This is a genomic window from Salinibacterium sp. NG22, from assembly GCF_015864925.1.
Taxonomy (GTDB): domain Bacteria; phylum Actinomycetota; class Actinomycetes; order Actinomycetales; family Microbacteriaceae; genus Rhodoglobus.
This window is the reverse complement of sequence record NZ_JADYWG010000001.1, coordinates 1,769,974-1,827,644: the sequence shown is the minus strand read 5'-3', so window position 1 is coordinate 1,827,644 and position 57,671 is coordinate 1,769,974. Positions and strand designations below refer to the sequence as shown.

Below are 57,671 nucleotides of genomic sequence, written 5' to 3'. Positions count from 1 at the left end.
CTTCGGCTACACACGCCGCCAAGAACTTGAGCCCGACCTCGAACGCGCTTGGCAGTTGCTGTTGGATGCCCGGCACGTCGTCGTGGTCACGCCCGTCTGGTGGGGCTCCGTCCCGACACTGCTGAAGGGTTTCTTCGACCGAATCCTCCTCCCGCGCCGCGCCTACCGAATCAGAAAAAATGGAACCCCCGAAGGTCTACTCACCGGGCGAACCGGTCGCGTCATCGTCACCGCCGACTCCCCCTCCTGGTATCTCCGGCTCGTCGGCGACACCACGGTTCGACACGTCCGCGACCGCACGCTTGCCTTCTGTGGAATCAAGTCCGTGCATACAACACGGTTCGGCCCGGTGAAGAATTCAACGCTCGAGCAACGCGAGGGTTGGCTGGCGAAATCCGCGAGCCTCGGTCAAGCGGATGCTGCGCGGCTGGCCAGAAAGCGCCCGACAGGTAGCACTACAGAAGCAACCGCCGCCGAACGCGTGGACGCACGCTAAAGGACTCGCACGCCACTAATGCCCGCGATGATCCTGAATCGTCATGCGCGGCCCGAAGGCCGGCTTGCGAAACCCGGATGCCGTGATGAGTCGCACGACGCGTTGCCGGTGGCCGCGCCAAGGCTCGAGCAGTTCGAGCATCCGCTCATCGTCGACGGGTTCGCCAATCAGGGCCCAACCCACAACGGCGGCGAGGTGGTAATCGCCAACGCTCGGGCTATCGGGATCGGCGTGCGAGCGCTGCATGGTTTCGGCGGCCGTCCACACGCCAACGCCCACGACTGATCGCAGCGCAGCCTCAATGCGCGGCCCGCCTCGCCCCCAATCGGCCGTGCGCTCGAGGGATGCCGCCACTTGCGTCGCGCGCATCACGGTCGCCGAACGCTGTGGCCCGACCCCCGCGCGGTGCCACTCCCACGACGGAATCCGCGCCCAACCCTGCGGGGTCGGCACAACACGCATACCGGCTGGAGCTGGCCCAGGCGCCGGTGAACCAAACTTCGTGACGAGGATGCGCCACCCCCGCTTCGCTTCGATGCCCGTGACTTTCTGCTCCAGAATCGCCATCACGAGCGCCTCGAACACGAGCTTGGTGCGCGGCAACCGCAAGCCGGGGTTCTGACGCTGAGCTTCAGCTGCGAACGGAAGCGCCGAAATGTCGAAGTCGCTCCAGTCGTCGCCCTCCCCCAGCAGCTCGGGAACGCTGGCGATCGCCCACTCAGCTCCGGCGCCCCACGCGGTGCAGTCCACATGCGACTGGTGCTGCACGAGACGCAGAGTCGCGGGGCCGTGCGGCGTGAGCATCGTGCGCCAGGTGCCCGCGTCGTCCACTCGCATCGTCGGGTCACCGACACCGCGCTTGAGTGGTCGCAGCGTCGCACGAACATCAACGGGCCGCCCGGGCGCAAAACGCATGCGCACCGGCTCGTCGACGGCGAGCGCTTCGGTCATGAGCCCTAGATTACGCGCCACCCCTGACGTAGAGTTTGGCTCATGATCTGGCTCGCGATAATGACTCTCAGCGGGGCAAGCCTCGGCATCTATCAAGCGCTCGCGATGGTGCCGAAAGTACGAACGTTGCCCTTCATCGGTCAAGCGCTGATCATCGCGGGGCTGATCGTGTGGCCCAACATTCCGCCCAACGACGTTATCGCTCCGGCGTGGCTCAACTTCGCTGGTGTTGCAGCTTTTGTGATCACTATGGCGAGCGCATCCACTTTGTATTCGGCCAAGCTGTGGATGGATTACTTTCCCGAGGCGGGCCTCACGTACCGGGAGTTTGCGTGGCGAGACTTCACCGGCTCCTTTTACATACGGCAGCAGTACGCGGCGATGCTTGCCGACCGCGAAGAACTGCGGGCAACTTGGGACTACGACGGCCGCGGCGCGATCAGGCCAGCGAATGACGAAGCCAGCACCAATGAGCCCTAGATTACGCGCCACCCCTGACGTAGAGTTTGGCTCATGATGTGGTTGGTTATTGCAGCGGTGATCGGATTGATTACGGGTGTGTTGTCGTGCGAAGCACGCACTCCGACCTATAAGCCCCTCCCTAACCTCGTCATTCTCATGGTGGGCATGGGCGCGGTAATCGTCATCACCGCAACAACAGGAGGCCACGGTCTGATGAGTTACGCCTTCCTCGGTGGCCTCATCATTACCCAAGTCGCCTACGCCCCACGGATCTGGCTACGGGTCTTCCCCGAATCCGGCTTCAGCTACTGGCAGCTTGTTGCGCGCCAATTCACCAACCCCCGCGACCTGCGCAAGGAGTACGCGGCGATGCTCGGCGAGCGCGCAGAGCAGAATACGGCCGCTCGCTAAACTGCGCTCATGCTTCTCTTTATCGGCGCGATTGTTGCAGGGCTGCTCTTCGGCGCCCTCTACGCGAAGGTTCGCGTTCCCGCGGCCCGGCGCCTTCAAGCACTAGCCACGGTTATCCTCGCACTAGCCGGCGCCGCGGCCGTTCTGGTGCTGCGCCCCGATGGCTCGTCATTGCAACTGAGCTTCGCCACCCTCGTTGCCTACGCCGTGTGCTTCGGCCTGGCATCTGCCGTAGTGAGAGGGCTGCTCTGGCACCGCTTGCTCCCCGACTCCGGGCGCACCGCCGTGCAGACAATCGGCCGCAGCTTCCTGCGCCCCGACGACATCTACGACGAATGGATGCTCTTCCTCCAGTCCGAGATCGCCGCCACCGCAGCCGGCGAAAACGCTCCCCGCCGGTAGCGACTGATGTTCTGGTTTGTGACGTTTCTCGCGATCGGCATCGCGACCGGTGTAGCTCTGAGCGGCGCACGAACGCCCGTCATCCGTCACGTCCGCATGATCGGTGTCATTGCCATCGGCACCGGGCTCGTGTTGCTCATTCTGTTCAACTCGACGGCATCGTCAGAACTCACCTTCGTCTATGCCATCGCCGTTGCCCTCAGCGAGTTGACCTGGACGGCGCGAACATGGACTCGCCTGTTTCCTGAGTCAGGAATGAGCTTTCGCGATCTCTTTCTCGACGAACTCGTCGCTCCGAACCGGGTACGGATCGCCTATGCCCAGATGCTCCTCGAGCGCGAAGGCGATCCCCTCGGCGCAGACCCCGAAATACCCGTCGAAGCAGAAGACGCTACGAACGACGAGCCGAACGACACGGATGATCCGGATGCCGGCCCGCCACCACCGCCACCACCAGCCCCGCGCAGCTCGCCCAGCTAACAGCCGTAAACTTGCCCCGTGGCTGTTCCCAAGATCCTTCTCTTCTACGTGTTCACGCCGCTGGCCGATCCGGAGGCTGTGCGGTTGTGGCAGCGCGACCTCTGCGAGTTCCTCGGGCTCGGCGGTCGCATCATCCTCTCTAAAGACGGCATGAATGGCACCGTCGGCGGCGAGCTCAAAGACATTAAGCGTTACGTGCGCAAGACGCGGGAGTACCCGGCGTTCAAGAACATCGACTTCAAGTGGAGCGAGGGCCAGGGCGACGACTTCCCGAAGCTCAGCGTGAAGGTGCGCGACGAGATCGTGAGCTTCGGCGCCCCCGGTGAGTTGAAGGTCGACGAGAACGGCGTGGTTGGCGGCGGCACGAAACTCAGCCCCGAAGAACTCCACGAGCTCGTTGCGCGCAAAGAGGTCACCTTCTTCGACGGCCGCAATCCCATCGAGGCCGCGATCGGCAAATTCACCGATGCGATAGTTCCGGATGTCGCAACCACTCGTGACTTCGTCGCCGAACTCGACAGCGGCAAGTACGACCACCTGAAAGACAAGCCCGTCGTCACGTACTGCACGGGCGGCATCCGCTGCGAAGTGCTCTCCTCTCTTATGCGCAGTCGCGGATTCGGCGAGGTCTACCAACTCGAGGGCGGCATCGTTCGCTACGGCGAAAAGTACGGCGACTCCGGCCTGTGGAACGGTTCGCTCTACGTCTTCGACAAGCGCATGGCCATCGACTTCACGGCAGACACCGAAGCGATTGGCCGCTGTTACCAGTGCGGTGCGGCAACCAAACGGGTCGAGAATTGCCACAACAAGGCCTGTCGCGAGCAGTTCGTGGTGTGCGATGAGCACGCAGACTCCGTGGCGTGTGCCGCGCATCCGATCACAGAAGCCGCAATCAGCCACTAAAGCGACGCGGCGCTGCGAACCAGATCGTGGCTCGGAAACGCACAAAAATGCGCCATGATGGGTTCATGAAGATCGGAATCCTGACCAGCGGTGGCGACTGCCCCGGGTTGAACGCAGTTATTCGCGGCATCGTGCTCAAGGGCACGCAGGTCTACGACAAAGAGTTCGTCGGCTTCCGCGACGGTTGGCGTGGAGTCGTTGAAGGCGACGCCATGCCCCTCACGCGCAAAGACATTCAGGGCATCTCCAAGCAGGGTGGCACCATTCTGGGCACCTCGCGCACGAACCCCTTCGAGGGCACCGACGGCGCAGACACTGTGCGCGAAAACATGGAACGCCTCGGCGTTGACTCCCTCATCGCCATCGGTGGCGAAGGAACTCTCGCTGCTGCCAAGCGGCTGACGGATGCCGGAATCAAGATCGTCGGAGTCCCCAAGACGGTAGACAACGACCTTTCCGCCACCGACTACACGTTCGGCTTCGACACCGCCACGCAGATCGCAACCGACGCCATGGACCGCCTGCGCACCACCGGCGACTCGCACGGCCGCTGCATGGTTGCTGAAGTAATGGGCCGCCATGTTGGCTGGATCGCTCTGCACTCGGGCATGGCTGCCGGCGCCCACGCGATCCTCATCCCCGAACAAAAGACTTCGATGGCTCAGATTGTGGAGTGGGTCACTTCGGCTCGCGACCGCGGTCGTGCCCCTCTCGTTGTTGTTGCCGAAGGCTTCACTCTCGACACCATGGACGACGCCCACTCCGAGCGCGGCCTCGATGCCTTCGGTCGCCCCCGCCTCGGCGGAATCGGCGACATGCTTGCGCCCGAGATTGAAGCTCTCACCGGCCTCGAAACTCGCTCAACCACTCTGGGTCACATCCAGCGCGGTGGAACTCCCAGCGCCTACGACCGCGTGCTCGCCACTCGCTACGGCCTCGCCGCAGTCGACGCGGTCATCCACGGTCGCTGGGGTCGCATGGTGTCGCTGCAGGGTACCGAGATCACCAACGTGGCGTTCGAAGATGCCCTCGGCAAGCTCAACACGGTGCCGCAGTCACGCTACGACGAAGCTGCGATTCTCTTCGGCTAAACCGACTTTCTGACTCAGAACCCAGCCTGCGGTTCTAGGCTGACCGTATGTGGCGTGGAATCGAAGTAGTCAAGAACGAGTCCGACCGACAAGCTCCGGCGCACGTCGAGCTCTCTGAGCAACTGGATGACAGCATCCTGATGCCCGGAGATGTCACGATCGATGTCGAGTTCTCCAGCCTGAACTACAAAGATGGCATCGCCCTCACGGGTAGGCCGGGCATCGTTCGCGCGCCTCGCCTGATCGCCGGCATCGACCTCGTCGGCGTTGTCGCCGAGTCGACGGATGACCGCTTTAGTGCTGGTCAGCGTGTGTTGGTGAACGGCTGCGGCCTTAGTGAAACCCACCATGGTGGTTTCGCGGAGCGTGCGCGCGTTCCCGGCGATTGGGTCGTTCCGGTGCCCGCAGGCATCAGCAATCATCAGGCCGCCGCCATCGGCACGGCAGGGTTCACGGCCATGCTCTCGGTACTCGCGATCGAGCGCGGTGGGGTCTCCGGCGAGGTTCTCGTCACCGGTGCCGCCGGCGGGGTGGGGTCTGTGGCCATCGCCCTGCTCACCAAGCTCGGGTACAGCGTGACGGCATCCACTGGTCGCGAAAGCGAACACGACTACCTGCGCGCCCTAGGCGCCACCACCATCATTGACCGCGCCGAACTCAGCGCCGAACCCAAAGCCCTCATGAAGCAGCGCTGGGATGGCGCCATCGACGCCGTCGGTGGCACCACTCTGGCCTCGGCGATCGCCGCCACCCAGTACGGCGGAACGGTGACCGCGTGCGGCAACGCTCAATCGAGCGATCTACACACGAGCGTAATGCCCTTTATTTTGCGCGGCGTGAGCCTCGTCGGCATCAACTCGGTCTTCACTCCGCGAGCACACCGCCTCGAAGCGTGGGAACGCCTTGAGCGCGATCTCGACCTCAGCTTGCTCGAGAGCACGACTTCCACGATCGGGCTCAGCAACGCTATCGCGGCCGGAGAAGACATCATTGCGGGGCGCATCCGCGGTCGAACGGTCATCGACGTGCACGGCTAAGCATTCCGGCTGTGCCACACTTTTGAGCATGAACACTGTTTTGGCCATTCTTGGATCAGCTTTTATCTTTCTCGCCGCGCTCGTGCACCTCATGATTTTCTTCATGGAGAGCGTGCTCTTTCACACGCCTCGCGTGCAGCAAATCTTCGGCGTGCGCCCCCAGGATGCGGATGCCGTGAAGCCGTGGGCCTACAACCAGGGCTTCTACAACGTCTTCCTCGCTCTCGGCGCCGGAACGGGTCTCGTGCTCATGGGCACCACCAACCTGTGGCCAGCCGGCATTGCCCTCGCCATGTTTGGCGCACTCAGCATGGTGCTCGCTGCGATCGTGCTCGTCACGTCGCAGCCTAAGACGATGCTGCGTCCCGCCATCGTCCAGGGCACCCCTCCTTTGCTCGGAATCATCTTCCTGGTGCTGGCACTCAACGTCGGCTAGAGCTCACCACCAACTCTGAAGGTGTGGAGGCTGACCCGATCAGCCTCCACACTCGCACTTAGCGTGCGGTTCGTCCCCGACGGACGATGAGCAGAACCGCGCCGCCGAGTAGGCCGCCGAGTCCCCACACCAGCAGAGCACGGATACCCTGCGCTCCGGTGAAGGCGAGCAGCGCTGGTGAATAGGTGTTCACCAGGGTCGCGCTCTGCGCACTCGGCATGGCATCTGTAACTGCCGCCGCTGTAGCGACCGTCACCGTTTGCGGGCCGTTGCGTTCTTGTTCCCCAAACCACCCGAGCACACCGTCCTCGGTGACGACACAGTCCGCGCCCTGCGGGATGCCATCGATGCGGGCGGTGTAATCCGCGGCGGCCTCTAGGGTGAGTGCTCCCACCGAACCCATCTCGATCTCCGCGCCCAACACGGTGCACTCAACGCCAGCGGTAATCGTTTCCGGCGCCCGGCTCGATTCGGAACCCTCGATCACTTTCGAGACGGTGATGGGGCCGGCGAAGAGTCCAATCCCTGCCTTGATGGGCTCTTCCGGCGACGGCGGGTTCGCACCAGAAATGTAGGTCGGGTAGTAACCGAAGGAGTTCCAGGCGCGCACGTTTTCGAACGGCACGGTCAACGGAACACGACCATCCGCGCCGGTTGTGCTTGGGGTATTCGTCGTCGTGTAATTCACGGTGAGCACGGATGCCGGCGGCAGAGCTCCCTGGTCAAGGCCGCTGAAGTCGAAGACGGCTTTGATACCGGTGACGTCTGCCTCGGCGCCTGCGGCGAGGCTGCTGGACGGCATCCACTCCCCCGGTGAGCAGTCTGCCGTCGCGGGGAAGAGATCCGCGGTGCAGACGTTTGCCTCGGTTGTGTAGAACCATTCGAAGCCGACGCCTGCCGTCGTGCTCGTGAAGGTCACATCACCGTTGAACTCGGGAGCGAAGAGCGATCCGCGAGGCGAGGGGTCAACAACACCGACGTCACCGACGTGCGGGAAGATGTCCACAAGCTCAAGGGTGGAGGCGCCAATCGTTCCTCCGTTGACGAGCTGGAGTTTCCACTCATCAATCCACCCGATTGTGCTGTCGGCGGCGCACGGGTAACGGTAATAGCCGTCGGCATCGGCTGAGCAGCTCACCGCGGGATTGATCACGTTGGTGGCGGTTCCGGCTGTCGACTTCACGCCTTTGAGCGCGGAGAACGAGCCAAGTGACAGCACCGTGACAACGTTGCTCGTCGCGCACGTATTGTCGGTCAGCGTGACAGCTCGGCCGTTTGCGCTGTTGAGCGGCGTGCAGGCCTCCACCTGACGATCGTTGGTGAAGTCCAGTCCGTTCTCTGCAATAGATGCCGCGGCCAGGCCAGGCTTCACTTGCAGACGCAGGGTGATCGAGTACGTTTCGCCGGGTGCAAGCTGCGCTCCGGCGGGCCACGCGAAGCTGATCTCTCCGGTAGCAGCGTCAAAGGTACGAACGATCTGGGCGGCATCCGTCGTGAGGGTTCCACCACTTGAGGTCGAGTACACGGGGTTGTCGGTCGGCACATAGATCAGTGATCCGTCTGACGGGAGTCGGTCGGTAATGACCGGGTTCACGAGATAGCCAGTGCCGGTGTTGCGCACGCGCAGAGTGAACGGAATCTCCTTACCCGCTGCGGTCTGTCCGATCGAGGTCTTCTCGATAGCGACCCGCGCGGTGCCAGTGTTGAGCGTGAAGGTCGCGCCCGCTTCGTCAGCGTCGTTCAGCTCGTCGTGAGCGATAACAGCGGCGACCGTGTTGGTGATCTGGCCAGCAACGGACTCCCCTGGCATCGCCGTTGGACTATCGGATGCGGTGACCGGCCCCGACCCGTCACGCAATTGCGTGCGCAGTTCGGCAACGATCTGCAGATTCACGGCGTCGTTGGTGGCGGCAAATTCGGTGCCATCAGCGCGCGTGAAGGTGGCCCGCACGCCGATTATGTCGTCGAGATCAACGCTCGAGGGTAGTGCCGCGAGCGCCGCTGTCGTTGGCCCGGCGCTCACCCAGCTCGATCCGACGAGGGCCGCGATCTCTACGCGATCGGCGCCCGCCGGCATCGTGGGCACCTCGGCCGAGACCGCGGTGAATGCGTTCCAGAATGTTGCTGCGTCATCCTGAATCACGAGCGATTTCGGTGCAACAGTTCCCGTGGAACGCGCCCGGAGATCGACCTGTGTCAGCGTGTTCGGGGCAGCCAGCAACGCGCTGCTGGGGGTAACAGCCTTAGCGGTCTCGACAGCAATGTAGCCATCGTCGATGGCGAGCGGGCTTGTCGCAATGTCTTGGTTGAAGATGGCCGGGTAGAGCACGTTGTCATGCACTCCCACCAACACCGAGTTCGGGATGCTTGCTGCTGTCATAGCCGCGCCAGTGCTGCGGAGCGTGGTGCGCAGTTGGGTCTCGAAGGTTACCGTCGCGAGAGCACCGGGCGTGATCGTGCCGCCGTCAGCTGACTCGCCCGCGAAGAGCGCGGTGACTCCGACTGCGCTCTCAAGCTGGGCTGAGGTCAGCGCTTCGGCCTGTGCTTCGGTGTAGGGCCCGTCGACGCTGGGCGTTCCTGCAGCATCTCGATTCCACACGTAGATCTCGCTGTTATCGATGCCAGATGCTCCCGAGAAAGCAATCGCGATTCCGGTGAGGTTAAGGCGTTCGAATGGGTTGCGTGCGGGATCGTAGCTGGCGCCCACAAACGGGATGTCGGCTACGTCGAAGGCGCAGCTTGCGGCGTCGAGACACAGGGACGGATCTGTCAGTCGCAGTTGCCACACGTTCGTGGGCGATGTGTTCTGAACCGTCGTTGTGTAGGTGGCACGCGGGTAGTCCGTGCCAACCACTTCTGGACGCGGAATCGTCACTGTCGTCGGCGTAACCGTCTTCGTGGCGGTCACCGTCGGCGGTGTCTGCACGATCGCAATGTCAGCGGAGTCCACTGCCGAGACGGGAGTGCCTGTCGCCGGAGTTGCGAAGACTCCCACGGTATTGCGCACGACTCCAGGATCGGGCCGGTTATACATCTCGAGTGCGGTGACCCATTTCGAGTCGGTGCCAGAATCATCCCGCACGACGCTACGCAGTTGCCAGTCGAGGTGAATCGTTCGTCCGGCGGATGACGCTCCCGGGTAGCTGCCGCTCGGCAGGTTGGCAACACCGGAACCTACTGGCGGTGCGAGCGGGTCGCCGGAGGCGGCGATGATCGCCGCTCGGTCGGAACGTTCTACAAACGTCAGGCGCACACCAATGGTGTCTGCTCGCTCTGCCGCGCTCAGGGTGTAGCCGGGGAAGTTGCCGGTGCAGTTAGCAGCCGAGCTGCAGGCAGCGGCCGTGACATCAATCCAGGAATCGCTCGTGGCGCTGTAGAGCTCAACGCTCTGCACGGCATCCCACCGAATCAGGGGATCCTGAGCGGGGCTTATGGAGTCAATCCGGGTGAGGTCAAAGGCTTGGAACATCGTGGTTGCCACGGATGCCGCCGACGGGTTGGCCGTGTCAGATACTGCGACGGAGTCGTAGCCTGCACTCTGCACTCCCCACGTGAGGGTGCTTCCCGCCGCGTCGTGCGACTGCGCAAGAACGGTGGCTTGATCCATCGACTTGTCGACGATGCTCGGCGCGGGGCCAGTCCCTTCGGTCGGGATAATCGTCGCGGTGTCACACGCGGCAGCGTTATCGGTGAGTGAGGTGGCGTTCAGTGTTCCACTCGCCACGACGGCTGCGCAGTTTTCGTAGGATGCCCACGTCGAGTTGTCGTCCGGGGTGCCTTCAGCCGTCGGGCCGGAGCCGTCGCGCAGTTGAGCGCGCGCTTCGAAAACGATGGTCGGCTTGACCGTGACCGCGCTTGCGAAGCCGTCGGCATCCGTGAAGCTAAAGCGCAAACCTTCCACGTCGTCGGTCGTGACACCCGCGGGCAACATGCTGGCAAGATCCCCGGTGAAGATCTGCGCACTCGTGGTTGCATCCACGGTTCCGCTTGATCCCGCCATGCTCTGCCAAGCGCTGCCGTCGTAGTACTCGACGGTCAGCACGGAGCCCTGCGGGACTGCCGTCGACCCGATTGCAACAGGGGTGAATGCGTTCCAATATTCGCTCGCCCCCAACACGGATGGCTCAGTGATGATGATCTCGTCAGGGCGCACCGTGCTCGTGCCGGCAGGGGTCGTTGCGGTCAGTTCGACGATGCTGTTTCCGCCGGAGTAAACAGCGCTGGGGCGGATGCTCTTGGTCAGCTCCACCTCAATAGCGGGAGTCCACACCTCGAGATCGGCGCTCGTAGAGTCCTCACCGGTTCCGGCAGTATTGGTTCCCGCTGCGGCAACTTCGTTGGGATAAACGGAAGCACTGCCTGTTGTGACGGCTGCCGCCGCCGTGGTGACGATTTTCACTCCGGCGCGGGCCGTTGCTCCAACCTCGATCGTGCCGGTGTACTCGATAACAAAACCGGTCACGAACTGGCCACCGATCAGTACCGGCGCTGCGGGAAGCCCGGATGCCTCGGTGAAACTGCTCGACGCTGGCGCTGCTCCGCTATCAACGAGCCAGGTGACAGTTCCGGCCGTCGCGCCCGCAGGCCATGCGGTCACTGTCGAGTCGAATCCGTCAAACACGATGCTGTCGGAGAAGAAGCTTCCACCGGCCGCAGGCTCAGAAACGCTGAGGCTCGTCAGTGCCCCCGTTGAGGTGTTGCGGGCGGCGATTGTCGCCAGCGTGCTCTCTCCGGCGGGGACCTCGCTCGGGGTGAAGGACTTTGTCACGGCCACGGTCGCTGTTAGCGGTGCAACCACCTGAGTGTCCCGGGCATCCGGAGCATCCGCCTGTCCTTCAGGAGTGACGACGGATGCCGCCGCGATATTCTCGCGGGCACCTCCGGCCGCTAATTCTTCGCTGGGGTTCGCACGATTCGTCTCGCGCTGAGCGAGGGACAACTCGACGGTACCGCTGGTGCCGCGCGCGTCAATGGTGGTTCCCGCGCTTGAGGTGAAAGTGAAACGCAGGCCTTCGACGGCGCTGGCGATGACACCCGAAGGGAGTAAGGCCATGGCTTGTGCTGTGCCGTTCGTCCAAGATCCACCCTCGAGGGCATCCACCTGGATGAGGTCAGCCCCCTCAGGGAAGGTCACTGCGCCCAGCGCGTCGAGGTCGTAGAAGTTGAATGAGCTAGTGGCGGCGGCGGGAAGCGCAGGTTCACGCACAACAAGCTCCGACGCGGGGATGTTGGAGCTGTTGGCAACCGTGAGAGTGACAGTGGAGAGGTTTCCTGGGCCGTACTCCGCCGATGCCGGAGTCCAATTCTTTGCTAACGACGCGGAGATCTCGGTCGGAACTCGCAATGCCACCGTCGCGTCAGCGGTACGCGGCGAAGCGTTAACCGCCACCAAATCGGCTTCATTGAGCACGCTGGCGCCATCCCATGACTTGTCGAGGTCAGCGGGGACCCGCACGGTAATCTGCACAGTTCCCGTCGTGCTGTCTGCGAGGCCAGTGCTGGGCGGATCGGTGTTGGCTACGGCGTCGGCAAAAGCGACCTCGACCAGGTTTCCCGTGACGGTGACGGCCGACGATCCGACGCCGGCCACGAGCGGCGACCCCACGATTTCGAGAGGTGCAGGAATCTCGTCCGTCAGTACGGCATCCACACAGCCCGTTGTTGTCGAGGAACAGCCGAACCCAAGGGTGTAGGTGAATGTCGAGCCCGGAAGCTGCGGTGTCGTCACGCTGGCGCTCTTCGACAGGCTCACAACGCCACTGCCCAGTTCATCGGCGTGCGCGGGCAGAGCTGTGGCCACGCTCGAGCTGGCAATGAGGATGCCAACAGCCAAGGCCGCAATCGCGCGAGTGAATCCCGACCACATCAGAAGGCGCGAACGGGTGGTGTTACGGGGCGCGCGGGCGCGCACCGACGTGGGCTTAGTCATTGTGGAAACTCTCCGGGTAGCGCCGGAAGCTTCGTTGTCCTACGGGCAGGGCAACGCGGACTCAATCACTGTGCTGGTCGGGTCCCGGCATTTCTCAATCCAGAGTGCAGCCGGGTCCGCGCTGCCACCGAGTTGAGGACGCGAATTCACACCGCGATTCACCCTTTATGGCCCAAGAAGGCGCCGCGACACCCCCGCTCGGGGGATGCTAGCGGTGCAGGTACTCCACGAGCGTCTCGACAAGAGATTCGCTGGAGCGGTCTTCGGCGATCACGTGCACGGTGAGTCCAGCGGCACGCGCGTCGAACGCCGTGCGCGGTCCGATGCAGGCGACGATGGTGTCGTCGGGCAGCGGCGCGAGTTGCTCGGCCACTTGACGCGCGACTGAGCCAGAGCTGATCAGCACGGCACCGATGCGACCGGATGCAACATCCTCCCGCACCTTGTCAGCCACAGGCACTCCGACTGTGCTGTACGCCGAAACGCTCACTACCTTGTGACCGAGCGCACCGAGCCCATCGATGAGAGTCGTATCGGCAAGGTTCGATTGCGGTGCCAGAACCCGCAGACCCGGTGATGCATCGGGCCACTCTTTGACGAGCCCGCGACCGGAGTTATCGAACTCGGGAACGAAATCGACCCGGTGTCCGGCAAGCATGAGTGCGCTGGCGGTGGTTTCTCCCACAGCAGCGATCTTGGTGTTTTCGGGGATCTTGACGTCGCTCGCGATCAACACATCAACGGTGGTCGCGCTCGTAACAGCGATCCAGTCGAACTGCCCATCATTGAGTTCATGAAAGGCGTTGGCGAGCGCGGCGACATTCTCCGAGGGCGCGAAATTGATGAGGGGTGCGATCACGGGAATGCCCGAGTGACCCCTCAAAAGTGCTGCGACGCTGTCGCCCCAATTGCCTCCGCGCGGGACGAGCACGCGCAAACCATCGAGTGCTTTTCTTGCCATGCTCTCTATACTCCCCCTGTTGGGGAGTCAGACGCTAATCGAGCTAGTCGTCGTCGCTGAGAATTGCCCATGCAACGACAGCAACTACAGAGACTGCGGCCGCTGCTGCGCCAATAATCCACGGCAGCGGGTTGCTCTCGTACGAGTTGCGCACGGTGGTTGCAACTTCATCAACACGCTTGCCGACGTTGAACTTATCTTCGATCGCGTCGAGTGTTTTTTCGAGTTCAGCGCGGGCCTGCTCGATGCTCTTGTTGGTGTCCTCAGACATTATGACCTCCGCTTTCGGGTGCCTTTGATGGCACGAACGTCGCTCTTAATACTTTCAATCGTTTCGGTGGGTGCCGGTGGGGTTCCCTTTTTGACGAGCGCAACGCCCGCCAACACAAGGATCGCCACAATGAGCAGCAGGATGCCGGCCACGATCAGCGCGGCGGCCCAGGCTGGCACTACTTCAGCAAAGCCAAGCACGGCAGCGGCGATGAGAACCATCAGTGCGAACAGCGCGATAAACGCGGCGCCCACAAACAGCCCGATGCCAATGCCCGCGTGCTTGAGCTTGTCGACCATCTCGCTCTTGAGCGATTCGATCTCTCCGCGCACGAGGTCGCCGAGAAGGCGAGGCACGTCGGCGATTAGTGCAGCCAGTGACCGCTTGGGGTCGCGCTGCGAGTCTGTATTCGGTGATTCACCGTACATGGCAGCCCTACTTCGAGTTGGTGGACTTCGTCGTGGATGCCGCTGACGAAGACTTCTTGGCGGCAGGCTTCTTCTTGGGAGCGCTGCTGGTGGTCGTCACTTCTTCTGACGCCGACTTGTTGCTCTTGCTGGAGGCAACCTGCTTGACGACCTTCTTGGCGCCGTCTGCAAGGAACTCCGCAACATCCGGAGCCTTGTCTTTCACAAAGTCTTCAGCGTTATGGCGTTGCTGCGTGATGCGGGGATCGTTCCACAGCTTGCCTGCCGTGGCCTTGATCTTTTCGTACTTTTCGCGGCCAGCGCGGGTTCCGAGCACGTAGCCGATGCCGAGTCCTACTACTAGGAGGATCTTGCCCTTCATGGTGAACTCCATTTCGTTGCCGGTTGGTTCTTCCAACATACTCGCGATAACTGCAGACGGTGGTCAGCTTTTTCTGTTATCGCAGGTAACTAGTCTGGAGCATATTCTCAGATTGGCATAGGGCTGCGTCCAGAACTCACACAGAGTTTACAGACGAGTCATTGTGGCGAACGGAATCACGCTCCGGGCCCACGCGAGCCCAGCATCCCTTGTCGCGGCTACTGCGGGGCGGATGCCGCGGCGGCAGCCTTCGCGGCGGCGGGCAGTGCCTCGACAATCTTCGAGACCACGCCATCGTCGTGGGCTGCCGACACGAACCACGCCTCAAACACACTCGGAGGCAGTGACACCCCCGACTCCAGCATGGAGTGGAAGAAGGGTGCATAGCGGTAGCCCTGCTGGGCCTTCACGTCGGCAAAGTTCATGGGCTCGGCGCCGCTGAAGACGAACGAGAACAGGTTGCCCGCGTGCTGCACAACGTGCTCAACGCCCTCGGCGGAGAGTGCGGCCGAGGTTTCGGTCGAAAGCGTTTCGGCAACCTGGTTGAGCCGCGAATACACGGCGTCGTCGGCGAGCCGAAGCGTAGCGAGGCCCGCAGCGACGGCGACCGGGTTTCCGCTCAGGGTGCCTGCTTGGTAGACCGGGCCGAGTGGAGCCAGCAACTCCATGATGCGAGCCGAACCGCCCAGAGCGGCCAACGGCATCCCGCCACCGATGACCTTGCCAAAGGTGAAGAGGTCGGGAACCCAGCGGGCGTCAGGGGCTTCGGGGTTGGCGGCTGCTGCGGCACGAGCATCCAAGCCCCAGTAGCCAGCGGGGTCGACTCGGAAGCCGGTGAGGACTTCGTCGCTGATGGCGAGGGCGCCGTGCTCGTGGGCGATGCGCACGATGGCTTCGTTGAAGCCGGGTTGCGGGGCAAGAACACCCATGTTCGCGGCGGCGGCTTCGAAAATGACACCGGCGATGTCGTGGCCGTGTTCGGCAAAGACCTGCTCGAGGGCGGCAACGTTGTTGTACTCAATAACGAGAGTTTGGGCTGCGGTCTCGGCAGTGACTCCGGCCGAACCGGGCATCGAGAGCGTCGCAAGACCAGAACCAGCTTCGGCCAGAAGCCCGTCGGAGTGACCGTGGTAGTGCCCGGCGAACTTCACGAGCAGGCGGCGACCGGTAGCGCCGCGAGCCAACCGGATGGCCGTCATGGTCGCTTCCGTGCCGGTGGAGACGAGGCGCAAGCGCTCGATGGGGCTCACGCCGCCGACGCTGATGCGCGCACGCACGAGTTCGGCGAGCTCCGTCTCAGCGGGAGTTGATGCTCCAAAGCCGAGGCCGCGCGACGCCGCCTGCTGAACGGCGTCAATCACTTCGGGATGAGCGTGGCCAAGGATGGCGGGGCCCCAGGAGTTGACGAGGTCGATGTACGACCGGCCCTCAACATCCGTCACGTACGAGCCAGAGGCTTTCACGTAGAAACGGGGCGTTCCGCCGACGGAGCCGAACGCACGCACGGGCGAATTCACTCCCCCGGGCAGCACGCCGCGAGCGCGGTCGAACGACTGTTGGTTAGTGACGGGGGCGGACGGGGTGTTGGACGTGGTGTCGCTCATTCGCGTAGCCATTCTGCAAGTTCGGTTGCGTAGTAGGTGAGCACCGCTTCGGCGCCGGCCCTCTGGATGCTGAGTACTGATTCTTCAATAGCGCGGCGGCGGTCGATCCAGCCGTTCGCTGCGGCGGCTTCGATCATCGCGTATTCGCCGGAGACTTGGTACGCCCACACGGGCACGCTGCTGATGGCGCTGGCGTCGGCCAGCACGTCGAGGAAGCTCATGGCGGGCTTCACCATCACGACGTCGGCACCCTCGTCGATGTCGAGTTCGACTTCGCGCACGCCCTCGCGGCGGTTGGCGGGGTTCTGCTGGTAGGCACGACGATCGCCCACGAGCGATGACTGCACGGCTTCACGGAACGGCCCATAGAACGCCGAGGCGTACTTGGCGGCGTAACCGAGCAAGGGGGTGTCGGCGTGACCGGCGGCGTCGAGAGCGTCGCGCACTTCGGCTACTTGGCCGTCCATCATGCCGCTGAGGCCCAGCAGTTGCGAGCCGGCTTCGGCCTGAGCCACGCCCATCTCGCGGTAGCGCTCGAGCGAGGCGTCGTTGTCGACGACGAGTTCGGTCACGCCAGTGACAGGGTGAGTGCGCTCGCGCAGCACACCGCAGTGACCGTGGTCGGTGAATTCGTCGAGACAGAGATCGGTTTGCACCACGAGGGCGTCGCCGGCCTCGGCGACGGCCGCGCGCGTAGCGACGTTGAGGATTCCGTTGGGGTCAATTGCTCCCGAACCTTCGGCATCCTTGTGCTCAGGAACGCCGAACAGCATCACGCCACCGACGCCCAGTTCGGCGGCTTCGGCAATCGCGCGGCGCATGGAGTCGAGCGAATGCTGCTGCACGCCCGGCATCGAGCTGATCGCGGCAGGCTCGGTGAGCCCTTCGCGCACAAACATCGGCAGGATCAGCTGGTTGGGGTGGGTGCGGTTCTCGGCGACGAGACGACGCATCGCCGGGCTCGACCGCAAACGGCGGGGGCGGATGATCACGCTCGTGCCCCGGTAAGTTCCCCAGCGCCCTGTGCCAAAAGATCGTCGGCGACCCGCTGTGCTGCCTCGCGCGCCGGGTCATCCACATCGTTGACGTACAGCGCGTGCGAGCTGGTGAGGTAGCGGGAGCCATCGAGGGCGTAGACCCGCGCATCCAAGAACAACAGGCCATCGTCGATCACGGCGTGCGCTCCGAGAGGAGCCGAGCATCCGGCGTCGAGGAAGGCGAGAACGTAGCGTTCGGCATCCGTCTTCGTGCGGCTGGGCTTGTGGTCGAGCACTGCCGCGAGCTTCTCTTCACCCGTGCGAGTTTCGATTGCAAGCGCACCTTGACCGGGAGCGGTTGGCCAGCCCGAAATGCCGAGGTGCTCGGTGACGGCCGCCGAGCGACCGGCACGAGCGAGGCCGGCAGCGGCGAGGATGACGGCATCCAGTTCACCGTTGGTGACTTTGTCGAGGCGTGAATCGATGTTGCCACGAATGTCGACAACCTCAAGGTCGGGGTAGAGCGAGCGCAACTGAGCCTGGCGACGCGGCGAACCGGTGCCGACCGTGGAACCAGCGGGCAGCGTCGCGAGCGTGAGCTCATCGCGAGCACACACCACGTCGCGCTCGTCGGCACGCTTGGGGATGGCCGCGATCGTGAGACCGGGCACGGGAGCGGTCGGAAGATCTTTGAGTGAGTGCACGACAACATCGCACTCCCCCGCGAGCAGCGCTTCGCGCAGAGCATTCGCGAACACACCCTGCCCGCCGATCGTGGAGAGCGATTCTGTTGAACGGTCACCCTGAGTGGAGATCGGAATGATTTCCGTCTCGACGCCGGTCTTGCTTTCGAGCTGGCGTGCCACCGTGGTGGTCTGCGCCATTGCGAGTGTGCTGCCTCTGGTGCCAATACGAATTACGGTCACGGTGCTACCCCCGCGGCTGCCGGCTTGAAGCCGAGCCGCACGTTTTCACAGCATCCGGGACGACAGACGTCGTACCAGGGGCCGATTGTTGTTAGTGCGGGGCGGTCTGCCACCGGCACTCCGTCGCGGCGCTCCAAGACGAGGTCAATAAGACCCGTGACGAACGCCGGATGTACGCCGGGCGTGGGAACGCGAACGGCAACCATGTTGTGGCCTCCCGCAGTTTCCAGCGCTTCGGTGTCGAGATCCCATTTCACTTCCATGTGGTCGGAAATGAATCCGACCGGAACGATGACAACCGCTTCGATGCCATCGGCGGCAAGCGCATCGATTGCATCGTTGATGTCGGGCTCCAGCCACGGCATCGAGGGCGGGCCACTGCGCGACTGGTACACGAGACTGTGCGCCGGCAGCGTGCTGGCGGAAAAGTCTTCCGCCTGCGCCGCCATGACAACTTCGGAGACGGCGAGGTGCTGCGCCGCGTAGGCACCGCCCTCTCCGAAACCGCGCGACTCCGGGCCGCTCTTGGCGGCATCCGTCGAGGGAATCGAGTGGGTAGTGAAGAGCACGTGCGTCTTCTCGGGCGCAATGCCCTTGGCGGCGATCTGAGCAAGACCGTCACGAACGCCATCGATGAACGGCTGCACAAAACCGGGGTGGTCGAAGAACTGACGCACCTTGTCGATCTGGATCGTGCCTTCGAGACCAGTCTGCTCAAGGGCGATTGCGTAGTCTTCGCGGTATTGGCGGCAGCTGGAGTACGAGCTGTACGCACTCGTGCCCACGGCTATGAGCTTCGTGTAGCCGCGCTCATTGGCTTCGGTGAGCGCATCGCTCAAGTAGGGGTTCCAGTTGCGGTTTCCCCACAGCACGGGCAGGTCGATTCCGCGGCGAGCAAGCTCGGCTTCGAGCGCTGCCTTCAGCTCACGGTTCTGGTCGTTGATCGGGCTGATGCCACCGAACGCGCGGTAGTGATGCGCGACCTCTTCGAGGCGCTCTTCGGGAATGCCTCGTCCGCGCGTGACATTCCGCAGGAATGGGATGACATCGTCTTGACCCTCAGGCCCGCCAAAACTCGCGAGGAGAATGGCGTCGTAGGCCACGGCTTCTTCAACGTGTTCGGGACCGGATGCCGCGGCATCCGTTGCACCAAGAACGTGGGTCATGCCAGCACCTCAGAGATCTCGTCGAGAGTGATGCGGCGGCCCGTGTAGAAAGGGACCTCTTCGCGTACGTGCAGGCGAGCATCCGTCTGACGGAGGTGACGCATGAGGTCGACAAGGTCGACGAGTTCGGGAGCTTCGAGCGCGAGCATCCACTCGTAGTCTCCGAGCGCAAAGCTCGCGACAGTGTTGGCGAGAACCTGGGGCATCTCCGAGCCCTTGATGCCGTGGTCGCGGAGCATCGTGCTGCGCTCGGCGTCGGGCAATAGGTACCACTCGTAGCTACGAACGAAGGGGTAAACGGTGAGCCACGCTTCTGGCTCTTTGCCGCGCATGAACGCGGGCATGTGGCTCTTCGAGAACTCGGCGTCGCGGTGCACACCCATGGCGTTCCAGGTGGGAAGCAACGAGGCAAGCGGGTCGCTGCGACGCAGTTCGCGCAGCGCCCACTGAATGTCTTCGGGGTTGCTGCCGTGCAACCAAATCATGATGTCGGCGTCGGCACGCATGCCGGAGACATCATAGAAACCGCGGATGGTCACTCCGCGAGCCTCGACAGCGGCGACAGCCTTGTCGAGGTTGCCAGCGAGCGCCGGACGGTGCGGATCACGACGGAGAACCGCCCACAGTGTGTAACCCAAAACTTCAGTGGACTTGTCGACGTCTGTCATGTCTTCCATTCTCTCCCGCGCCTTCTGGGCACACTGGGAAAATACCGTGAGTTAGGTGAACCTAACTATTCTATCTCTTCGGCTGCCTCGGCGGCGGGCTCGGTGGCTGCTTCGGCGGCGGGCTCCTCGGCGGCGAGCGCCAGCAGGCGATCGGCCGTGGCGTTGGCGTGCGTGACGATGCCAGCCAGCCCGGTTCCGCCGACGGTTTCGCCGACAACGACTACGCCATCCGTGCGCTCAGCGGCGGCGAGCGCGGCCGGGCGAACCCATTCGCGACGAGCAAAATCGATGACCGACTCTGGCGGTAGCGAGACCCCGAGCAGCACTTCGGCATCGCGACGAGCGACGTCGGCAAACTCTCCGCCCGGCACCTCGTTGTACGAGAGGCGCACAACGTGGCGGCCATCCGCCTGCTCTTTCAGCCACTGCCATTTCGCCGTCGCATGGGTGAGCGCGCGAGCGGAAACGGCGGTGCAGCCGGGGGCGACGAGCACTCCTGAACCGCGGGGTTCGGCATCCAACGCGGGCGCATCAAGCACGAGGGTTGCGAGCGTGACGGTGCGGCCACGAACCGGGGCGAGGATGCCGGGAGCGGCCACAATGACGGTGCCGTCAAGGTCGGCGAGCTCGTCGGCACTCTCAATGCGCCGGTCGAGCTCAACAATCACGCCGTAGGTCTTCAGGTCGGCGGCCAACTCAGTGACGAGTCGATTGATGCCACCCCGGATGCCCTGAACCGCGGTTCCGGCCGGCATCGCGCTGCGCATCGAACGCACCGCTGCCGCCAGCGACCCGTGGAGGGCGAGGCGTTCCTTGAGCGTTGCAACACGGTCGAGCGGAAGATCGTCGGGGTGCAGCGAGTACACGCCGTGCACGACAGGGGCGACCAGTTTCTCGACAACGGCCTTGCCCATGCGGCGACGAACGAGTGCTCCGAGCGACACGTCAGTGCGCTTTCCGAACCACGGAATCAAAGAATCGAGTTGCGCACGCAGAGCGCCGCCCATGCCCAGAACTGCGATCGTCTGCGCGTCGAGCGGTGTCGCCGGAATGCCCAAGATGCCGGTGCTGGGCAACGGGAGGGCCGCGCCATCCACGGGCTGCAGCCAAGCACCTTCGTCGCTCGGTGAAACGATGTCGTCGCCAAGACCCAGCTCGCGAGCGAGGTCGGCAACAGTATCGCCGCGGGTGGCGAAGCTTTCGGCTCCGGCATCCAGATTGATACCGCCGACAAGGTGGGATGCCACGGTGCCGCCCAGATGATCGCTTGCCTCCATGAGACGCACGGTCCGTCCCGCCATAGCGAGACGGCGCGCCACAACGAGTCCGGCAATGCCCCCGCCAACGACGGTGAATTCTGTCGTGCTCACGGCACTAACCTTCCTGGTGAACGAGCTCCACGATCTTGGTGAGCACATCCGGATCGGTGTCGGGGCCAACACCGTGGCCGAGATTCACGACGTGGGCTGGGGCAACGCGGCCACGGTTCATGACGTCGCGCACGTGCGCTTCGAGCACATGCCACGGTGCGCCAAGCAGCGCGGGGTCGATGTTGCCCTGCAGTGGCACTCCGCCACCGAGGCGACGATCAGCCTCATCGAGCGGGATGCGCCAGTCAACACCCATCACGTCGGCGCCAATGCCGTGCATGGCCTGCAACACTTCGCCGCTGCCGACACCGAAGTGAACCTTCGGAACCTCGTAACCGCGCAAGTGCGAAAGAACGCGCTTGGAGTGCGGGGCAACCCGGCGCACGTACTGCTGCTCGGAGAGCGAGCCGACCCAGGAGTCGAACAGCTGAACGGCAGAGGCGCCAGCCTCAACCTGGGCGATCAAGAATTCGCCAGCGACATCCGCACACCAGTTGAGCAAGTTCGCCCAGGTCTGCGGGTCGGAATACATGAGTGTGCGAGCACGCTGCTGGTCTTTGCTCGGGCCACCCTCAACCATGTACGACGCGAGAGTGAATGGTGCTCCAGCGAAACCGATCAGCGGGGTGGTTCCGAGCTGAGCAACGGTTTGCGCGACAGCCTCGCGGATGGGGGCAAACGCAGCCGGGTCGATCGGGTGCAGCTTGGCGACATCCGCCGCCGTACGAATGGGGTTAGCGAACACGGGGCCACGACCGGGAACAATCTCGACCTCAACGCCGGCAAGCTTGGCGGGGATCACGATGTCGCTGAAGAAAATAGCGGCGTCGACATTGTGGCGACGCACGGGCTGCATCGTGATTTCGCTCGCGAGGTCGGGCGTGAGGCACGCCTCCAACATTTCGTTGCCTTCGCGCAGTTTGCGGTACTCGGGAAGGGAGCGGCCGGCCTGGCGCATAAACCAGACGGGAGTGGTTTCGGGGCGATCGCCGCGGTAGGCCCGGATGATAGGCGAGTTAGCTGTGCGGCCGTCGAGAAGTGGGTGGTCAGAATTCAAAGTCACGGGGTTAACATTAGGTTGTGCTCCTGTGTCTTAGCTCGAATCATCGCAACGCGAGCTTAGACGTACTCGAAAGTCTGTCTGAGGTCGCCCCGGCGGCCACCGTCGACCTCGTTTCGCACAATGATTTCGTTGCCGGAGCCGTTCTGGTTGCCACCTGCAACCGCTTCGAGGCCTACCTCGATGTCGAGGAACCGCTCACTGCCGCCACGGCCATTACGGTCTGCTCGCTGCTCGAATCACTGAGCGAGCGCACCGGCCTCAGCATCGACACGCTCCATTCCTCCATCGCCGTTCATGAGGGGGCGGATGCCGCAGCTCACCTCTTTGCGGTGACCTCGGGTCTTGAATCCGTCGTGATCGGTGAAGCCGAGATCTCAGGTCAGGTCAGCCGCGCGCTCGATCAGGCACGCAAAGACGGTACGACCACTCGCGACCTCGAGCGCCTCTTTCAGCGCGCCACTCACACGAGTCGTGGCATCAAGAACAACACGGCCATCGGCGGGGCAGGCAAGTCCCTCGTGCGCCTCGCTCTCGAACTGGCCTCAAGCCGCGTCGCCGACTGGTCGACCGCGAGCGTTCTCGTCGTGGGCACCGGCCGCTACGCCGTCACGACCGTCAACGCCCTGCGCGACAAAGGCGCACTCGACCTTCGCGTCTTCTCCCCCTCGGGCCGCGACGCCGCCTTCGCCCTCAAGCACGGCCTCACCCCCAGCGAAGACTTCGACGTTGACGTCATCGTCACGTGTACCGCAAGCGCCGTGCTCGGCACCGAGCGCTTCTCGGCCGCCAGCAAGTGCCTCGTGCTCGACCTTGGTCTCCCCCGCAATGTTGACCCCGCGGTTGGCCAGCTCGACGGCGTTGACCTGCTCGACCTCGAAACCATTAGCCTGCACGCACCGCTCGAAGAACTGAACGCGCACGCGGATGCTCGCGACCTGGTTCGCACGGCCGCCCACGAATTCGCTGCCGAAAGCCAGGCGGAGCCAGCCATCGTTGCTCTTCGCAAGCACCACTTCGCCCTCCTTGAGGCGGAAATTGCTCGCGCCACTGCTCGCGGAGCCGGCGACGAAACCATCTCGGCGCTGCGTCACCTCGGTGGCGTCTTGCTGCACGGCCCTTCGGTGCGCGCCCGCGAGTTCGCGGCGGAAGGCCGCGTCGCAGAGTTTGATGCTGCCCTCTCAGCGCTCTACAACATCCCGGTCGAACGCACGGCACGGGCAAGCGACGCCCAGGCGCGACCGCACACGGCGTAATCACGGGTCGCGATACTGGCCTTCGGCACCACCCACAACGATGAGGGGCTCGCATGAAACCGTATGAGTCAACAGCGCCCCTCCACACCGAGCGCCTCGTGCTGCGCCGTCTCACTCTCAGCGAGCACGATATCGATGACCTGCACACCCAGCAGTCAGACCCCGAGCTCACCACCTACATGCTCTACGAGCCCCGCGACCGCGCCACGATAATCGAGAAGATCACCGAGTGGACGGCCAGCGAAGTGCTCGCGGAGACTGACGATTACGTGCAGCTGGCCATTGAGCTTCCGGATGCTGTTCCTCCCGTTGCTGCGGGTGCGGTGCGCTCAGCTCACCACCGCGAGCGCCGCCCGGTGATAATCGGCACCCTGTATTTCAAGATCGAGAGCGCTGAGGATTCGAACGCTGAGATCGGCTGGGCACTGCATCCCGATTTTCAGGGCAAGGGCTATGCCCGGGAGGCGGCATCCGCTCTGCTCGATCTCGCTTTCGATACCCTGAAGCTGCACCGAGTTTTCGCCAATCTGGATCCCCGAAACGACGATTCCGTTCGCTTGTGTCTCGCGCTTGGCATGCGGCATGAAGCGCACCACGTAGAAGATATGTGGTTCAAGGGCGCGTGGGCCGACACCGGCATTTACGCAATTCTCGATCGCGAATGGGCTGCACACCCGCACGGTTAAGGCTCCCGCTCCCCCGCCTTAGTCTGCGAATTCCCCCAATTTCCGCGGAAAATGAACACCCAGACTAGGGGACAGACAGAACGTTCTGGTGCAGTTTTCTGCGGGTTCTGTTTTCACGTCCCCCGAGTGGGGACTCGTGAAGATTTTGGGCAGCGCCGATTCTATTAACGCCACAAACGATGATCGATCGTTTCGCACATTTTTCACGCCCATCTGATGAGGCGTTCGCTCCGAACCACTAACCAACCGAAAGAGATCTATGTCTGAGCACGTCGTTTTGTTTGCTGGCCCCATGGGCTCCGGCAAGACGACCGCTATTCGCAGTCTGAGCGAAATCGATGTGGTGTCGACCGAGGCTACCAACACGGATCGCGAGACAGCGGATAAAGAGACCACTACGGTGGCGCTTGACTACGGCGAGATCACCATCGACGATGTCACGAAGGTTCGCCTCTACGGAGTTCCGGGGCAAAAGCGCTTCGATTTCATGTGGTCAATTTTGGCGGGCCGCGCACGTGGTCTACTGCTGCTGATCAACAATGATGCGCCCGACTCTGTCGCGTTGCTTCTCGAATACCTCAACGACTTCCGTGACCTTCACTCCCGCGGCGCAGTCGTCATCGGTGTCACGAAGTCTGATGTTTCCGAAACACCCAGTGTTGCCGACTACTCGGCCGCACTTACCGCTGCGTCTCCCGACCAGCTGATTCCCGTGTTCACCGTCGACCCTCGCAATGCCGAAGAGATGCGCACCCTGTTGCTCACCCTCGTTGCCAGCGTCGAAATGCGTGAACTCCTTGCACCTGCCCCGACACCGATTTCCGAGAACATCTAATGAACCTCACCCCTACGCCCGTCGCCGCTATTGCGTCGCACCTGAACCCCGTCCACATCGATGCCGGCAACCGCACCCTCGCCGAAATGCAGGATCTCGCGAGCTCACTCACCTTTGCCTCGCTGCTCACCGATGACGGCTTCGAGATCGTTCACCTCAATGGAACCCATACGGATGGCGGACGCTTCGCCAGCATGTCCAGCTCAGTGCAAGCACTCAGCGATGCTGTCGCCCACGAACTGAAAATCGGCACCAACGAGTACGTGATCATCGCATCCGAACTCGGCCACGTCATCCAACTGCGCGTTCAAGGGCACCCCATCGTGCTCGCTGCGCTGTTCGATACTCATGAAACTTTGGGCAAAGGCCTCTCGATCGCTCGCATCGCCGCGCGTCGCATGGCCGAACTCATTGCTTAACCAGCATCACATCGAAGTAACACCAACCCGACACCTAAACGGAGAACACAATGTCAAACATCACTGAAACCCTCGCCGCTCTTCTCGAGACCGATGGCGCTATGGCTGCCGCAGTAGTCGACAGCGGATCGGGCATGCTGCTCGGAAGCGCCGGAAGCGGCATCGACCTCGACGCAGCAGCAGCCGGAAACACCGAGGTTGTGCGCGCGAAGCTCAAGACCATGAAGGCTCTCGGCCTCAAGGACTCCATCGATGACATCCTCATCACGCTCTCGAGCCAGTACCACATCATCCGCCCGTTGGCATCGAACCCCGAGGTCTTCATCTACTTCGTACTCGACAAGGCGAAGTCGAACCTCGCGCTTGCACGTATCAACGTCAAGACCGCCGACTCCAGCCTCGGCCTCTAAGAATCCACTCGCTGTGGCGGTCATTCGATGACCGCCACAGCAGGCTTTACTGCTCAGAAAGAAACATCATGACCGACGGCACCAGTATCCCCGCTGGGTGGTACCGCGACCCGCTTGGCGCTCTGCAACTTCGCTGGTGGGATTCCGCGTCTTGGACCGAGCACGTTTCGGCCCTCGACAGCTCGCCAACACCACTAAACGACACGATCGCTGAAGAACAGTTCAACGTCAGCGCTCCCGCCACCGCCGCGGACCCCGAGGTGCTCATCATTCACCCGGCCGCCCGCAAGAGCGCCCGCGATCATGCGAACGCGAGTGCCTCCATGGCCTCGGCAATGCCCGCAATGGGCGGCACGACAACTACGGCGACGGCCACCGCCCCTATCCCGGTCACAGCCTCATCGACGGTCGCCGCTGCTGCTTCACCTGCTGACGAGCCGACGCGCGCCACGGCACACATTCTCAACGTCACCCCGATAGACGACGACAACACTCGAGCGGATGCCGCCTCCGGTGCGTCTGCAGCCGGCAAGCGCCGCACCGGTCCCGCTAGCAGTGTTGATATCGCTCTGCCCGCAGCTACGTGGAACGCGCTGAACCGCGCCATCACCGAAGCCGTTCATTCCGCTGCGGAACCGCTCGTGGAACTCCGCTTCGCCGACGCCCCCACCCTGGTCATTGACCCCCGCGGCGGCGTCTACTGGTGGGCCCAACCTCTCGAAAGACTCTCTGCAACAAACACCGATGGTGATGTGGAGACCGTCGCTCGCCCGCTCGCGATTCACCACAGCGAGGCCGGCCGCGACTGGGAACCCCTGATTTGGCTCATTGGCACGCAGGCTCAGCCCGAGTCATTCGATCCGTTGAGCCTTTCGGGTGCTCGCTTCAAGCTGCGTCGCTGGCCAAACCTCACCACGCTCACGCACACGACCGATCAGATGAGCATGACCGCAATGCTCGGCGCCGCCTACCTCACGATCACCGAACTCGCGTCACTCGCGCATGTTCCCGAAGACGAAGCGCGTCGTCTGGTCTCCACTTTTGAACTGATGGGTCTGTTGACGCACACCGTCGATACGACCGCAGATGTGATTCGGATGCCTGAGCCGGAAGCCTCGAAAGAGGGAATCTTCTCTCGACTGAAGGCACGATTCAGTCGCTAGCCGCGGGGCGCGCCTTAGTGCACGTACTCCAGCAGGTCGAGGCCGAAGGTGCGCATCGCTTCAATCACGCGCAAGCGTGAACGAAGGTTGGCGTCATCAAATTGAATGGATGCCGCATACGCGACCGCGCGCTTGTTGCCTCTGAGGGCGCCCGCTTCCGCTCGCACCCCCTGGTCGATTCCGGTCTTGTTGACCAGCAGTGTGTTGTGGTCTGCTCCCCGGTGAGCCAGGGGATCAAGCCCGAACGCACTCGCCACGAGCGACAGATCGGTGTTGAGCGAGAGCCAACCGAGCACGCGCTGGCTGGCGATCGAGTTCACAATTTCGCCACGGGCGAGGGCGCCGAATAGCCAGCTGAGTTCGATGGCGGAGCCGACGGAAAGCTGGGGTGCATCGTCGGGACCGCGGGTGTCACGCACGAGGTCGAGAAGTGCTGTCTTGGTGAGGCCGAGGGATTCGGTGCGGGCTCGCACAGCATCCAACCCAATGAGGCGCAGCAGGATGTTGGTCGCGAGGTTGTCGCTGGTCGCCCCGACGAGGGCCGCCAAGTCCGCCACCGGAAGCGATGGTGCCTGCAAGTGCTGCCATAGCCCGGCGGCGCCGACGGAGGCTCCGGGAACTTTGTCGAGGATGCCGTAGGGCGCAAAGTCGCGACTATCGAATCGTGCCGCTACTTCGATGAGCAACAGGATCTTGCCGATGCTGGCCGTAGGAAGCTCTACCCGATCGTCGATGCTGAGGATCGTCTTGCCCGTGTTGATGTCGACCGCACTGGCGGATACGCGCACGCTGCGATCGGCAAGTTTCAGTTTTCCAAGCGCGGCAAAGGTACTGGTGAAGTTGGGTACTTCTCCAGTTCCGGCATGCTTCGCAACTCGGGGGGTGCGAATGCGATTCCGGCGTTCTCGGGTTTGCTCGATCTCTACCAAATAGTGACGCGATCTTTCGGGTCCAGCCACAACGAATCGGATTTCGTAACACTAAATGTCTCATAGAACGCGTCAAGATTGCGAACAATTTGGTTGCATCGGAACTCGTTCGGCGAGTGAGGATCGATCGCGAGCAAGCGAATTACCTCTTCATCGCGACCCTTTTGCTGCCACGCTTGCGCCCAGGACATGAAGAATCGCTGCGCACCGGTGAGACCGTCGATGACGGGTGCGTCAGCTCCGTCGAGAGAGATTTGGTAGGCCTTCCACGCAATCGCGAGCCCACCGAGGTCGCCGATGTTCTCGCCAATCGTGAGTGACCCATTGACGTGGTGCTCGGGAACCTGAGCCGGAGCCAGAGCGTCGTACTGGTCGATGAGCGACTTCGTGCGCTCTTCGAACGCGGCCTTATCTTCGGGAGTCCACCAGTCAATGAGGCGACCGTCGCCGTCGTATTTGGACCCCTGATCGTCGAAGCCGTGACCAATTTCGTGACCGATTACCGCACCGATCGCGGCATAGTTGGCGGCGTCATCCCGACCCTCGTCAAAGAAGGGGTACTGCAGGATGGCGGCGGGGAAGACGATCTCGTTGAAGCCGGGGTTGTAATAGGCGTTGATGGTTTGCGGCGTCATGAACCACTCGTCGCGGTCGAGCTCTTTGCCGATCTTGCCGAGTTCACGCTGGAACTCGAATTCGTTGGCCGCACGCACGTTGCCGGCGAGGTCATCCGCGCTGATCTCAAGCGTGGAATAGTCGCGCCACTTTTCGGGGAACCCGATCTTGGGCGTGAACTTGTCGAGCTTGTTGAGAGCACGCTCGCGCGTGGTTGGGCTCATCCACTGCAACTGAGTAATCGACTGACGGTAGGCCTCAACGAGGTTAGCGACGAGTACATCCATCGCCGCCTTGGCCGTCGGCGGGAAGTGGCGGTCAACGTAAATCTTGCCCACGGCTTCGCCAAGCACACCCTCGACCAGCGAGACGCCGCGCTTCCAGCGGGCACGAAGCTGGGGAGTGCCCGACAGCGTGCGACCGTAGAAGTCGAAGTTGGCCTCCACAAAATCACCCGACAGGTAGGCGGCGTTGTTGCGGATGACCTGCCACGACAACCAGTCACGCCACGCCTGCAGGTGGTCGTCACTCAGCACCGCCTCGAGCCCTTCGGCGAAGCTGGGCTGGCGCACAACAACCTCGTCAAAGGAGTGGGCGGGAACATCGATGGCGTCGAGCCACACGTTCAGGTCGACAGAACCCGTGAGGTCGTTGGCGGCGTGCCACGTCATCGGGTTGTAGGTCTTTTCGCTGTCGCGGTTGGCGACGTTGTCCCAGTGCTTCGACGCGATCTCGGTTTCGAGGGCGACGATGCGGCCGGCACGCTCAGCCGGGGCATCGAGACCGGCGAGCGTGAGCATCCGCTCAATAAAGGTTTCGTACTTGGCGAGAATTTCGGCGAACTTTTCTTCGCGGTAGTACGACTCGTCGGGAAGGCCGAGGCCGCCCTGCTCGAGGAAGACGAGGTAGCGCTCGGGGTTGCCGGGGTCGTTGTCGACGAAGAGTTGGAAGAAGCCACTCGTGCCGCCGCGTTCGAGGCGACCGAGAGTGCTGAGAAGAGTGGGGATGGAATCGACAGCGGCTACGTCGGCAAGCTGCGGTGCGATGGGGGTAGCCCCGAGCTCGTCGGCACGGGCCTCATCAAGGAAGCTTGCATAGAGGTCGCCGACCTTGCGCGCTTCAGTGCCCGGCTCAGCCGACTGCGACTCAATGATGATGTCGCGCACAGCGGCTTCCGACTCTTCGGCCAGCACCATGAAGGAGCCATAGCGCGCCTTGTCCGACGGAATCTCGGTGCGGTCAATCCAGGCACCATTCACATGGCGGAAGAGATCGTCTTGAGGGCGCACCTTCTCATCAAGATCGTTGACGGCAATTCCGGAAGGCAATGACGATTCGACACTCATGCACCCCAGCCTAGAGCGTTCTTTACAAGGATTCGCTGCGAATCTGAGACCAGTGGATAGCCCTACACTTAAGTGATGACAGCCTCTGACTCGGCCGCCACACCACCATCTCTTCCCCACGGCCTCACCACCCACCAAGTGCTTTCGTGGCGCAACGCGATTGCAACCCTCTTCGCCCTCGCTGGCTTCTCCTTTGCCAGTTGGGTAGGTCGCATCCCGACCGTTCGCGACACCTTCGATGCCAGTCACTCCGAAATCGGCGTGCTGCTGTTTGGGCTCGCCATCGGTTCCCTTCTGGGGCTTGTCGTCGCGGGCAAGTTGGTCGAACGATTCGGCGCAAAGATCGTCGTGCGCGCGTGCGTCGTGCTGTTTGTCGCGTCACTAGCGGCCACCGCGATCATCATCGGGCTCGTCGGAAGCTTCTTCGGCGCGGTGATCTCGCTCGCCGTGTTCGGCTTGGCCTTCAGCACGTACGACGTTGCCATCAACCTGTCGGGCACCGCCAACGAACGGCTGCTCGGTCGCTCGAGCATGCCAACGCTCCACGGGTTCTACAGTCTCGGGACGATGGCGGGCGCTGGGTTTGGCGCAGCGGCGGAAGCGCTGCACGTTCCTCTCGCCACCCACCTGATCGTGGTGTCGATCATCGTGCTGATCACCGCACTGGTCGTTTCCGCGTTCATCCTTCCGGAGCGCCTGGCGGATCCCCCGCCCAACACCGTCGAGATGAAGATCGCCGCGGGAGAGCTGACCGCGCCGAAGCTCAAGAGCGTCTGGCTCGAACCACGCACCATCCTGATCGGCATCATCGTGCTCGGGATGGCATTTGCTGAAGGCTCCGCAATCGACTGGCTCGCTCTCGCCATGGTTGATGGCTACGAAATCTCCAACGCCTTCGGCACCCTGATTTTCGGTGTCTTCGTGACAGCAATGACCGCGACCCGCTTCTTCGGAGTTCGCGCCCTCGACCGCTTCGGTCGCGTTCCCGTGCTGCGGACATCCGCTGGCCTAGCCGCTGCCGGCCTGCTGCTCGTCATTTTCTCGCCCGTTGTCTGGCTCGCGGTTGTGGGCACCGCGCTGTGGGGCGCAGGTGCTGCGCTCGGATTCCCCGTGGGAATCTCGGCCGCCGCCGACGACCCCAAGCGCGCCACCGCCAGAGTCACCGCCGTCGCGACGATTGCGTACGCTTCGACCCTCATCGGACCGCCCATGATTGGTGTGCTGAGCGACCAAGTCGGCGTGCTGAACGCGCTGCTACTCATCGTCGTTCTCGCGATTATTTCCGGGCTGCTTTCGCCGTACGCCCGCGAGTTGGCAGGCCGCCACGCGTACACCTACATCGACTTCTCTTCGCCGGGTCCAACATCCGCTGCCGTCAGTATGGCGACGACCGAAATGCACTTCGTCATCACTCCCGAGCAGATCGAAGAAGCGCAGCGGGAGAACGCGCGGCGGGGTCTCGGCAAGTTCAAGCGCAAGCGCCCCGGCAAATAGCGCGGCAGCAAATAGCAACTGCCTGCCGCACACCGTTAGGCTCATCGGGTGCGACTTGTCATAGCCAAATGCTCCGTTGATTACGCCGGACGCCTCAGTGCCCACCTGCCCCTCGCGACGCGACTGCTGTTGCTGAAGGCCGACGGCAGTGTGCTCGTGCACTCCGATGCGCTCTCGTACAAGCCGCTCAACTGGATGAGCCCGCCCTGCGTGCTTTCCACCCTTGAACCCGAAGCCGAGCAGTCGGATGCCGGAGTCACCGAGATCTGGAAAGTCGCCCACACCAAGTCGGCTGACATGCTCATCGTCTCTATTCACGAAATCCTGCACGATTCAAGCCACGCGCTAGGCGTCGACCCCGGACTGCAAAAGGATGGTGTCGAGGCTCACCTGCAGAAGTTGCTGGCCGAGCACATCGACATTTTGGGCGACGGCTACCGTCTCGTGCGCCGCGAATACATGACCGCCATTGGGCCGGTCGACATTCTTGCGACCGACGAGAAGGGCGCGAGCGTTGCGGTGGAGCTCAAGCGTCGTGGCGACATCGACGGCGTCGAGCAGTTGACGCGGTACCTCGAGCTGATGAACCGTGACCCGCTGCTGGCTCCCGTCACGGGCATCTTTGCCGCCCAGGAAATCAAGCCACAGGCACGTACGCTCGCGAAGGACCGCGGCATCCGCTGTGTGCTGTTGGACTACGACGAAATGCGCGGGCTCGACGACCCCAACATGCGATTGTTCTAGTATTCAGGCGCGCGCCTTAGGCTGGTAACAAATGGCTAATAACTGGACTTGCATTCTCGTTGACCTCGACGGCACGATCGCTGACTCGGCGCCCGGAATCACGGCGTCGCTCGCCTACATGTTTGAGGAAATGGGCTACCCCGTTCCCTCCGCTGAAGAGTTGCGCGCCTACGTTGGCCCGCCCATTGTGGACTCGTTCCGTGACCGCGCCGGGTTCACGCCCGTTGAAGCGGCGCAGGCACTCTCGATCTACCGCCGCCATTACATGGAGGGCAACAGCGCCAACGGAAGCGACATCTTCCCCGGCATTCCCGAGGTGCTGAAGACGCTGCACGCGACCGGGATTCCGCTGTCGCTGGCGACCTCGAAGCCCGAATTCCCGGCATCCGTGATTCTGGATCATGCGAACCTCACGCAGTACTTCCGCGTGATGGCCGGCGCCTCGATCGACGAGATTCGTAGCGCCAAGAAGGATGTGGTGGCCGAGGCCATCACCCGCCTGAAGATGATCGGTGCCGACGTGAGCAACCCGGTCATGATCGGTGACCGCTTCTACGACATCGAGGGCGCTGCCGAGCACAACATCCCCACGATTTATGTCGACTGGGGTTACGGCAACCCGGGCGAATCCGACGGATCGCTCGCTGTGGTGTCGAAGGCTGAAGAACTGCTGCCGCTGCTGCTTCCCAGCTAGCGGGGAGCGAGCGTGTAGCGGCCCGCGCGGGCACGAAGGCTGCTACTGCTAACCGAATTTCGGGTCGAGCGGGTATTTGATTTCGCAGAGGTACTGCACCGCATAGAACTTCTCTTTGTCGAAGTCTTCAGTCTCTTCCCAACCGATGCCGCCGTCCTCGACCGTAACGTCGAATCCGTGAGAGCTGAGACAGTCGGCACGGGCGATCGGTAACTCTTCGATCGTGACAAAACGTACGAACGATGCCTCAGGCACTTCGACGTCGGGATACAACTCCTGCAACCTCTCCAACGCTGCATCAGCCTGCTCTTCGGCACGCTGCGCAGTTTCTGCCGGAGGAAGGTCTGGCTGGGCAATTGTTCGAGGACCCTCGGACGTGCAGCCAGCGAGAGTCGCCGCGGCGACTGCGGCAATGAGCGCGATCGAGGTTCGGTGTGATGTGCGCATCATTGACATCGCTGTCTCTTTCTTTGCCGCAGGAACGTGGTCTTGTCTCAAAGTACGTCGCGGCCTGAAGACCGTCAATGCGATTCAGCAGGTTTACAGAGAAAATATCAGATTAGTGATCTGGATGCTCTGTGGCTGTCTCGGCCTCTACCGCGCCGGGCCCTCTACCTCGCGAGACTCTCCACCACGCGACCGTAGACACCAGGCAGTCGCGCGGCGAACGGCACGATGGCTCGGCGCAGCGGTGAGTTCGCGGCCGCCACGAGCCCGGTGGTGAGCAGCCGGAAGTCGCGGGTCACTCGACGCCACTCGCGTTCGTACCGTTCGGGCTTGCCGGCAACGATGCACTCGATTGCGGCGCGCGCCTCCGCCAGCCCTAAGCGGATGCCCTCCCCCGTGATCGCATCGACATAGCCAGCGGCGTCGCCCACGAGCAGCACTCGGCCTGCGCGCTGCCCGGTCGTGTTCTGCAATAGCGGACCAGCACCCCGCACGCTTGACGCCGGCGTCGCCCCGCGCAGTCGCTCGGCGAGCGCCGGCACACTTGCCAACGCCTCCTCGAACGACGTTCCACGCGGGCCCAGCACCGCAATACCCACTTCGGTATCGCTCACCGGCGTGACATACAGCTCGGCATTCGGCGCCCAATGCACCTCCACGAGATCAGTCCACGGAGCAACCTCAAAGTGCTGCCGGATGCCGAACCGCCGAGAATCACGTCGCCTCACGCGGCGAGGGCGCGCGGCCAGCCCAACCAGCTCGCGCACTGTGGAGTGCAGGCCATCGCAGCCGAGCATCCACTGCCCCTCGATGGTGCGACCGTCAGCGAGGTGCGCGGATACCGCGCTCGCGCTCGCTTGCGTCTTCGTGCCGCCGTGGCCGCTTTCTGCGCGGTGCGCACTGCGGCTCCGGCCATCCATCTGAGCCCTGTCGCCAGGCTGCTCGATCGCCTCAACCTTGCCGTGGTCGAACGCGACTCCGAGCTCGACCGCGCGTTCGGTGAGCGCCCGGTGCAGTTCGGTGCGACGGACGCCGAGCGCGGCATCCGAAGCGAATCGGTGCTCGGCGGTGCGGGTGCCGTCTTGATAGCTGATGCCCGCGATCCTGCGCCCGTGCGGGTGAACCCCGAGGGCGGCGAGTTCGGTGACGGCACCGGGCATGACTCCTTCGCCGCAGGCTTTGTCGATCGTGCCGGTGCGGGGTTCGATCACGAGGGCGGTGAGGCCGTGGATCCGCGCGTTGATGGCGGCGGCGAGACCGATCGGCCCGCCACCGACGACGACGACGTCAACCACTGGCACAGCGTTCGGCTCTGCCACCACATCATCGGCCGCACGTGCAGCAACCGCATCCTCGCCCGCCGCACTCATGGCGTCAGTTCGCGCAGTGCCCGGTTTTCCGTCGGGATGCGGAACGCCAGCAGCAGCACCGCATTCAGCACGGTGAAGACAATCGCGGTGACCCACGCGGTGTGCACGAGCGGCAACGCGATCCCCTCGATTGCGACAACCAGATAGTTGGGATGCGGCAGCCACGTCATCTTGTACGGTCCGCGGTTTTGCACGCGGCCGGCCCCGGGCACGACGATCACGCGCGTGTTCCACTGAGCGCCAAGCGAGCTGATGATCCAGTAGCGCGCCGCCTGGCAGAGCAGGGTGACGATGAGCATCGGTATTCCGAGCCACAACAGGAAGGGGCGATCGGCGACGATCACTTCGGCAACGCAAGCGATCAGCAGCCCGGTGTGCAGGGCCACCATCCACGGAAAATGCTTCTGCCCGTACTCGCGACCGCCACGCTCGAACGCCGCGGCGGCATTGCGCTTGGAGATGCGCAGCTCATAGAGGCGCTCCATGCTGGTGCCCACGATGAGGGCGATGTAGGCGATGACGGTCATGCGCGGGGCTCCTTCATGCTCACAACTCGGCCGTTGCGATAGCCGTGAAATCCGGCGACGCCGCGCATCACGACCACTCCAAGAGAACGAACTCGGCGCTCACGCCCGGGCCGAGCGCGAAAGCGAGAGCGTGACTACCGGGGGCGGGCGCAGGGTCTGCGTGCAGAGCATCCGCGAGCACATGCAGCACGGCCGCCGACGACAGGTTGCCGACGCGAGCGAGGCAATCCCAACTCGACTGCAGGTCGCTGCGCTCAAGCCCGAGCGAACTCTCGAACGCTTCGAGCACGCGCGGGCCGCCCGGATGCGCAATCCAGGTATCGATGTCGGCGATCGTCAGACCGTTGCGGCCCAGAAAGTCGCTGACTTCGCCCGGGAAGCTGTTCTGAATTACGTCGGCCACGCCCGCGCTCAGCACGATCTCGAAACCCGTGCCGCCCACGTTCCAGCCGATCACGTCGTGACTGTCGGCGACGAACGTGCTGCGGGTGTCGATCACGCGCGGGCCCGGCTCGCTGCGGTTCTCCCCCACCATTACGACCGCTGCGGCACCGTCGCCGAAGAGGCCGGTGGCGACAAAGTTGGCCATGCTGTGGTCGTCGCGCTGCAGCGTGAGCGAGCACAGTTCGACGCTCAGCAGTACGCCGACCTCATCCGGATGCCCGACCAAATAGTCATGCACGCGGGCCAAGCCCGCGGCCCCCGCCAAACAGCCGAGGCCGAACGAAGGAACCCGCTTCACGTCGGGTCGTAGCCCCAGCCGTGGGATTAGTAGCGCGTCGATCGACGGCGCCGAGATGCCGGTCACGGAAGTGAAGAAGACGAAGTCGACGTCGCTCGGGGTGAGGCCGGCATCCGCGAGCGCCGTGGTCAGCGCTCGCTCAAGCAGCTCGGTCGAGACGCGGATGAACTCATCGTTCGTCTCGCGAAAACTGCCGAGTGCGGGATACCTTTCGAGCGGAAGCGCCATGTGGCGACGGTCGATGCCACTGGCTCCGTGCATGCGCTCAATCACGGCCTGATGGCGGGAATTCTCAGCCAACAGCGGCGCGAGCATGCCGGTCATTTCGGCCTGCGTGTAGCTATATTCGGGCACCACCGGGGCGACTGCCGCAACTCTGCTCATTCAGAGACTCCGCTCTTTCACAGAAGTTATCACGCGCCGAGGGTGCGCCCGTCGTTGCGGCGATAGGCACGCCAGGCGCGCCACGCGCCGGTCGACCAGAGCGCCCAGAGAACGAGCACGGGCTGGAACGGCATCCGAATCCACCGTTTGAGGTCAGTGTCGAGACCGAGTGAGTCAACCTGATTCACGAGCTGGGAGATGTTGCCGGGGTAGATCGCGATGAAGAATGCCGCCGCAACCCAGCCCACGTAGGGGCGGTACTTCTTGGCGAAGATGAGCGCACTGCCCAGCGCAATCTCGACGACTCCGGAGGCCACGACCACAAAGTCTTGGTCAAACGGTTGCCAATCGGGCACTTGCGCCTGAAAGTCTTCGCGCGCAAAAGTGAGATGGCCGATGCCGGCAAACACGAGCGAGGCTCCGAGAGCGATGCGCCCAATTCGGCGGCCGATGCGGCTGGCACGGGATGGCTCGGTGGGCGCGGTTGAATCTCTGACTGACGCGACTTCGATCTGCTCGCGGGGTGGTGTCGGCTCCATCTTCCCTATCTTGGTGCGCTCGGCTTAGAGTCTGCCGAGCCTGAAGCCTGCCGCGGCCCAAAGATCACGAACATGATGGCGACGAGGATCGCCCACGCGGGATACGTCAGCCACACCCATTCGGCTCCGGGCTCACCGGAGTCGGCGAGCGCGTAAATCACGCCGGCCGAGCCGCTTCCCACTGCGCCACCGATCGCGTTCGCGAGGCCCTGAACCCCGAAGTAGCTCGCGACGGAACCATCGGGGGCGAAGCGTGACACTGTCGCGTTGAGCACAGGCTGCACCAACATTTGGCCGACGATGAACACGGCGACGCCGACGAGCATCCCGACCAGATTCGTTGACAGCCCCATGAGCCCGACGCCTACGCCCAAGCATGCGGTTGCGCCGGCGAGAGTGATGCGGTCGGGCAGGAAACGATTGGCCGCACCCGTGAGCGGCAGCATCGTGATCACCATGACCACGGCGGCCCCCGAATAGATGAAGCCGAGGTCGGAGGGCCCCGAGGTGAACTCGGCAGCCCGGAACGGGATCACGAGATAGAACTGCGCGATGAGCACCGCGGTACCCGCGACGAGCGCGCAGTAACGCAGGAATGCGGCATCTGCGAAGGCCACTCTCAAGCGCGGAGGCGTGCGGGCCCGCTCTTCGTCGCTCGGGTGCGGCAATCCGAAGGCGCTGATGATGAACGCGATCACGAACATCGCCGCCGCCGACAAACTCACGAAAGCAAAGTCGGCACCGGCAAGGAACCCGCCGATGATGGGGCCAACAATGAAGCCGACGTTGCTGACGACTTCGCGAGTCGAATACACCCGCACCCGGTCGGCGCCGGTCGTGAGAGCGGCATAGGCCGAATAGCTCGCCGGGTGAAAAAGCGCGCCGCCTAGGCCGGTAAAGATCGATGCCACTACTAGCAGCGGAATCGACTCGACAGTGCCGAGCATCGCGAAGCCCAGCGCCCGAACCAATACCCCGATCAGGATGGCGCGGCGAAAGTTGATGCGGTCAGCAACCCACCCGGCGATCGGCATCATCCCGTTTTGGGCTGCCGTACGGAGTGCCGTGAGGGCTGCGACGACCGCGATCGTGAGGGTCAGATCTTGCAGAAAGTGATACGCCAGCAGCGGCACGAGCATGTAAAAACCGACGGCCATCGTGAAGGTGTCGCCATAGAGAACCTTCAGCGCAAACGAGATCGGCGGGCGTTTCGCCACTCCCCTAAACCTGTTCGTCGTTGACGGGAGGCTTCGGGCCCCACGCCCGCACGCCCACGTAGACCGGCAGCGCGATTGCAGCGAAAGGCGCGATCGTCGGAAGCAGAATCGACACCACGAGAGTCACCGCAACCGTGAACGAAACGAAGAGTGCGCGACGTGGATGCTGCAGCATCAACAGGAATCCCTCCCGAACCCAGGTGCGAGCATCCGCGTCCGGGCTGAGGGTCGCGGCAGCGGTCGTGGAGACGAACAACACGCACACGCCGGCAGCCACCGGGATGACGGCGGCGCTCAGCATCAGCGCAATCGAGCCGCCGCCCTGGGCAAGTTGGTACGCCAGGAACACGCCATCGCCGACCATGATCGCGAGCACCACGGTCGCAATGATGCCGAGGCCGAGCGTGCGGCGCCACGTATCGCGAAACTCCCGGAAGGTGTTCGTGAAGACCTTGTCGTCGTTATCGACAATCCAGCGAGCGAACGCTCGCGCAAGAGAGATCGCTGCAGGAAGCACCGTGATGATGCCGAGCGAGAGAACCAGCACCGCAAGCGAACCCAGAAAGATGTTGCCCGGGTACGTGAGCGCGGTCAGCATGCTGCGCTCCCACCGCGGCGTGCGGCGCTTGGTTCTCTTCTGCTGGCTCATCGTCGCGCGTTCGTGCTTCCTTGGAATCCTTCGCCAATGACAGCGGTGGCGCCCAACGTGGGAGCGTCGCCATCAAAGCCCAACGATACGGTTTCGGTCACTCCGTCGCGCTCGATCTCCACACGCACTCCGCCCGCTGCGACGTCGTAGCGGATGGTCGCGGGTGCGGTGTCATCCCAGTTGCGCGACTCAAGCACAGTTACGAACCGAGCGCTCATGGTCGGCTCACTCAGCCGCTTGAGCGTGTGCTGCTTCTTGCTGATCGCCAAGCTCGGCGTGGATGACGTGGGGTTGGCGTGCACGAACGTTTCGACGATTTCGCTGGTGGGGTTGTCATCGAGCGCAGCGATCGGCATGACACCGTGTCCGGCATCCGCTCGCCACCGCTTGTCACTGACGGCGACCGGAGCGTTGTCGGTTTGCAGCAGCCAGGTCCAGGTGCGGGGTTCGTCGGCGGCGAGGTCATCCGCGATCACGAGGTTTCCCCCGGGCGTGAGCACGAGATGGCGGCGCACTCGAGTGACTCTGAGGTCTCGGTCATACATGGCGGATGACTCGCTGACGGCGTGCGTCCAGCCGTCCTTAATCGTGGTCGTCAAGATCTCGGCCGTGAACTCCTCAGCCAGCTCTTCGAACACGTGATACCGGTCTTCGTTCACGAAACCGTTGCCGTCGATGAGGATCGAGTTGTGGTGCTCGGTGAGCTTGCGCGACGAATACCCTTCGTCGATTGCGAGGTACGAGCCGTGGCCGAGGAACACAAAGCTGCCCGAGTCGGGGTGGTGGTGTCCCGCGTTCAGCGTGACCCAGCCGTTCTGCTCGCGCTGACGGTGCGACTGATTCCAGGCCTTGTGGCCGCCACCGGGTGATGCCTTGAACGACACGAGTGCCGCCTGCTCGTTCCACGACGTGCGACCAACAACAAGGCCAAGGTCTTCGAAGTACTTGCTCGGCGGGAGAGTTTCGGGGCCAGCAGCCTCGACGCTGGGGTCGAACCACAGCAGCTCTTGGTAGGCCTCGGGGCGAACGCCCGGACGCACGCCACTCTCGTAAGCTTCGCGCCAGTAGAACTCGGTTGACACCTTGTTGGCCAACCACTGCGCCTGCGGAATGCGGTATTCGGCAGCCAGCTTGTAATACAGGGCGACCGGATGCCCGCTGCGGCGGTCGTGGCAGTCACCGTGATCGACAATCCGCTCCAGGTCGGGAGCCGCCTGGTAGAGGCGGTACCAGAACGTTTCCTTCAAGTAGGTGCCGCGGTTGAACCAGTCGAGGCCCTCTTGATCGCGAAGTACGTCGAGGTAGCTTGCGATCCATGGCACTCCGTAACGCCAGTAGACGACACCCTCGTTGTTGGAACCGTCGTCGGGAAGCGAGTCGAGAACGAGGGCGAAGTTGTCTTTCGCGCGCTCGGTCCAGGCTTTCGCTTCGGGGTACTTCTCTTGCAGCGCGTACCCGGCGGTGGCGAGGCCGGCGTAGCAAATCCAGTTGTGGTTCTGCCAGTACGACGACGACCACCATCCGCCCTCTTTTTCGACAGCGAACTCGTACATGCGCTGGCCCTGCAGTAGCAGTTTGTCTTCCAGCGCCTGCTTCTCTTCGGGACGCAGCGCGTCACCAGCCCACGAGTACGCGAGCGAGAGGCCGTGCAGAATCCAGCCGGCATCGAGGTCGTGGTCGGGCAGGTTTGCCTTGCCCCAGTGCGGAAACGACAGCGGCGGCGCCAACCAGCGACGCAACTCTTCGAGGTATGCCTCCTGACCGGTGAGGCGGTAGGCGAGCGCGAGGTTCGCCGAACCTGGCCCGAAATAAGTGATGGATGCCAGCGGGTGTTCCTGCGGAAGTTCCATCCCCTTCGCGCGCTCACACTCCTCAAGCAGGCGACGGAATTGCGCGCTCAAGGGGCCGTCAAGTGCGCTCCGCAGCTCAGCTTCGCGGCTACCAATCAGCATGGGGGTGGTCACAGTGCTACCTCTATTCGGGAAGTGTCGTGGTCAGCGGTGGCGATCTCAATCACCACAGAGGTATCGGAAATATGGGTCTCAATGGAGTCGATGGTGGCGTCGGGATCGAAGCTGTAAACGCTCACGAAAGTCGCGGCCGGAGCCGTCGTCACCCAGTCGCCGATTTCTTGGAGCCGGCTCGGATCGTCGGAGGGTCCGCGACCCGCATGCAGGTCGAGTGTGCTTTCGCCGGAGGCCCAGTGCCAGCCGTTCAAGGCCGGCAGAGTCTGCTCGCGAGTTTTAGCGTGCGCGCCCGCGGGCGAACCAGTCGCTCCCGCACCAGCACCCCATGTCGAACGCCACGAGTCGCCGACAACTCTGACGCTGAAATCGACGGCAGGGCGAAGGCCAAGCGCAATCGTGTGCGGTGCGCCGTCGTCGCACGTGACGTGCACGACATCCACCAGCAATCCGTCGGAGAGCTGCACCGTGCGGCTCAAGCGCACGCCCTCGATCGCGGTCGTCGTCACGGCCGTGACGCGGGAAGTTGCAGCATCCCACGCGCTGATTTCGGCGGTCGATTCGACCTGGTCGGCGCCGTCAACGCGCACCGTCGGATGCGCGATCGTGCGCGCGTAATAGGAATGACGCAGTGCGTGCCCGTACGGAGGAACTGCCGGGGCTGGCTGCCAACGCAGGCCATCCCCATAGAGATAGAGCGCGAGCTTGTCGAAGTGACCATGGGCTCCGCCGTGCGGTCCAGCATCGAGGATGCCGACCATGCGATTGCGTGAATCACGCAACACGACATACCCGGCATCCTCGAATGCTCGCGAACCGACCACCACCGGTGCGCGGTCAAGCGGTGCTCCCCCGAACCAGCCATCGAGCATCCACTCGAGACCGTCATGGTCAGCACCAAGTCTTTCGACGACCCACGACTGCACAGTCGCGAGGCCGGTATCGCTGAAGAACTGAGCGCCCAGGGCGCAAATCTCCAGCACTTCGCGGTGCATGGCGACCCGGTCGTAGGGGCCGTCGTGCAGCGCGGGCAAAAATCCATCAGGGGCGGCAATCGACACGAGCACGTCGATCATTCGGCGCAACGTGTCAACAACCTCAGTCGCAACCTGCTGCGGGTCGAGCCCATGCAAGCCCAGAAGATACGCCCGCAAAACGAACACGTGATAGTAGGTGGATGCCTCCCACTCCCAGCCGTCGGAACGCACCGCAAGCTGCAGGTGATCCACGATCGCGGTCGCGAAGTGTGCGGCAACAGGCTCGCCACCCAGCGACTCGCGGGCTAACGCGATGAGCCGAGCGGCGGCATCCAACCACGCGGTGTAGTTGCTGCGCTGGTCGTTGCGGTCTTCGACGAGGATGCGGCGCGACTCGGCCAGCGTGTCAGCGAGCCCCTCGAGAGTGCGGTTGAGGGTTGCCGACTCTTGAAGTTCAGGGATCGGGCCGAGCGTGATGATCGCATCCGCGAAGCCAACGGCCCACTGCGCCTCAGAGAGTGCTTGGGCAAAAAGCTTGCCGCGCAGCATCCACGATTCACTGCGTTCGCTCCAGCCGCCGGCCGAAATCTGGTCGTACAGTGCGGCGTAATCGAGCACGAGCTCGACAGCACGCTCACGATCGGCGACGTCACCGTGCAGCGCGTACCGTCGCGCAGCAACCCGGGCGACCCGAGCCAGGGCTTGATGTTCAAGCGCGAGCCAGGCCGCTTCGATCTTGTCGCCGGTGAGGCGACAGCCGTAACTGCACAAAAACTCGTTACCCTCACGGGCACCCAACTCGACGCCGTGAGTGGGGCAGACATAGTCATGCCACCACCCGCCCGGCTGCTGCGGAACTGAACTCATCGGAAGTTGAGGCCTCCGTTGATGTCGACAACTTGGCCGGTGACATACGACGAGAGGTCGGATGCCAGGAACAGAGCAACGTCAGCAACGTCACCGGCGGTGCCAGCCCGACCGAGCGGGATGCCCGCCACGATGTTCTTCTGGGCTTCGCCCGGAGTGAAGGTCTCGTGGAAGGCGGTCTCGCCGATGAATCCAGGAGCAACAGCGTTGACGGTGATTTTCTTGCCGGCGATCTCCTTGGCGAGAGCACGCGTGAAACCGACAACGGCAGCCTTCGAGGTTGCGTAGACAACCGATCCAGCACCACCACCGTTTTCGGCAGCGAGAGATGCCATCGTGATGATGCGGCCGTGCTCCGACTCAGCGAGGGCGGGGAGGGCCTGGCGAGTCGTGAAGAAGGTGCTCGCAATGTTCACATCCATGACTTCATTCCAGCGCTCATCCGTGGTCTCGGTGATTGTGGCGCGACCCACCAAGTGACCGGCGTTGTTGACGAGGATGTCGAGGCCACCAAGGAACTCGACTGCGGCATCCACCAACTTTGTTGCCTGCGCCGAGTCGGTGAGGTCAGCCTGCACAGCGAGCGCACGATGCCCGCCCGCTTCGATCTCTTCCTTGACGGCGGTGGCTCCCGCTTCGCTGTTCGCGTAGTGCACCACGACGTCAGCTCCTGCTGCCGCCAGTGCTTTCGCGATGGCCGCGCCGATTCCTGCTCCTGCGCCTGTTACGAGTGCGCGTCGTCCGGTGAGGTCAATGCTCATGTCTAATTACCGTGCCTATCTATTGATTGGGTGTTGATTAGTCGAAGGTTCGTGCGGTGCCGCCAGTCGTTCAGGGTGGCTACCGTGCTATTCCGCTACTTGATGCCAGCGTTGGTGAAGCCTTGAATGAAGTACTTCTGGGCGAAGATGAACAGCACCACCATGGGCACCGTCGCCATCGTCGTTCCGGCCATCAGGTACTGCCATTGCGTGTTGTCGAGCTGCTGGAACACTGCGAGCCCCACCTGAATCACGCGCAGATCGCTGCTGGTCGTCACGAGCAAGGGCCACAGGAAGTTATTCCAGCTCTCTTGGAACGTCAGCAGCCCGACGGTCGCGATCGCTGGCTTGATGAGCGGCGTGTAGATCTGGGCGAAGATGCGGAACTCTCCCAGGCCATCAATACGCGCTGCCTCTTCCAAGTCCTTCGGCAGTGACAAATAGAACTGACGGAACAGGAAGATAGCGGAAGCGCTGAGCCCACCAGGAATGATGAGCGCCCACCAGGTGTCGAGCCAACCGCTACCGCCCTGGCCGAGGATGTCGTTGCCACCGAACAGGGGCATGAACTTCACGAGGAGAAACTGCGGAACGATCTTCGTGTAGGTGGGGATCATCAGCATCGCGATAAAAGCGAGGAAGATCGCCTCCCGCCCCTTGAAGTAAATACGCGCCAGCGCGTACCCCGCCATGGAGCCCAACACGACAGTGATGAGGGTGTGAGTGGTGGCGATCACAAAGCTGTTGCGAAAGTACAGGCCGAACGGCGCAGCATCCAGAGTCGCCGCGTAGTTGCTGAACATCCACTCTTGCGGAAAGAACGTGGGCGGAAACTGTGCCAGTTCGGCCGGCGACTTGAGGCTCGTGAGCACCATCCACAGGAACGGCACCAGCATGGTGATCGAGCCGAGGATCAGCGCCACATTGATGAGCGCCGCTTGACGGCCCTTCGCGTGGTGGAACCACCGCTTGCGCGGAACAACCGTGACCTGCTCGCTGATCGCGAGGGCTTTGATAGTAGGGAGAGTCATCACTAGTCCTCTTCTTTGGTGACGCGACGGCTAATGAGAGTGACAAAGAGGAGGAAGGCAAAGAGCACGACCGACTGAGCGGATGCCATTCCCATCCGGAATTCTTGGAACGCCGAGCGGTAGACCTCGTAGGTCATCATCGTCGTGGCGTTCGCGGGGCCACCGTCGGTGAGCACGTAGATCTGGTCGAACACTTGGAAGGCGCCGATGATCGAGATGATGAAGACGAAGAACGTGGCCGGCTTGAGCATCGGAACGGTGATGCTGAAGAACTTGCGAATGGAGGATGCGCCGTCGAGCGATGCTGCCTCGTAGAGCGATTCGTCAATGTTCTGCAGTGCCGCGATGTAGATGAGCATCTTGATTCCGATGCCCTGCCACGCGCCGACCAAGATCACCGAGGGCAGCGCCCACTGCGGGTCGACGAGCCAGGCTTGACCGGGAATGCCGATCGTTTCCAGCATGGCGTTGAGCAGACCGTACTGCGGGTTGAAGATCCACAGCCACACCATCGCGATGGCGACGGTGGCGGTGACCTGAGGAAGGAAGAAGGCGGTGCGGTAAAACTTCTGCAGCTTCAGGCCCTGATTCAGCAGCACGGCCACCACGACAGCGACGGCCATTGATACGGGCACTGTCCAGAACGTGTACCAAATGGTGTTGCCGATGGACTGCATGAAGACGGCGTCGTTGAACATTTCGACGTAGTTGTCGAACCAGATCCACTTCGGCGCTTCGAAGATGCCGTAGTCAGTGAACGAAAGATAGAAGGTCGCGATAACAGGGATCAGTGTCCACAGTCCTACGTGGATCACCGATGGCGTGATCATCAGCCAGCCAGCACGGCGACGCTTCTTCTCCGCGGTACTGATCCGCTTGCGTTTCTTCGGTGCGGTGGATGGGGAACCCTGCTTCGCTGCCGCTTCCGCGCTGCGAATGGGGTGTCGCTCTGTAGTGGTCATCACGCCCTCGTGTGGTTGAAGTCTGGGGAGGTAGTGCCCGGGCGGGTTGGTCGCCCGGGCACTCAGGGGAGGAACTAGCGGTCTATTGCTGTCTGAACGAGAGCAGCGAGATCGTCAAGTGCTTCCTGGGGAGTTTTCTGTCCGAGCAGAGCGCCCTGAACTGCGGGGGCGAAATCGCCACGCACCTCAAGCCACTGTGACGGGCCACCCTCGCGCTGGGCGACATCCAAGTTCTCCATGGCGAACTGCACGAAACGGTTCGACTGCACGTAGTCAGAGTCGAGCAGTTCGGTCAGAGCCGGCACGTTGCCGCGCTGTTCGTTGGCCGCGAGTGCTGCGTCAGGGCTCGAGAGGAACTCGAGGAGTGCGCGAGCTGCCTGCGGGTTCTTCGAGTTGTTGGCAACAGTCGCCAAGGTTCCGCCGAAGAACATGCCGGATGCTTCGCCCTGAATCACAAAGGGCTCAAGGTTGTCGAGCACGGTTTCATCCGCTTCGAGCGCTTGCGTCCACAGGTTGTTATGAGCGATGCCCATTGCGGCCCGACCATTGATGAGCGGGTTCACGATGTCATCCGTCGACGTGAAGCCGATGTCTTCAACTTCGTACTTGTTCACGAGGTCAGCCATGAGGCCAAGAGCCGCAACACCTTCATCACTGTTGAAGGCGGGTGCCGTTGCGTCGTCATTGAAGAGTTCGCCGCCGGCCGAGAAGAGAATCGTTTCGAAGGCTTGGCGGGCATCCAGCGACATCATGTCGAAGCCTGCACGCTCAAGCGAACCGTTGGATGAGCGCACGGTGGTCGCTTCGGCGATCTCGATGAGCTCTTCCCACGAGGAGGGCGGGCTGTCGTAACCAGCTTCTTTGAGGATGTCCATGCGAGCGACTCCGAAGCGAGTGTCGAGCATGATCGGTACGGCGTAGACATTGCCGTCCCACATGCCGGCTTCGACGATCTCGTCGGTGTAACTCTCCTTGAGGGTGTCTTCGCTCAAGCCGAGTTCGCCAAGGTCGGCAAGTACTCCCTTGTCGGCGAAGGCTTCGATCCAGCCGACGCCCATGAGCATCACGTCGGGCACGAGGCCCGAGACGACAGCCGTCGTGAGCTTCTCGTTGAGGTTGCCATAGGTCGTGTAGTCCACGTTGACCGTGACATTGGGGTACTCCTCGTAGAACTGCGGAAGCAGCTCGTCTTCGAGAAGGTCTTGCCCTGGGCTTCCTTCAAAGATGGGGGTGAGCAGGCTGATCTCGCCCGAAACCTCGTCGGGGTTGAGATCAGCGTCTGCTTCTCCTGCTGAACAGGCGGCGAGACCGAGACCCAACAGGGCCACCATCGCGACCGATGCTGTGCGGCGCATTCGTGACTTCACTTCCATGTGCATGTCCTCTCAAGCTGAGATTGAGCGACGGCTCCAGTGCCTTCGTTCCGCGACGTCGTCGTCGGCTCATTCGATTCCTGGCCGATTTCCTAGGGGGGTGGGTGAAATCGGTGTAACGATGCACTGACCATAGACGAGTCTGTCTCGTTACGTCAATAGGTTTTATTTGAATAGGTTCTACGCTGGCGCGAGTGGTTCAGAGGCCGTTTGCCGAAAACTAATAAATCGTTACACTGAAACAGCGATCATCAGGATCGCCATCAACCAAAGGAGGTCACGTGGCTCGAGTAACCATCCAGCATGTGGCGCAGGCCGCTGGCGTTTCCCCCAGCACCGTCTCCAACTTCCTCAACGACCGTCAGGGTCGAATGGTCGCTGCGACACGAACACGCATCGAGACGGCGATCTCAGAACTCGGCTACCGGCCCAACCGTGCGGCCCGCCAGTTGCGCAATGGCAAAACTCAAACCGTTGGCCTCGTCGTGCCATCTGTCGGCAACCCATTCTGGGGAGCATTCGCTCACGAGGTTGAGGTGGCAGCGCTGGCTTTGGGATGCAGCGTTCTGCTCTGCAACAGCGAGCGCGATCCCGAACGCGAGCGCCGCTATGTCGAAGAGTTGTGGGAAGACGGCGTGCGCAGCATCATCCTCTGCACCTCATTGCCGTCGCTCGATCACGTCAGCAATGTGATCGCCGAGGGCCTCCGTCTTGTCACTTTTGATCGACCAGCTCAACCGAACGATCCTGAATCGGTGGTGAGCATCAGCATCGACAACAACGTGGGCGGCCAGGTCGCCACCGCTCACCTTCTGGAATTGGGTCACACCAGCATCGCTTTTGTGTCTGGTTCGATTCGCTCGGTCAACCGTTCAGCGCGCTACCGCGGGTATTGCGATGCCATCGAAGCTGCTGGACTCTCGGTCGCTGACATGCCGCAATGGACAGGGATGGATGCCGCACACTTCGGCGACGTCGAAGCTGCCGAAGTGGGGCGGGCTGCCGCACGCGACCTCTTCGCTGACCCGAAGAATGCCCCCACTGCGGTGGTAGCGATCAATGACATGACGGCACTGGGATTCTGCCGCGGCCTGCGCGATTTGGGGCTCAAGGTCGGGCGCGATGTTTCTGTGATCGGCTTTGACGACATCATCCTCGCTGACCTTTATGACCCGCCACTGACGAGCGTTCGCCAACCCATCACGCGGATGGCGCAGCTTGCCGTTTCGGAGGCTGTCGAGCGCGGCTCGAACGAGTCGACCGACCCGGGCAGCTCGGTTCTCTTGCGCCCAGAGCTTGTGGTGCGAGAGTCTACGGAGCATGTCCCCTCAACCCCACGACCGTAAGCGTCCCGCTCTTCTCCGCCACTGGAATGCGACCGCGATCACTTTTGCGGTGCTCTCCGTCGTCGGTCTGGTCGGCACGTGGATCTTCAACGCGCTGGCAATCGTGCAGATGCGTGACTACCTCGGCGACTGGTTCGGCAGCGGCCCGGCCGTCAACTCGCTCGGCGTCGACCTTCTCGTCGTGGCCGTTGCGGGCAGCATCCTGATCATCATCGAAGCGCGCCGACTCGGGATGAAGCGGGCCTGGCTCTACATCGTGCTGTCGGGCATCACGGCCTTCGCGTTCACCTTCCCGCTGTTCCTCGCGATGCGCGAGCGCAAGCTCGTGGAGCTCGGGCGCCGCTAGTCAGGAAAACAGAAAAGGGGAGCAGCCGCGACGCGGCCACTCCCCCACTCGCGAAACTACGCCCGACGGATGAGCTTGCGGTTCACGAATTCGGCCATGCCGTATTCGCCAAGCTCTCGGCCCATTCCTGATGACTTCACTCCACCGAAGGGGAGGTCGGCCTGGGTTTGCGACGGGGCGTTGATTGCGACCATGCCGACTTCGAGCTGTTCGGCAACAACCTGAGCTCGCACGTCGTCAGTAGTGAAGATCACACTTCCGAGTCCGTACGGCGAATCGTTGGCGAGGCGGATAGCGGCATCCTGATCCGCAACCCGGTACACGGCAGCGACCGGTCCGAATATTTCTTCGCTGTAGGCGCGGGTGCCTGGTTGAATATCCGCGATGACGGTCGGCTGCACATAGGCACCGGGGCGATCGATGCGACCACCGCCAGTGAGGAGCGTTGCGCCGTTAGCGACCGCATCCTCTACCTGACCAACAACCTGAGCAGCAGCGGCCTCGGATGACAGGGGGCCGAAGGCGACGCCTCCCTCTCTAGGCTCACCCACCTTCAGCGCCTGAACCTGAGCCACGAAACCCTCAACGAAACGGTCGTAGATCGCATCGAGCACAATGATGCGCTTCGAGGCGTTGCAGGCTTGACCGGCGTTGCCCATCCGGCCTGCAACCGCACCGGCGATAGCTGCATCGAGGTCAGCATCGTCAAGAACAATGAACGGGTCCGATCCGCCGAGCTCAAGAACGAGCTTCTTCATCTCGCGGCCCGCGATCGCGCCGACGGCACGCCCAGCACGCTCAGAACCGGTCAACGAGACACCCTGAATAACGGGGCTCCCGATGATCGTCTCGACCTGCTCGTTGGTGGCGAAAACGTTGACGTACACGCCTTCCGGCAATCCGGCATCCGCAAAGATCTCGGCAATAGCTTCGGCCGATTCTGGGCAGCTCGGGGCGTGCTTGAGCAGCATCGTGTTGCCCAATGCGAGGTTCGGCGCCGCAAAACGGGCGACCTGGTAGTACGGGTAGTTCCACGGCATGATGCCCAGAAGGGCGCCAATGGGTTCGCTGCGAACATAAGCCGAACCGGATGCCACATCTATGGGCTTGTCAGCCGCGAACGCCTCCGCGTTGTCGGCGTAGAAAGCATAAATGCTCACGCACAGGTCAACTTCGCCAAGAGCTTCCGCGGTGGTCTTGCCCATCTCGCGGATGATTATCTCAGCAAGCCGTTCGCGATCGGAAGCGTAGCGATCAGCAACCTTCCGCAGCATTGCCGCACGCTCCGCGATAGGAACGAGACGCCACTGGCGATAGGCCTCGCCTGCTGAAGCGACAGCCGTTGCTACCTGTGCGTCGGTCGCGGTCTCGTAGCGTTTGACAACGAGACCGGTAGCGGGGTCTGTGACCGCGTAGTCGATCATGAAAGTTCCTTGTCAACTGAATCGGATGCCACCGGCGCGAGCTCTCCCGCCACCAGACGGCGAGTCACCTCAGCGATAACAGCGAGACCGGCCACGAGGTCTTCGTCGGTGGTGTACTCGCCTTCAGCGTGAGAGATTCCGTCGACCGAGGGAACGAAGAGCATGACGGTGGGAACAATATCTTTCATGTTGGTCGAGTCATGACCGGCAACAGTCATGATGTCCATGTGCGAAAGGCCCAGTGCTTCCGCCGAGGAGCGACTGACGTCGACGCCCTCAGACTGGTAAGGATTGATGCCCCACGAGTGCGACAAATCGATGTCGACCGAGACTTTGGCATCCGCTTCAATCTCGGCAATGGTGCTGGCGAGAATCTCATCGGCTTCCTTCAGAACTGCTTCGTCGCCTGACCGCAGGTCGAGCAGAAGGGCGACCCGTGAGGCTACGACAACAGGCGAGTTGGGGTAGACATCCAGTTGACCGACAGCAGTGTGGAGGCTGCCGGGGAAACGGTCGGCGAGACGACGAGCAGCGACTACGAGCAGCGAAGCGCCGAAGAGGGCATCGTGACGATCCTCCATTACAGTCGCGCCGGAATGAGCTTGCTCACCGTTGATCACAATGCGGTACTTGCTGGCAGCCCAGGTGGCCGTGACCAGGCCGATCGTGACCTTGGCATTTTCCAAGAGACGGCCCTGCTCGATGTGGATCTCTGCACAACCAACGGCCTGAGGACCATCACCCGTGCCCACGAAGCCAGTGTCAGCCAACGCCTCCTCAACCGTGACGCCGAGGTGGTCGGTGACGGCGAGCGCCGTCTCCAACGCCATCTTGCCGGTATATACCGAGCTGCCCATCATCGATGGCGCGAAGCGTGAACCCTCTTCGTTGAACCAGTTGACGACTGCGAGGTTGTAGGCAGGAGTAACCGAACCCTGCTCCCACGCTTCCTTAAGGCGGAAGGCCGAGTGCGCAGCAGCGAGAACACCGTACGCGCCGTCGTACTTGCCGGCGGTCGGCTGCGAGTCCATGTGAGAACCGACGATGACGTAGGGAGCACCGGGCACCAGTTCGAGAAGACCGAACTGGTTCGCGATGCGGTCGTACTCCACAGTGAATCCGTGAGATTCGAGCAACCCAGCGAACCAACGTCGCTGTTCGATATCGGCAGCGCTGGCGGCCTGACGGTCAACGCCACCGGATCCGGTGGCTCCGAACAGGCTCATGGTGGCAAAGTCGGCCAAGAATGCGGCGTCGGTGGTGATGTCGTTAGCGTCCACGGGGACGGGTCCCTTCTTCGTTTGTGGCAAGAGCGCTCAAGGCGAATGCCCTCTTTGTGCTTTCCTGCTGCTCCGCTGAAGTCGGCGAGCGATCTCGGGAGAACTGTTCACCCCGCCAGGATCCCTCTGACCATTTGCACACCTCGATAACGAGGCGTGTGCGGTCAGGGTTTGCTGACGATAGAACCGGTGAATCAATGATTCCAACGATGTTGAGTTCCAGCAATCACGGATACGCGTATCATTGAGCAGACATTGTGTGCATCTGCACAGACTGAAATCTGTTCGAAATGTGATTGAAATTGACCGAGCTCTCTGTGCCCACAATCCTCTCCCGCGCCACCAGGGCGTGCCTGAGTGAAGTCGACACCCTCGTTGAACGATGGACAGTTCAGCTCGGCACGATCGAGGTGTACACAGAGGGCCTCGTCGACTTGGATCGTGTGATCGCCGATTGCCGGATGATCTTCATCCGCCTTCTCACAGACATCGGCGGGCATGAGATCCCCTCCGAAGCCCGTGACGTCTCGGAGCGCGTCGGCCACACTCGGGCGCTGCAAGGAATTCCCCTCGTGGATGTGATGTCGGCGATCCGTCTCGACTACCGCGTGATGTGGGAGGCAATCTCGACACACACCACCGATGTCGAAATGCGTGAAGTGTTCGACAGCGTCCCGAGAATTTGGGATGCGATTGAGCGGCACAGCCAAGAACTCACCAGTGCTTACACCGCCACACAATTTGGCATGGCTCAAGTGCGTCAGGATGAGCGACGCTTGTGGTTTACTCGCCTCCTCGAAACTGACGGTAAGAACCACGTCCTCAATACTCGGGCGTGTGCGGTGTTGTCGTTCGCGCCGGAAAGCGATTTCACGATCTTCACGCACGCCGACAGAGTGGATGAGTCGCTCGATCGCCTGAACGATACTTTGCACCGGGCCGGGATCGTCGCCCACCAGCACGAAACCGAGTCCGGACCGGTGCTCATAGCGCAGATGCCACGTGAGGGCTCCATGCCGCTCAACGCGATCACGCACGAACATAAAGTTCTGATGCTCGACGGTATCCCCGGAATCTCGTCAGTTCCGGCCGCAATTCGGGTCACCCAGGCGGTGGCGCTAGTTTTGCCGCCCAGCGATACTCGCCTAGTAAATGTCACCGACTTTTGGCATGTCTCTGTCTTTCAGAATCCGTTCGATACTGGGCGGATAATTCACCAACGCCATGTCGACGCACTCCTAAAACTGCCCGCTTCTGAGCGTGCCGTGCTCGAGCGCACCGCAGACGAATTTCTGACAAGCGGTTCTATCGCCTTGGCTTCGCGGGCGCTCTTTTGCCACCGCAACACCATTACCAACCGACTCGACAGCCTCGAACGAGTCACCGGCTTGGATCTGCGGCTTCCGGCAGAAGCGTCGCTCTACATCTTGGCGCGCAATGCTAGCCGTGCCGAAGCAACCTCACACAACGGCTCCAGCGCGGATGCCGCTCGAGCCCGCCCAACCGCGTTACGCTAGCGCCGCGCTGATTCCCGCAGTTCTGTTACGGAGGAAACAGCCGAGAACAGGCCACTGGCGTCATGGCTCACTAGCCCGCCGACGATGGTTGCAACGACCTCAATCTGACCAATCTGGTCGGGCCGAACATCCACGGGGCTATCTCCCAGCACCACGAGGTCGGCAAGCATTCCGCGCGCCAGCGTGCCCTTGCGAGAAGCCCACCCTGTGGCTGCTGCAGAACCGACGGTGTACGCCCGCAGTGCTTCGTAGGCCGTGATTCGCTCCCCCTCGCCATAGCTCGCTCCCGACTGGGTCAGCCGCTCAACGAAGGACTGCATCACTGCGAGGGGTGCACCAGGGGCAACCGGGCGGTCCGAGCTTCCGGGAAGCACGACGCCGGCGTCGAGGAAGGAACGGGCGCGATAGCTCCATTGCGCCCGCTCGGCGCCTAGGCGTTCGATCATCCCGTCCCCGAATAGTCGGATGAAGTGTGGCTGCGGCACAACGCTCGCGCCCGATTCAGCCAGTCGCTGCATCTGATCGGGTCGGATGACGCCACCGTGTTCGATTCGGTTCGGCATTCCGTGACTCGACGTATCTTTGCGCGCGCTTTCCAGAATGTCGAGAGCAAAATCCAAGGCCCCATCGCCGATGGCGTGCAATGCGAGCGCCCATCCCGTGCGGTGAGCCGCCAACGCGCGCTCCCGCAATGAGTCCGGGTCTCCCTGTAGGTAACCGTGGTTGTGGGCGGCGCCTTCGTAGTGCTCGGTCATGAGCGCTGTGGAAGCAAGAAGCGAGCCATCAGTGAAGATCTTGGTGGGGCCGATCTGTAACCACTCGTCGCCAGCTCCAGAACGGATGCCCGCAGAGAGTCCCACTCCGGCGGAGTCTTCGCTGTGCCCGGGGAGCTCCTCAAGCGCGTCCAGGCTGATCATCACTTGCATGCGAGAGCGCAACGTTCCCGCATCTTTAGCATTCTGATAGCCGGCGAATTCGCGGGGACTGTGCCCGATCCAGCCACCGGCGATACCGGCATCCGTCACGCTTGTGAGGCCCTCGCGAGCGTACTGAGTGGTGGCTTTCGCCAGAGCGTCCTCAATCACCGTCAATGGATACGGCAGCACGAGGGCCTGAACGAGACTCATTGCGGTCTCTTCAAGCAGCCCGGTGGGGCGGCCAGCGTTGTCGACGACGACGCGTCCTCCGCTGGGCACCGGTGGTGCTGAGTTCTCAGCACCGACGAGTTTCAGCGCCACACCATTGAGCACGCAAGCGTGACCCGAGCTGTGTTTGATCCACACCGGCCGGCCGTTGGAAACCCGGTCGAGGGCATCCCGGTCAGGGTACTGGCCGCCGGTCGCGTGGTGGTTGAGGCCGCTTGCGATGATCCAGCCGTCGCTTTCCGAGCGTGCGGCGGCTGCGGCAATCACATCGTAAATATCGTTCAGAGCAGTCGCGCCACTCACATCGGCTTCGATGAGCGTGAGCCCGAACCAGACACTGTGTGCGTGAGCATCGTTGAAGCCGGGCACCACGGTCGCACCGTGCGCGTTGATGCGGTTGCACGCTGTGATTCCGGTCAACTCGTCGTCGACTCCGACAATCACACCGTGATTGATTCCGATGCTGTGGGCGCGCGGGCGCGCCTCGTCCATCGTGACAATCTTCGCGTTTTCGATAATGGTGTCGATGAGCACAGGGCCACCTTCAGATAGGGAATCGAAGTCGACGTCAATGGATGCCGGAACTTCCCGACATTGGTGGCCCTAGTTAACCGGTGCAGAAAGTCACTATCAATGGGATTTTGCGATCAGAATACGCAATAGGCTGTGCAGATCACCAAAGCACGGGGCTTGGCCCTGATCGGGGTTTGCGATGAAGGCACGAGACACTAAACCGACACGGGTCGAAAGCGCAGTGGATGAGGAGTGGTCGAGTCTCGTCGATCGCTTGTTTGCTCACATTGAGGAAATCGTCGCCGACTTCCTCAAGCTTTTCGCCGAAGCTGACTACTACGAACCGCGGATGGTTGATAAAAGCGACCTCACGCGAACCGCGCATGACACGCTCACCATGCTGCTTCACAAGCTGGGTAATAAGCCACTCCCCCAGGAATTGAAATCCCTCTCTCACGAGTTTGGAGCACGGCGAGCGCGTCAGGGCGTTCCCGAAGATGTGCTCCTCGAGGCAATCCGTCTCGACTTTCGGGTGCTCTGGTACTCCCTTCAACGGCATGCCGGCCCAGACTCGGACGCTCTGCTTGTGCGCAACGTCGAACGCGTGCTGACCACCGTTGAGGACTACGTGAGCGAAGTGCAGCAGTCTTTCTTAGCGGAACAAGCACGCCTGAGCCGCGACTCTCGCCTACTCACCGCGCGCCACGTGTCGCGCCTGTTCACCAGCGACCTCACCCGCCCCGAGTTGGTCGCGGAGATCGCGGATGGGCTTGGCGTCTCCGCCGCTGCGCAGTTCGAGATTGTGCTGGTCGTGGGCGAAGGCGTAGCGGAACTTCAACTGCAACTCGCGAGAGGAACAATCTCGTCGAGTTGGTTTGGGTATGACCGTGGCGATGGATTTTGCATGTTTCGCGAGCAGGGCACCCCCACTGCAAGCACGTCCGTCGCGGAAGAACTCGCCAACCTCCCCGGCGGCTACATCGACGAAGTGATCGGCCTTGCGAACGTCCCCGCGGCTGCAGATGCCGCCGCCCTCTTCGCCCGTCAAGCCTCGCGATCGTCCCACCCTCGCATGCTGGGAACCAACGAAGCCTGGCTAGCCGTGGCCCGAGATTTGTTGGCGTCCGCAATCCCTGACTTTGGACGGGATGTTCGCGAAGCTCTCGCCGAGTGCACCCAGTACGAACGGGATCACCTCGTGCGCGCGGTACTGGCGTACTCCGAGACTGGATCGATCAAGCTAACATCGGAACGTCTCTTCTGTCACCGCAACACCGTTGTTAACCGGCTCAGCACGTTTCGCCAGGTCACGGGTCTCGACATCACGGTTCCCCGGGATGCCGCAATTGCGTTAGTTGTACTGCACTCACCGTGACTCATATTTCCAGCATGTTTCGCGAGTGATTCCTAGCGATTCATTTCTTCGGAATTTTGGGCAATTGCACACTGAATCATGAATAGTCGCACAAATGCGACATTGCCTATGACTCTTTGCTACATCTAGCGTTGCTTCAACGAACCGGAACGCACGGTTTTGGCAGTCGGAACCATGGCCATCAGACACGACAAATGTTCGTTGCTCATGAACCCCACCTCTGCCCACGTTTTCTTTCAGCAGTCAGGAACGCACATGAAATCTCTCCTCTTCGATGGCGTCGGCACCGAGCCCTATCTCGCAGAAGTTGCTGTCGCCGATCCACGTGCCGGTGAAGTGCTCGTTCGCATGACAACCGCCGGCGTCTGCCACTCCGACCTTCACGTCATCAACGGTGACTGGCCATTCGACCACCGCGTCGCTCTTGGGCACGAAGGTGCCGGAATCGTCGAAGCTATTGGAGATGGCGTCAGCGACCTCACGGTCGGCGAGCAAGTGGTGCTCTCCTGGTTCGCTCCTTGCAACACCTGCGCCTCGTGCATCGCCGGTCAATCTTGGCTGTGCCAAGCCTCAGGAGCTGCAACCAACGGATTGCCCGATGGCACCACGCCTCTCACCGCGGCCGACGGCAACGAAGTCCGTCCGTACCTCGGAGTCGGAACGTTCTCCGACTACGCAGTCGTGCCCCGCTCGGCCGTCGTGCCCATCCCGGCTGAAGTGCCGGCAGCAGTGGCAGCACTCATCGGATGCTCGGTCACGACCGGAGTAGGCGCTGTCATGAACACCGCCGACGTTCGCGCAGGGCAATCTGCCGTCGTCGTCGGATGCGGTGGTGTTGGCCAGACCATCATCATGGGCCTGAAGCTTGTGGGCGCCAGCACCATCATCGCGATCGACCTCTCCCCCGACCGCTTGGAGACCGCAGCAGAATTCGGCGCGACGCACACGCTCCGCGGCGACGACCCAGAACTTGCCGAGAAGATCGTGGCCATCAGCAACGGCGGCGTGGATTACGCGTTCGACGCGATTGGCCTCGCCGCGACATCCGCTCGCCTTCCTGACTACCTGAAGCCGGGTGGGGCAGCCGTTCTCGTGGGAATGCCTGCGCGCGATGTTGAAGTTGGCTTCAAGACCTGGCACCTCGTGGCAACCGGAAAACGTATCCTCGGCTGCAACTACGGCTCATCACGACCTCAGGTCGACTTTCCTCGGATCGCTCGCCTGTATTTAGGCGGCCAACTTCCCCTCGACAAGCTGATCGGCGACACCATCCCCGTAGCCGAAGCACCCCGTGCAATTGACGATCTGCGAGCCTCCACTGGCCGCCGCATGGTCGTTGATCATTCCCTGTGAGCCACTAACTCCGCAGCTTTTCTCGCACGGCCCGCTTTATCTGCGCCCGCCCTCAGTGGGCGCAGTCCTTCCGCAGCATCACTTCCCATAAAGGACACAGCAATGTCTATAACCTCATCACGTTTCCGCCGCCGAGCTCTAAGCACGGTCGCAGCAGCATCCGTTCTCGCTCTTAGCCTCGGAGCCTGCAGCAGCGCTGCAGACGACTCGTCAAGCACGCCCGCAACCAACGGTGCGATCGCCATGGGCTTCGCCGGCATGGACATCACCATCTGGAACGACCAGCTGAAGATCATGCAGCCGATCATCGAAGACGCCGGGTATGAATTCCTGACGAGCGACCCACAGTGGGATGTCCAAACTCAAGTTTCTGACTGGGACGCATGGATCCAGCGCGGCGACGTTAAAGCAATCATGGGTTTCCCCGTGCAGAGTGACGCCATGGTTCCTGTAACCGAGCGCGCTCAAGCTGCCGGTATCCCCGTTCTCGGCTACGCCGTCAAGTGGGATGGTGTGGAGTACGGCACGATCATCGACGCGTATGAAGACGGTCGCCTCCTCGGCACCGCTGCTGGCGA

At 62.5% G+C, this 57,671-nt stretch carries 55 protein-coding genes (2 of these 55 only partly in view); 24 read left to right on the top strand and 31 right to left on the bottom strand.

All coding sequences use genetic code 11. The features are described 5' to 3' along the window. Positions 1–496, top strand: the 3' portion of a protein-coding gene (locus I6E81_RS08905) for an NAD(P)H-dependent oxidoreductase (RefSeq protein WP_197106957.1). Its footprint begins 134 nt before the window's first position; the window shows 496 of its 630 coding nt (coding positions 135–630); its start codon lies off the left edge, out of view; the stop codon is at positions 494–496. Positions 497–511: 15 nt separating this feature from the next. Here I6E81_RS08905 and I6E81_RS08900 read toward each other — a convergent pair whose 3' ends face one another. Continuing rightward, the gene (locus I6E81_RS08900; protein WP_197106956.1) at positions 512–1,447 is read right to left on the bottom strand and encodes a DNA-3-methyladenine glycosylase; all 936 of its coding nucleotides are present in this window, start codon (positions 1,445–1,447) and stop codon (positions 512–514) included. A gap of 42 nt (positions 1,448–1,489) precedes the next feature. On the opposite strand from I6E81_RS08900, the gene I6E81_RS08895 reads away from it, so the two are divergent. The 8 genes from I6E81_RS08895 (at position 1,490) to I6E81_RS08860 (ending at position 6,672) form a co-directional block, all read left to right on the top strand. Continuing rightward, positions 1,490–1,927 (top strand): hypothetical protein, encoded by a 438-nt coding sequence (locus tag I6E81_RS08895; protein WP_197106955.1) that lies wholly within the window; start codon positions 1,490–1,492, stop codon positions 1,925–1,927. 33 nt (positions 1,928–1,960) lie between these two features. After that, positions 1,961–2,320 carry a hypothetical protein gene (locus I6E81_RS08890; RefSeq protein WP_197106954.1) on the top strand — a complete coding sequence of 120 codons (360 nt, stop codon included), beginning with the start codon at positions 1,961–1,963 and terminating at the stop codon, positions 2,318–2,320. Between the two features lie 9 nt (positions 2,321–2,329). After that, positions 2,330–2,722 carry a hypothetical protein gene (locus tag I6E81_RS08885; RefSeq protein ID WP_197106953.1) on the top strand — a complete coding sequence of 131 codons (393 nt, stop codon included), beginning with the start codon at positions 2,330–2,332 and terminating at the stop codon, positions 2,720–2,722. A gap of 18 nt (positions 2,723–2,740) precedes the next feature. Continuing rightward, on the top strand, positions 2,741–3,202 hold the full coding sequence (locus I6E81_RS08880) for a hypothetical protein (protein WP_197106952.1): 462 nt from the start codon (positions 2,741–2,743) through the stop codon (positions 3,200–3,202). A gap of 18 nt (positions 3,203–3,220) precedes the next feature. Beyond that, entirely contained in the window at positions 3,221–4,108 is an 888-nt protein-coding gene (locus tag I6E81_RS08875; RefSeq protein WP_197106951.1) for a rhodanese-related sulfurtransferase, read from the top strand. Between the two features lie 65 nt (positions 4,109–4,173). Beyond that, positions 4,174–5,199 (top strand): 6-phosphofructokinase, encoded by a 1,026-nt coding sequence (locus tag I6E81_RS08870; RefSeq protein ID WP_197106950.1) that lies wholly within the window; start codon positions 4,174–4,176, stop codon positions 5,197–5,199. Between the two features lie 47 nt (positions 5,200–5,246). Beyond that, positions 5,247–6,236, top strand: a complete 990-nt coding sequence (locus I6E81_RS08865; RefSeq protein WP_197106949.1) for an MDR family oxidoreductase — start codon at positions 5,247–5,249, stop codon at positions 6,234–6,236. A 28-nt stretch (positions 6,237–6,264) separates the two neighbouring features. Next, on the top strand, positions 6,265–6,672 hold the full coding sequence (locus I6E81_RS08860; protein ID WP_197106948.1) for a DUF1304 domain-containing protein: 408 nt from the start codon (positions 6,265–6,267) through the stop codon (positions 6,670–6,672). Between the two features lie 58 nt (positions 6,673–6,730). On the opposite strand, the gene I6E81_RS08855 is transcribed toward I6E81_RS08860, so the two are convergent. The 12 genes from I6E81_RS08855 to hemE all read right to left on the bottom strand — a co-directional run bounded on the left by I6E81_RS08855 (position 6,731) and on the right by hemE (position 22,396). Further along, positions 6,731–12,601, bottom strand: coding sequence for a DUF5979 domain-containing protein (locus I6E81_RS08855; protein ID WP_197106947.1), 5,871 nt, complete (start codon positions 12,599–12,601; stop codon positions 6,731–6,733). Between the two features lie 208 nt (positions 12,602–12,809). Continuing rightward, positions 12,810–13,562: a uroporphyrinogen-III synthase gene (locus I6E81_RS08850; protein WP_197106946.1), complete on the bottom strand. Its 753-nt coding sequence runs from the start codon at positions 13,560–13,562 to the stop codon at positions 12,810–12,812. A 43-nt stretch (positions 13,563–13,605) separates the two neighbouring features. After that, on the bottom strand, positions 13,606–13,833 hold the full coding sequence (locus I6E81_RS08845; protein WP_197106945.1) for a DUF3618 domain-containing protein: 228 nt from the start codon (positions 13,831–13,833) through the stop codon (positions 13,606–13,608). Beyond that, the gene (locus tag I6E81_RS08840; protein WP_197106944.1) at positions 13,833–14,261 is read right to left on the bottom strand and encodes a phage holin family protein; all 429 of its coding nucleotides are present in this window, start codon (positions 14,259–14,261) and stop codon (positions 13,833–13,835) included. Before I6E81_RS08840 ends, I6E81_RS08845 begins: the two co-directional genes overlap by 1 nt. Positions 14,262–14,268: 7 nt before the next feature. Then, positions 14,269–14,622: a YtxH domain-containing protein gene (locus I6E81_RS08835; protein ID WP_231599612.1), complete on the bottom strand. Its 354-nt coding sequence runs from the start codon at positions 14,620–14,622 to the stop codon at positions 14,269–14,271. A 218-nt stretch (positions 14,623–14,840) separates the two neighbouring features. Next, a complete protein-coding gene (locus tag I6E81_RS08830; RefSeq protein ID WP_197106942.1) occupies positions 14,841–16,226 on the bottom strand; it encodes a glutamate-1-semialdehyde 2,1-aminomutase in 1,386 nt (461 codons plus the stop codon). Next, the gene (hemB, locus tag I6E81_RS08825; protein ID WP_197106941.1) at positions 16,223–17,218 is read right to left on the bottom strand and encodes a porphobilinogen synthase; all 996 of its coding nucleotides are present in this window, start codon (positions 17,216–17,218) and stop codon (positions 16,223–16,225) included. Before hemB ends, I6E81_RS08830 begins: the two co-directional genes overlap by 4 nt. Continuing rightward, positions 17,215–18,129 (bottom strand): hydroxymethylbilane synthase, encoded by a 915-nt coding sequence (gene hemC, locus I6E81_RS08820; protein WP_197106940.1) that lies wholly within the window; start codon positions 18,127–18,129, stop codon positions 17,215–17,217. Before hemC ends, hemB begins: the two co-directional genes overlap by 4 nt. Beyond that, positions 18,126–19,295, bottom strand: a complete 1,170-nt coding sequence (locus I6E81_RS08815; RefSeq protein ID WP_197106939.1) for a ferrochelatase — start codon at positions 19,293–19,295, stop codon at positions 18,126–18,128. The genes hemC and I6E81_RS08815 overlap by 4 nt, the downstream gene beginning before the upstream one ends. Beyond that, a complete protein-coding gene (gene hemQ, locus I6E81_RS08810) occupies positions 19,292–19,972 on the bottom strand; it encodes a hydrogen peroxide-dependent heme synthase (protein WP_197106938.1) in 681 nt (226 codons plus the stop codon). The genes I6E81_RS08815 and hemQ overlap by 4 nt, the downstream gene beginning before the upstream one ends. Positions 19,973–20,028: 56 nt before the next feature. Further along, the gene (locus tag I6E81_RS08805; RefSeq protein WP_197106937.1) at positions 20,029–21,333 is read right to left on the bottom strand and encodes an NAD(P)/FAD-dependent oxidoreductase; all 1,305 of its coding nucleotides are present in this window, start codon (positions 21,331–21,333) and stop codon (positions 20,029–20,031) included. 4 nt (positions 21,334–21,337) lie between these two features. Further along, positions 21,338–22,396, bottom strand: coding sequence for a uroporphyrinogen decarboxylase (gene hemE / locus I6E81_RS08800; RefSeq protein ID WP_197106936.1), 1,059 nt, complete (start codon positions 22,394–22,396; stop codon positions 21,338–21,340). 17 nt (positions 22,397–22,413) lie between these two features. Here hemE and I6E81_RS08795 point away from each other — a divergent pair, with 17 nt between their 5' ends. The 6 genes from I6E81_RS08795 to I6E81_RS08770 all read left to right on the top strand — a co-directional run bounded on the left by I6E81_RS08795 (position 22,414) and on the right by I6E81_RS08770 (position 27,162). After that, the gene (locus tag I6E81_RS08795) at positions 22,414–23,649 is read left to right on the top strand and encodes a glutamyl-tRNA reductase (RefSeq protein ID WP_197106935.1); all 1,236 of its coding nucleotides are present in this window, start codon (positions 22,414–22,416) and stop codon (positions 23,647–23,649) included. A 53-nt stretch (positions 23,650–23,702) separates the two neighbouring features. Next, the gene (locus I6E81_RS08790) at positions 23,703–24,335 is read left to right on the top strand and encodes a GNAT family N-acetyltransferase (protein ID WP_197106934.1); all 633 of its coding nucleotides are present in this window, start codon (positions 23,703–23,705) and stop codon (positions 24,333–24,335) included. A gap of 259 nt (positions 24,336–24,594) precedes the next feature. Next, positions 24,595–25,170 carry an ATP/GTP-binding protein gene (locus I6E81_RS08785; protein WP_197106933.1) on the top strand — a complete coding sequence of 192 codons (576 nt, stop codon included), beginning with the start codon at positions 24,595–24,597 and terminating at the stop codon, positions 25,168–25,170. Next, positions 25,170–25,589, top strand: a complete 420-nt coding sequence (locus I6E81_RS08780; RefSeq protein ID WP_197106932.1) for a roadblock/LC7 domain-containing protein — start codon at positions 25,170–25,172, stop codon at positions 25,587–25,589. Before I6E81_RS08785 ends, I6E81_RS08780 begins: the two co-directional genes overlap by 1 nt. A 50-nt stretch (positions 25,590–25,639) precedes the next feature. Continuing rightward, on the top strand, positions 25,640–25,999 hold the full coding sequence (locus I6E81_RS08775; protein ID WP_197106931.1) for a hypothetical protein: 360 nt from the start codon (positions 25,640–25,642) through the stop codon (positions 25,997–25,999). Between the two features lie 68 nt (positions 26,000–26,067). Further along, the gene (locus I6E81_RS08770; protein WP_197106930.1) at positions 26,068–27,162 is read left to right on the top strand and encodes a DUF2510 domain-containing protein; all 1,095 of its coding nucleotides are present in this window, start codon (positions 26,068–26,070) and stop codon (positions 27,160–27,162) included. Positions 27,163–27,176: 14 nt separating this feature from the next. On the opposite strand, the gene I6E81_RS08765 is transcribed toward I6E81_RS08770, so the two are convergent. Continuing rightward, positions 27,177–27,950: a serine hydrolase gene (locus tag I6E81_RS08765; RefSeq protein ID WP_307783743.1), complete on the bottom strand. Its 774-nt coding sequence runs from the start codon at positions 27,948–27,950 to the stop codon at positions 27,177–27,179. Positions 27,951–28,084: 134 nt separating this feature from the next. Then, entirely contained in the window at positions 28,085–30,052 is a 1,968-nt protein-coding gene (locus I6E81_RS08760; protein WP_197106928.1) for a M13 family metallopeptidase, read from the bottom strand. 75 nt (positions 30,053–30,127) lie between these two features. On the opposite strand from I6E81_RS08760, the gene I6E81_RS08755 reads away from it, so the two are divergent. From I6E81_RS08755 to I6E81_RS08745, 3 genes are read left to right on the top strand one after another with little or no spacing between them, the layout of a single operon-like run. Further along, positions 30,128–31,546: an MFS transporter gene (locus I6E81_RS08755; RefSeq protein WP_197106927.1), complete on the top strand. Its 1,419-nt coding sequence runs from the start codon at positions 30,128–30,130 to the stop codon at positions 31,544–31,546. 48 nt (positions 31,547–31,594) lie between these two features. Beyond that, positions 31,595–32,290 (top strand): endonuclease NucS, encoded by a 696-nt coding sequence (gene nucS, locus I6E81_RS08750; protein ID WP_197106926.1) that lies wholly within the window; start codon positions 31,595–31,597, stop codon positions 32,288–32,290. Between the two features lie 31 nt (positions 32,291–32,321). Further along, entirely contained in the window at positions 32,322–32,984 is a 663-nt protein-coding gene (locus tag I6E81_RS08745; protein WP_197106925.1) for an HAD hydrolase-like protein, read from the top strand. Between the two features lie 48 nt (positions 32,985–33,032). Here I6E81_RS08745 and I6E81_RS08740 read toward each other — a convergent pair whose 3' ends face one another. The 13 genes from I6E81_RS08740 to I6E81_RS08680 all read right to left on the bottom strand — a co-directional run bounded on the left by I6E81_RS08740 (position 33,033) and on the right by I6E81_RS08680 (position 46,794). Continuing rightward, a complete protein-coding gene (locus tag I6E81_RS08740) occupies positions 33,033–33,440 on the bottom strand; it encodes a hypothetical protein (protein WP_197106924.1) in 408 nt (135 codons plus the stop codon). Between the two features lie 155 nt (positions 33,441–33,595). Further along, on the bottom strand, positions 33,596–34,801 hold the full coding sequence (locus I6E81_RS08735) for an NAD(P)/FAD-dependent oxidoreductase (RefSeq protein WP_197106923.1): 1,206 nt from the start codon (positions 34,799–34,801) through the stop codon (positions 33,596–33,598). Further along, on the bottom strand, positions 34,798–35,328 hold the full coding sequence (locus tag I6E81_RS08730) for an isoprenylcysteine carboxyl methyltransferase family protein (protein WP_197106922.1): 531 nt from the start codon (positions 35,326–35,328) through the stop codon (positions 34,798–34,800). Before I6E81_RS08730 ends, I6E81_RS08735 begins: the two co-directional genes overlap by 4 nt. Before the next feature lie 67 nt (positions 35,329–35,395). Then, positions 35,396–36,454, bottom strand: a complete 1,059-nt coding sequence (locus tag I6E81_RS08725; RefSeq protein WP_197106921.1) for a type III polyketide synthase — start codon at positions 36,452–36,454, stop codon at positions 35,396–35,398. A gap of 29 nt (positions 36,455–36,483) precedes the next feature. Continuing rightward, the gene (locus tag I6E81_RS08720; protein WP_231603897.1) at positions 36,484–36,993 is read right to left on the bottom strand and encodes a DoxX family membrane protein; all 510 of its coding nucleotides are present in this window, start codon (positions 36,991–36,993) and stop codon (positions 36,484–36,486) included. A 5-nt stretch (positions 36,994–36,998) separates the two neighbouring features. Continuing rightward, positions 36,999–38,210, bottom strand: coding sequence for an MFS transporter (locus I6E81_RS08715; RefSeq protein WP_197106920.1), 1,212 nt, complete (start codon positions 38,208–38,210; stop codon positions 36,999–37,001). 4 nt (positions 38,211–38,214) lie between these two features. Then, positions 38,215–38,859, bottom strand: coding sequence for a DUF624 domain-containing protein (locus I6E81_RS08710; protein ID WP_197106919.1), 645 nt, complete (start codon positions 38,857–38,859; stop codon positions 38,215–38,217). Continuing rightward, positions 38,856–40,823, bottom strand: coding sequence for a DUF4962 domain-containing protein (locus I6E81_RS08705; protein WP_307784131.1), 1,968 nt, complete (start codon positions 40,821–40,823; stop codon positions 38,856–38,858). The genes I6E81_RS08710 and I6E81_RS08705 overlap by 4 nt, the downstream gene beginning before the upstream one ends. After that, the gene (locus I6E81_RS08700) at positions 40,820–42,667 is read right to left on the bottom strand and encodes a heparinase II/III family protein (RefSeq protein ID WP_197106918.1); all 1,848 of its coding nucleotides are present in this window, start codon (positions 42,665–42,667) and stop codon (positions 40,820–40,822) included. The genes I6E81_RS08705 and I6E81_RS08700 overlap by 4 nt, the downstream gene beginning before the upstream one ends. Next, positions 42,664–43,428 carry an SDR family NAD(P)-dependent oxidoreductase gene (locus tag I6E81_RS08695; protein ID WP_197106917.1) on the bottom strand — a complete coding sequence of 255 codons (765 nt, stop codon included), beginning with the start codon at positions 43,426–43,428 and terminating at the stop codon, positions 42,664–42,666. The genes I6E81_RS08700 and I6E81_RS08695 overlap by 4 nt, the downstream gene beginning before the upstream one ends. Positions 43,429–43,523: 95 nt before the next feature. Continuing rightward, positions 43,524–44,459 carry a carbohydrate ABC transporter permease gene (locus I6E81_RS08690; RefSeq protein ID WP_231599614.1) on the bottom strand — a complete coding sequence of 312 codons (936 nt, stop codon included), beginning with the start codon at positions 44,457–44,459 and terminating at the stop codon, positions 43,524–43,526. A gap of 2 nt (positions 44,460–44,461) precedes the next feature. Continuing rightward, positions 44,462–45,421 carry a carbohydrate ABC transporter permease gene (locus tag I6E81_RS08685; protein WP_197106915.1) on the bottom strand — a complete coding sequence of 320 codons (960 nt, stop codon included), beginning with the start codon at positions 45,419–45,421 and terminating at the stop codon, positions 44,462–44,464. Between the two features lie 74 nt (positions 45,422–45,495). After that, the gene (locus I6E81_RS08680) at positions 45,496–46,794 is read right to left on the bottom strand and encodes an ABC transporter substrate-binding protein (RefSeq protein ID WP_197106914.1); all 1,299 of its coding nucleotides are present in this window, start codon (positions 46,792–46,794) and stop codon (positions 45,496–45,498) included. A 281-nt stretch (positions 46,795–47,075) separates the two neighbouring features. Here I6E81_RS08680 and I6E81_RS08675 point away from each other — a divergent pair, with 281 nt between their 5' ends. Both I6E81_RS08675 and I6E81_RS08670 read left to right on the top strand, forming a co-directional pair. Beyond that, the gene (locus I6E81_RS08675) at positions 47,076–48,140 is read left to right on the top strand and encodes a LacI family DNA-binding transcriptional regulator (RefSeq protein ID WP_197106913.1); all 1,065 of its coding nucleotides are present in this window, start codon (positions 47,076–47,078) and stop codon (positions 48,138–48,140) included. Then, positions 48,115–48,486 carry a DUF2834 domain-containing protein gene (locus I6E81_RS08670; protein ID WP_231603896.1) on the top strand — a complete coding sequence of 124 codons (372 nt, stop codon included), beginning with the start codon at positions 48,115–48,117 and terminating at the stop codon, positions 48,484–48,486. The genes I6E81_RS08675 and I6E81_RS08670 overlap by 26 nt, the downstream gene beginning before the upstream one ends. 56 nt (positions 48,487–48,542) lie before the next feature. Here the strand turns inward: I6E81_RS08670 and I6E81_RS08665 are convergent, their stop codons facing one another. Next, a complete protein-coding gene (locus I6E81_RS08665; RefSeq protein WP_197106912.1) occupies positions 48,543–49,910 on the bottom strand; it encodes an NAD-dependent succinate-semialdehyde dehydrogenase in 1,368 nt (455 codons plus the stop codon). Beyond that, positions 49,907–51,190, bottom strand: coding sequence for a M20 family metallo-hydrolase (locus I6E81_RS08660; RefSeq protein ID WP_307783750.1), 1,284 nt, complete (start codon positions 51,188–51,190; stop codon positions 49,907–49,909). Before I6E81_RS08660 ends, I6E81_RS08665 begins: the two co-directional genes overlap by 4 nt. Before the next feature lie 302 nt (positions 51,191–51,492). On the opposite strand from I6E81_RS08660, the gene I6E81_RS08655 reads away from it, so the two are divergent. Next, positions 51,493–52,707 (top strand): helix-turn-helix domain-containing protein, encoded by a 1,215-nt coding sequence (locus tag I6E81_RS08655; protein WP_197106911.1) that lies wholly within the window; start codon positions 51,493–51,495, stop codon positions 52,705–52,707. Here the strand turns inward: I6E81_RS08655 and I6E81_RS08650 are convergent. After that, positions 52,704–54,386, bottom strand: a complete 1,683-nt coding sequence (locus tag I6E81_RS08650) for an amidohydrolase (RefSeq protein ID WP_197106910.1) — start codon at positions 54,384–54,386, stop codon at positions 52,704–52,706. The two genes, I6E81_RS08655 and I6E81_RS08650, sit on opposite strands and share 4 nt — an antisense overlap. Before the next feature lie 178 nt (positions 54,387–54,564). Between I6E81_RS08650 and I6E81_RS08645 the strand changes: the two genes are divergently transcribed. The 3 genes from I6E81_RS08645 to I6E81_RS08635 form a co-directional block, all read left to right on the top strand. Further along, complete coding sequence (locus I6E81_RS08645; RefSeq protein ID WP_197106909.1) at positions 54,565–55,740, top strand: helix-turn-helix domain-containing protein; 1,176 nt, start codon at positions 54,565–54,567, stop codon at positions 55,738–55,740. 255 nt (positions 55,741–55,995) lie between these two features. After that, positions 55,996–57,093, top strand: a complete 1,098-nt coding sequence (locus I6E81_RS08640) for an alcohol dehydrogenase catalytic domain-containing protein (protein ID WP_197106908.1) — start codon at positions 55,996–55,998, stop codon at positions 57,091–57,093. A gap of 102 nt (positions 57,094–57,195) precedes the next feature. Beyond that, positions 57,196–57,671: the beginning of a sugar ABC transporter substrate-binding protein gene (locus I6E81_RS08635; RefSeq protein WP_197106907.1), read on the top strand. It continues 517 nt past the right edge of the window; 476 of the gene's 993 nt are visible here — the first part of the coding sequence; the start codon lies at positions 57,196–57,198; its stop codon lies beyond the right edge, outside the window.

Coding starts and splice junctions, on each gene's coding strand:
- I6E81_RS08725 (WP_197106921.1), bottom strand. CDS start 36,454: ATGAGCAGAGTTGCGGCAGTCGCCCCGGTGGTGCCCGAATATAGCTAC.
- I6E81_RS08855 (WP_197106947.1), bottom strand. CDS start 12,601: ATGACTAAGCCCACGTCGGTGCGCGCCCGCGCGCCCCGTAACACCACC.
- I6E81_RS08840 (WP_197106944.1), bottom strand. CDS start 14,261: ATGTACGGTGAATCACCGAATACAGACTCGCAGCGCGACCCCAAGCGG.
- I6E81_RS08745 (WP_197106925.1), top strand. CDS start 32,322: ATGGCTAATAACTGGACTTGCATTCTCGTTGACCTCGACGGCACGATC.
- I6E81_RS08780 (WP_197106932.1), top strand. CDS start 25,170: ATGAACCTCACCCCTACGCCCGTCGCCGCTATTGCGTCGCACCTGAAC.
- I6E81_RS08785 (WP_197106933.1), top strand. CDS start 24,595: ATGTCTGAGCACGTCGTTTTGTTTGCTGGCCCCATGGGCTCCGGCAAG.
- I6E81_RS08680 (WP_197106914.1), bottom strand. CDS start 46,794: ATGGAAGTGAAGTCACGAATGCGCCGCACAGCATCGGTCGCGATGGTG.
- I6E81_RS08890 (WP_197106954.1), top strand. CDS start 1,961: ATGATGTGGTTGGTTATTGCAGCGGTGATCGGATTGATTACGGGTGTG.
- I6E81_RS08770 (WP_197106930.1), top strand. CDS start 26,068: ATGACCGACGGCACCAGTATCCCCGCTGGGTGGTACCGCGACCCGCTT.
- I6E81_RS08895 (WP_197106955.1), top strand. CDS start 1,490: ATGATCTGGCTCGCGATAATGACTCTCAGCGGGGCAAGCCTCGGCATC.
- I6E81_RS08860 (WP_197106948.1), top strand. CDS start 6,265: ATGAACACTGTTTTGGCCATTCTTGGATCAGCTTTTATCTTTCTCGCC.
- I6E81_RS08760 (WP_197106928.1), bottom strand. CDS start 30,052: ATGAGTGTCGAATCGTCATTGCCTTCCGGAATTGCCGTCAACGATCTT.
- I6E81_RS08735 (WP_197106923.1), bottom strand. CDS start 34,801: ATGAGTGCGGCGGGCGAGGATGCGGTTGCTGCACGTGCGGCCGATGAT.
- I6E81_RS08900 (WP_197106956.1), bottom strand. CDS start 1,447: ATGACCGAAGCGCTCGCCGTCGACGAGCCGGTGCGCATGCGTTTTGCG.
- I6E81_RS08690 (WP_231599614.1), bottom strand. CDS start 44,459: ATGACTCTCCCTACTATCAAAGCCCTCGCGATCAGCGAGCAGGTCACG.
- I6E81_RS08755 (WP_197106927.1), top strand. CDS start 30,128: ATGACAGCCTCTGACTCGGCCGCCACACCACCATCTCTTCCCCACGGC.
- I6E81_RS08685 (WP_197106915.1), bottom strand. CDS start 45,421: ATGACCACTACAGAGCGACACCCCATTCGCAGCGCGGAAGCGGCAGCG.
- I6E81_RS08670 (WP_231603896.1), top strand. CDS start 48,115: ATGTCCCCTCAACCCCACGACCGTAAGCGTCCCGCTCTTCTCCGCCAC.
- I6E81_RS08835 (WP_231599612.1), bottom strand. CDS start 14,622: ATGAAGGGCAAGATCCTCCTAGTAGTAGGACTCGGCATCGGCTACGTG.
- I6E81_RS08710 (WP_197106919.1), bottom strand. CDS start 38,859: ATGAGCCAGCAGAAGAGAACCAAGCGCCGCACGCCGCGGTGGGAGCGC.
- I6E81_RS08720 (WP_231603897.1), bottom strand. CDS start 36,993: ATGGAGCCGACACCACCCCGCGAGCAGATCGAAGTCGCGTCAGTCAGA.
- I6E81_RS08815 (WP_197106939.1), bottom strand. CDS start 19,295: ATGACCCACGTTCTTGGTGCAACGGATGCCGCGGCATCCGGTCCCGAA.
- I6E81_RS08790 (WP_197106934.1), top strand. CDS start 23,703: ATGAAACCGTATGAGTCAACAGCGCCCCTCCACACCGAGCGCCTCGTG.
- I6E81_RS08730 (WP_197106922.1), bottom strand. CDS start 35,328: ATGACCGTCATCGCCTACATCGCCCTCATCGTGGGCACCAGCATGGAG.
- I6E81_RS08695 (WP_197106917.1), bottom strand. CDS start 43,428: ATGAGCATTGACCTCACCGGACGACGCGCACTCGTAACAGGCGCAGGA.
- I6E81_RS08885 (WP_197106953.1), top strand. CDS start 2,330: ATGCTTCTCTTTATCGGCGCGATTGTTGCAGGGCTGCTCTTCGGCGCC.
- I6E81_RS08845 (WP_197106945.1), bottom strand. CDS start 13,833: ATGTCTGAGGACACCAACAAGAGCATCGAGCAGGCCCGCGCTGAACTC.
- I6E81_RS08640 (WP_197106908.1), top strand. CDS start 55,996: ATGAAATCTCTCCTCTTCGATGGCGTCGGCACCGAGCCCTATCTCGCA.
- I6E81_RS08830 (WP_197106942.1), bottom strand. CDS start 16,226: ATGAGCGACACCACGTCCAACACCCCGTCCGCCCCCGTCACTAACCAA.
- I6E81_RS08740 (WP_197106924.1), bottom strand. CDS start 33,440: ATGTCAATGATGCGCACATCACACCGAACCTCGATCGCGCTCATTGCC.
- I6E81_RS08850 (WP_197106946.1), bottom strand. CDS start 13,562: ATGGCAAGAAAAGCACTCGATGGTTTGCGCGTGCTCGTCCCGCGCGGA.
- I6E81_RS08665 (WP_197106912.1), bottom strand. CDS start 49,910: ATGATCGACTACGCGGTCACAGACCCCGCTACCGGTCTCGTTGTCAAA.
- I6E81_RS08775 (WP_197106931.1), top strand. CDS start 25,640: ATGTCAAACATCACTGAAACCCTCGCCGCTCTTCTCGAGACCGATGGC.
- I6E81_RS08700 (WP_197106918.1), bottom strand. CDS start 42,667: ATGAGTTCAGTTCCGCAGCAGCCGGGCGGGTGGTGGCATGACTATGTC.
- I6E81_RS08645 (WP_197106909.1), top strand. CDS start 54,565: ATGAAGGCACGAGACACTAAACCGACACGGGTCGAAAGCGCAGTGGAT.
- I6E81_RS08865 (WP_197106949.1), top strand. CDS start 5,247: ATGTGGCGTGGAATCGAAGTAGTCAAGAACGAGTCCGACCGACAAGCT.
- I6E81_RS08870 (WP_197106950.1), top strand. CDS start 4,174: ATGAAGATCGGAATCCTGACCAGCGGTGGCGACTGCCCCGGGTTGAAC.
- hemQ (WP_197106938.1), bottom strand. CDS start 19,972: ATGGAAGACATGACAGACGTCGACAAGTCCACTGAAGTTTTGGGTTAC.